A 55,489-nucleotide genomic window follows, 5' to 3' on the forward strand; every position below is an offset into this window, starting at 1 on the left:
TCGCGCACCGCCTTGACGGTTTCGATGGCGAAGCGGATGCGGTTTTCGAAGCTGCCGCCCCAGTCGTCTGTGCGCTTATTGGTGGCGCGGGCGATGAACTGGTTGATCAGATAGCCTTCCGAACCCATCACTTCCACGCCGTCATAGCCGGCCTGCTGGGCCAGCTTGGCGCAGCGCGCGAAGTCGGCAATGGTTTGCCATACGTCGGCATCGGACAGCTCGCGCGGCTTGTAGAAGTTGATCGGCGCGATCAAGGGCGAGGCCGACACGCACTTTTCCTGGAAGCTGTAGCGGCCGGAGTGCAGGATCTGCAACGCGATCTTGCCGCCTGCCGCGTGCACGGCGTCGGTGATCAGCTTGTGCTTGGGCACTTCATGCTCGTCCGCCAGCTGGGCCGCGCCCTCGGCCACGCAGCCTTCCGGATTGGGGCCGACGCCGCCGGTGACGATCAGCGCCACGCCGCCCTTGGCGCGTTCGGCGTAGAAGGCGGCCATTTTTTCGAATCCGTTCGGAGATTCTTCCAGGCCGGTGTGCATCGAACCCATCAGCACGCGGTTTTTCAGCGTGGTGAAGCCCAGGTCCAGCGGAGCCAGCAGGTGCGGGTAAGCGCTCATGTTTCTTCCTCGTGTCGTTATCGGCTGGGGCATGCCCAAGCCTTTGATTCGTCTGGCGATGTCAACCCTGTCGGCCAAGATACTTACTGGTAAGTAAGTTGTCAACGACGCCGCCTAAAAACCGCCTGGCATGACCTGCCCCGCATTACTTATAATCGCCTCGAACGGCAGACGCCGTCGTCGATAAAGGAGAATAAAAGATGTGCCAAGAAACGCACCACGCTCACGCCGATTGCCTGACCCCGCTGCAGCAGCGCCCGCTGGGCCGCCGCGGCTTCCTGAAACTGGCCGCGCTGGGCGGCGGCGTCGCGCTGCTGGGCAGCTTCGTGCCGCGCACCGCCTGGGCCGCCGGCGGCACCGACGTATTGCTGCTGTCCTGCATGGATTACCGGCTGGTCGATGAAACGGCCGCTTTCATGGATGGGCTGGGTCTGCGCGACAACTACGACCACATCGTTTTGGCCGGGGCCTCGCTGATTGCCATCACCGACAAGTTTCCGGCCTGGAACACCACTTTCTGGCAACACCTGAGCGTGGCGATAGACCTACACCATATCAAGAAGGTGGTATTGCTGGACCACCGCGATTGCGGCGCTTACAAGGTGGTGTTCGGCGAGGACTTCGCCCAGCATCCCGACCAAGAAACGGCGATTCACGCCCAGGCGCTGACGACGCTGAAAAAAGACATCCTGGCCAAGCATCCGCAATTGGCGGTGGACACCTATCTGATGGCGGTGGACGGCAAGGTGGAAGCGATTCCGGCCTGATCCATCCGGACGCGGGCTGAGCCCGCGTCGCGAGTTTGAAGCGACAAACCCCGCCTTGCGGCGGGGTTTGTCATTCGCCGTGGCGCTCGGCGGCGCGGCGGTAGGCCGGGCGGGCCTCGATGCGGTCGACGAAGCGCGCCAGATTGGGATAGCGCTGGCGGCCGTCGCCTTGCGCCGCGATCTGGGCGACAAAGGATAGCTGCACATCGGCGCCGCTCAGATCGTCGCCGACGAAATAATCGCGGCCCTCCAGTTCGCGCTCCAGATAGCCCAGATGGTTGTCTAGCTCGCTGTGGATGCGCGGATGCAGCGGCGCGCCGGCTTCGCCCAAGGTGCCCACATACAGCTGCAACAAGATGGGCAGCATGGCGGAGCCTTCGGCGTAATGCATCAGCTGCACGTAGCGGTTGTAGTCCGGCGAGGCGATATCCGGCGCGAAGCGGCCTTTGCCGTAGGTGCGGATCAGGTAGTCGACGATGGCGCCGGATTCGATCAATACCGCGTCGCCGTCGCGCAGCACCGGGGCCTTGCCCAGCGGGTGGATGGCCTGCAGCTCCGGAGGCGCCAGCCGGGTTTGCGGGTCGCGCTCGTAGCGCACGACCGCATAGTCTTGCCCTAGCTCTTCCAGCAGCCAGGTGATGCGGCGCGAGCGCGATTGGTTCAGATGGTGGACTTCTATCATGGCGGACTCCGGGATTCAGGCGGCGGGCGCGACGCGCGCCAGCCAGGCGAGGATATCGTTTTCCACCTGCGCGCGGTTGCTCTCGTTCAGCATCTCGTGCCGTCCTCCCGGATACACCACGCTTTGCAGGTCCAGCACGCCGGCGTCGCGGTAGCGGATTTCCAGCTGGCCCAGCGCCAGCTTGCCCAGGCTGACCGGGTCGCGGCTGCCGGCGAACAGCAGGATGGGGCAGCGGCGGTTGATGCCCGCGCCGGCCGCCTCGCCGGCTTCCATTTCGATAATGCCGGCGAACAGGTCGGCCCACAGGCCCGGCGCCGGATCGAAGCCGCAGTCCGGGTCGGCGAGATAGGCGTCCACCTCGGCCGCGTCGCGGCTCAGCCAGTCCATGCCGGTGCGCCAGGGCGGGAAGCCCAGGTTGAAGCTGCCGAAGACCAGCGCCGCCATCAGCCGGCTGGGCCGGTCCCAGCCATTGCGGCGGCCCAGGAAGCGCGCCAGCGCGCCTAGCAGCCATGCCAGGGGGCGCTGGCGGTAGCCGGTGGACGACAGCATCAGGCCGGACAGCTGCTGGCCATGGCGCAGGAAATAGGCGCGGGCGATGAAGCTGCCCATGCTGTGGCCCAGCAGGATGATGGGCAGGCCGGGGTGTTCGGCGGCGGCGTGGCGGCGCACGGCTTCCACATCGTCCACCACTTTGCGCCAGCCGTCCTCGGCGGCGAAGAAGCCGCGCGGCGCGGGCGAGGCGCCGTGGCCGCGGTGGTCGTGCGCGTACACCGCGTAGCCGGCGGCGGCCAGCGCCCGGGCGAAGCGGTCGTAGCGCGCGCCGTACTCGCTCATGCCGTGCGAGATCAGCAGCGCGGCGCGGATCGGCCCTTCCGGCCGCCAGTGGCACAGCGGAATGGCGACGCCGTCGGCGGCGGCCAGGGTGGAGCGTTGCATGCGGTGTCCTCTCAGCCGAGCAGGGCGCGGCTGTCGAAATGCGGATTGAGCAGCGATGTCAGCACGTGGTCGCGCCAGGCGCCGTTCAGGAACAGGTAATCCTTGGCCTGCCCCTCTATGGCGAAGCCCAAGCGTTGGAGCAAGGCCGCGCTGCGCGCGTTGGCCGGCTGGTAATTGGCCTGAATGCGGTGCAGCTTCAAGTCATCGAAGGCGAAGCGTATCGCCGCTTCAAGCGCCTCGCGCATCAGGCCCTGGCCTTCGCAGGCCTGGTCCAGGCCGTAGCCCAGGTGGCAGGCCTGGAACACGCCGCGCACGATATTGCTGAAGCCTACGGTGCCGATGACGCGCTCGGGCTGTTCGCGCGTGGCCAGCAGGAAACGCGCGCTGTGGCCTTCCGCCCAGGAGCGCGCGCCCTGGCGCATCTGGGTGCGCCAATAGTCTTCGCTGTAGTATTGCGGCCCCGGCGTCGGCCCCCAGGGTTCCAGGTGGGCGCGGTTGCGGTTGTGGTAGTCCAGCGCAGCCGCCGTCAGGTCCGGGTGGGCCGGCAGCAGTTTCAGGCGCGCGGTGTCGAGTGTGGGTTGAATCAGGCTCATGGCGTTGCGGCTGGTATGACAAGGCAGTAGATAGTAGTCGCAAGCAGGCCTGATGCTCAAGGCATGCCGCCGGCGCGGACCGGCGGCACAGGGCGGGTTTAGCCCGTCAGCCGTTCCAGCGCCTCGCGGTACTTGGCGGCGGTTTTTTCGCGCACGTCCAGCGGCACGGCAGGGGCCGGGGCCTGCTTGTTCCAGCCGGAGGCTTCCAGCCAGTCGCGCACGAACTGCTTGTCGAAGGACGGCGGGTTGCTGCCCGGCTGGTAGCTGTCGGCGGGCCAGAAGCGGCTGGAGTCCGGGGTCAGCGCCTCGTCCATCAGCGTCAGCACGCCGTTTTCGTCCAGGCCGAACTCGAACTTGGTGTCGCAGATGATAATGCCGCGGGTGGCTGCGTATTCGGCCGCGGTTTTGTACAGCAGGATGGCGGTATCGCGCACCTTGGCCGCCAGTTCCGCGCCGACGATGGCCTCGCACTGGGCGAAGCTGATGTTCTCGTCGTGGTCGCCCACCGCCGCCTTGGTGGACGGGGTGAAGATGGGTTCCGGCAGCTGGTCCGCTTCCTTCAGGCCAGCGGGCAGGGCGACGCCGCAGATGGAGCCGGACTGCTGGTATTCCTTCCAGCCGGAGCCGGCCAGGTAGCCGCGCACCACCGCCTCGATCGGCACCGCCTTCAGGCGCTTGGCCACCACGGCGCGGCCCTGAACCTGCGGCAGGTCGGCCGCCGCCACCACGTCTTCCGGCTGGTCGCCGGTCAGGTGATTCGGCACCACGTCCTTGAGTTTTTCAAACCAGAAGTTGGAGATGGCGGTCAGAATCTGGCCCTTGGCCGGGATCGGGTCGTCCAGGATCACGTCGAAAGCCGACAGCCGGTCGGTGGCGATCATCAGCATGCGCGCCTCGTCGATCTCGTACAGATCGCGCACCTTGCCGGAGTAGATCTTCTTCAGGCTGGTCAGGTTGGTGGTGTTCAGTCCGGTCATTATGCTATCTCCAAGAACCTTGATCATAAGATTTGTTTCATGCCCGGAGAAAAAACCAGATGGCATGGTGAAATTGCCGGCTGATATGAATCCAGCTTTGGCATAGACGTGTTTTGCTTTAGGGTTGTTTTCGTCTGGGTCGATGAGGAAGTTGCGAGCATACGGTTCGATATGGGACTTGAAAAAAATAAGAAAATTTTCCAAGGCATCGGATGCCAGCCCCTTACCCAGAAGATCGGTATTGCCTATGCAAAAATCGATGCTGAAATTTTTCCCGGTTTTAGACAGATTATCTTTCCAGAGTGCTGGAATATCATCTTTTTCGCCGATCTCCGATGTCATCACCAGGCAAAATGGATTGTCAGCATGTTTGCCAATCCAGTAATGGAAAACACCATCAAAGTATGGCGATGGATGCTTTCGCCCATCAGCGAATATTTTGATGTCTTCTTTGTGTTCCGGGCTGTTATCCCAAAATTCCATTACATGTGGACTGCTTAGCCAATCCATGATCATGCCAAGGTGCTGATTCGAGACGGCTTCAAACGAAAACATGTTGTCCTCGGAATGCATTGTTGCCAGCGGCCATAAAATGGCGTTGTTCGCGACGCCATTTTGTTTTCTCACAAAGTGTCCTTCAACGCCCTGGCCTGCTCCAGCGCATCGTCCGCCGTGGCGGCCATCACGTTGAAGTGGCCCATCTTGCGGCCGGGGCGCGCGGCTTTTTTGCCGTACAGGTGCAACTGGGCGTTGGGCGCTTCCATTAGCACGTCCCAGTTCGGTTCGCCGCCGTTCTCTTTCCAGACGTCGCCCAGCAGGTTCACCATCACCACCGGGCTGAGCAGGTCGGTCTTGCCCGGCAGCAGGCCGCATAGGGCGCGCACTTGCTGTTGGAATTGATCCGTCAGGCAGGCGGTGAGGGTGTAGTGGCCGGAATTGTGCGGGCGCGGGGCGATTTCGTTGACCACCAGGCTGTCGTCGGCCAGCACGAAGAACTCCACCGCCAGCACGCCCACATAATCGAGCGCGTCGGCCAGCTTGCGCGCCATCTCCTGCGCCTGCGCGGCCAGCGCCGGGGCGATGCGCGCCGGCACGATGGATTCGTCGAGAATGCCGTCCTTGTGGATGTTTTCCGCCAGCGGGAACACCGCGCTTTGCGCCGCGCTGACGCGGGTGACGATGGCCGAGACCTCCAGCTTGAGGTCCAGCATTTTTTCCAGCACGCAGGCCTGGCCGCCCAGATTGGCGTAGGCGGCGCGCGCCTCGGCGGCGGTTTTCACCCGTGCCTGGCCCTTGCCGTCGTAGCCCAGGCGGGCGGTCTTCAGGATGCCCGGCAGATAGGGCGCCAGGTCTACCTGGATATCTTCCACGCTCTCGATGGCCAGATACGGCGCGGTGGGCAGGCCCGCCTTGTTGATCCAGCTTTTCTCGGCGATGCGGTCCTGGGCGATGGCCACGCAGTCGCCGGACGGAGACACGCGCGTGGTCTTGGCCAGCTCGCGCATGGCGTCGGCGTTGACGTTTTCAAACTCGGTTGTGACGGCGGCGCAGCTTTGCGCCAGCTCGCGCAGCGCGGCCGGGTCGTTGTACGGCGCGCGGATGTGGCGATCGGCGAAGGCAGCCGCCGGCGCGTTTTCGTCCGGATCCAGCACGGTGACGCAGTAGCCCATGGTCTTGGCCGCCACGGCGAACATGCGGCCGAGCTGGCCGCCGCCGAGTATGCCCAGCATGGCCGGCGGCAGGATGGCGGCCATTATTCGGCCTCCGGCAGCGTCATCGCCAGCACGGTTTGCTCTTGCGCTTTGCGGAAGGCCACTAGCTTTTCGGCCAGCTCCGGCCGCGTGGTGGCCAGCATGGCTACGGCGAACAGCGCGGCGTTGGCGGCGCCGGCTTCGCCGATGGCGAAGGTGGCGACCGGAATGCCCTTGGGCATTTGCACGATGGACAGCAGCGAATCCTCGCCGCGCAGGTATTTGGACGGCACCGGCACGCCCAGCACAGGCACGTGGGTTTTGGCTGCCAGCATGCCTGGCAGGTGGGCGGCGCCGCCGGCTCCGGCGATGATGGCCGCGAGGCCGCGCGGCGCGGCTTCTTCGGCATACTGGAACAACAGGTCCGGGGTGCGGTGGGCGGAGACGACGCGGGTTTCGCAGGCGATGCCGAAGCGCTTCAGCATGCTCGCGGCGTGCTGCATCACTTCCCAGTCGCTATTGCTACCCATCACGATGCCGACTTCAATCATGGCGGTGCTGCTCGCGTATGGTGAACGAAGACCGCGATTTTAACCGAGGCCGGGCGCGATCCGTTATGGTTTTTTATTTTCATATCAAGACAGTTAGCGCATAAAGCCGCCTCAAAGCGGACGGTTCACGCCAGTTTCGGATACGTGAACAGCAACAGGTGCAGCGTGTTGAAGCCGAGGTGGGCCAGCGCCGCCAGCCAAAGCTGGCGGCGCGCGGCGTAGATCAGGCCATAGCCTATGCCGGCCAGGGTGGCCAGCGCCATCCAGGCCCAGCCGCCGGCCAGGTGGACCAGGCCGAACAAGAGCGAAGCCGCCATCAAGGCCGCGAACGGTTCCGTGCGCAATTCCAGCCAGCGCTGCACGCCGGCGCGGAAGAAGGCCTCCTCGACCAGCGATACCAGAAAGCAGTTGGCCAATAGCCAGGGCAGCAGCCAGGCCGGCCACTTGGGCGCGAAGCCGATGACGCCGGTGGCGGCGGCGATGCCGAGCACGAACAGCAGCGCCAGCGCGCCGACCGCGGCCGCCGGCCAGCCCAGCCGCCGTTCCGGCAGCGGCGCGCGGGCGAGGCCCAGCAAGAGCAGCAGTCCGGCCAAGCCCTTGTCGTAGCTCCAGAACAGCCGATATGGCGCGCTGTCCGGGCTGGCCTTGCCCTGCCACAGCAGCGGATTGTCGAAGCCGGGCAGCGCGTGCACCGCCAGCGCCAGCAACAGGGCGATCCACACCAGGGCCAGTTCGGGGCGAGGCCGGCGCAGCAAGGCCAGCGTCAGGCCGACGCCGGCGGCGGCGAAGACCAGGCCTAAGGGTTGCAACAGGCCGGCGGCCAGCGCCACCATGGCGCTGCAGGCCAGGGCGATCCAGCCCGGCGCGGCCAGGCGCAGGCTGGCGGAGATGAGGCCTATCGCCAGCAGCGCGAAGGCGGCCAGCGACAGGGAGGACGGCAGGAACATGCGGGCTCCGGGAACGCAGTGGACAGGCGTTCGATGATAAGGGCTGGCGCGGCATGCGCCAAACCGCGCCGTTCAGGGCGCGGCGGGCTGCGGCGTGGCAGATCAGGCTGTGACGCATCGACTTGTCCATCGGTGGAAAGGACAGGTGTTCCAGGCTGAATGGCCTAGCGCGGCGCGATGACGATATCGCCCAGGTGGTAGGTGCCGGTGCGATCAAGTTGGCAGAACACCTTGGCGCGCACGGTGACAGCCTGCCCCTTGTATTTGCCCATGTCGTCTTGGTTCAGCGCCAGGCTGGACTTGCTTTGCGCGCCGCAGTCGGCGCCATCGTCGAAGGCCATGGGCTTGGCCAGTTTCAGATGGAAGGCGCGGAAGAAGGTGCCTTCGGCCTTGTCGCCCGAAGAGAGGGGGCCGATGATCGTGCCGCGCAGCGTGATCGGGGTGTCGCCGTCCGCGTGGACCGCGAAGGGACGGGCATGGCCGGCGGCGTTTGCCAGCAGGCAAAACGCGGCTGTGCCGAGGAGGATGCGGGTTTTCATTTGGCTAGCGTGCTTCAAAACGGAATATGGCTCATGCGACGCGGCCCCTGGGGGAGGCGGATGAGGCGCGAGGGCGGCGAATCTGGGTTCGCCTGCCCGCGGTCGCGGCGCGGTTTGGCAATCGATGCGCCCTGCCAGGCGACCGGTTAGCCTATTGCCGCGGCCGAACGAAAACGGGATCTTCAGTTTGCCGAGATCCCGTTTGCGAAAACCGTCGCGGAATTATGTCTTCCGCATCCGCCGTGGTCAATGATGGCCGGCCAGCGCGTCCAGCACCTTGCTGGATAGCGCCGGCGGCTGGGCGGTGACGCGCAGCAGATGGCGCAGCGCCGGATGCGGCGGCCGGTGCACGGCCACGCCGTCCGCCAGCAGCTTGCGCTGGATGTCCTCGGCCGCGGCGGCGTTGGGATACAGCACGGCGACGAAATTAGTGTGCGATGGCAGCACGGTCAGGTCGCGGTCGCGCAGCGCGCTTTCCAGCTTGTCGCGCAATTGCAGCGTGGCCTGCACCAATTGGCTCGAGTAGCTGGGGTCGTCCAGCGCCAGCGTCGCGCCGTGCTGAGCCAGGCCGGACAGCGCGTACTGCGGCCGGATTTGGTCCGCCTTGGCGATGATGTCGGCCGAGGCCAGCGCGAAGCCTACGCGCAGGCCTGCCAGACCGTAGGCCTTGGACAGGGTGCGCAGCCGCAGCGTATTGGGCAGGATGCCGGCCGGCGGCGCGTCTTGCGGCTCGACGCAGAAGTCGACATAAGCCTCGTCCAGGATCAGCATGGTGTGCGAGGGCAGCTGCTGACGCAGCGCCTGGATGTCGGCGGCGGACCAGTAGTGGCCGGTGGGGTTGTCGGGATTGGCCAGGTACAGCGCCACCGCGCGCTCGGCCTGCGCCACCTCGCACAGCCGCGCCAAGTCCGGCCGCAGGCCTATGCCCTGCTGGCGATAGGGCACCTCCAGAATGCGGGCGCCCACGCCTTCGGCGAAATAGCGGAAGGATGGATAGGTGCCTGCGCTGCACACCACGGCGTCGCCGGCATTGCAGCGCAGGCGCAGCGCCAGCAGGATCAGGCTGTCCGCGCCGGCATCGAACAGCACTTGGCTGGCCTCCACGCCGTGCAGCCGCGCCGCGCGTTCGCGCAGCGCCAGCGCGTACGGGTCGGGATACAGCCGCGCCAATTCGGCCAGCGTCTCGCCCCATTGCGCCAGCAGCGGCGAATCGGCGCGCGCCAGGCTTTCGTTGGCGCCCAGCCGGTTGACTACCTTATGGCCCAGCGCCGCTTCCAGCTTGGCGATGCCAGGAAACGGATTGACGATGGTGTGGTGTTCCAGATGGCGCGCGTAATGTGGCATGACGGTTCCCGGTATTCCAATGGATTGTGGCCATTCTAGGCCAGGGGCCTTATCTGACAAGCAATCGTTTGGAAATATCCTTATGCTGACGGTATCAGCGGGCGGCGGAGGCCGCGTCGGCGGGCGCGTGCGGCGCCTGCTGGGCGGCGGGATGCTGCGGCAGCACCAACGGGCCCTTGTAGCCGCAGGCCGTCAGGAGCAGGAACAGGCTGGCGCAAGCGAGCAGGGTACGCATACTGGAAGTCCGTTGTGGCAAAATCGACATACTAGCAAAACCCCGCCGCGCCGTGTTGAGCTGGCCGGCGCCATAGGAAGCCATTATGAACGAAAGCGAATTTCTGCAACTCAGCGACGCCATCTTCGATCGCATCGAACAGGCGCTGGATGACCATGAGCTCGATGTCGACACTTTGCGTCAGGGCAATGTGCTGGAGATCGAGTTTGACAGCGGCGAGAAGATCGTCGTCAACCGCCACGCGTCCAATCAGGAGATGTGGATAGCGGCCAAGAGCGGCGGCTACCATTTCGCGCGGCAGGGCGCAGACTGGATCGCCGCGCGCGATGGCTCGGAGTTCTTCTCCACGCTGGCTGAGGCGATACGCGCCGGCAGCGGCGAGGCGTTCGACTTTAATATTTGAATGAAATGCCAATTGTGTATTTTGAATTGCAAATTCATGCATTTACAAAGTGTTTACATTTGTTAATGTCCAGGTAAGAACTTGATCTGCCGCAGATAAGCATTCTGTTATGCGCAGCAATATTCGAGCAAGACGATTTTCTAATATTGCTTTGCGAGGACTAGATCATGCTCTCCCCAACCATCAATGTCGGCAATACCGGCTTCATGCTGCTGTGCGCCAGCCTGGTCATGCTGATGACGCCCGGGCTGGCTTTCTTTTACGGCGGCCTGGTCGGCCGCAAGAACGTGCTGACCATCATGGCCCAGAGTTTCATGTCCCTGGGCTGGACCACGGTGCTGTGGTTCGCCTTCGGCTATTCGATGTGCTTCGGGCCCAGCTGGCACGGCATCATAGGCGATCCCACCTACTATGCCTTCATGCGAGGCGTGACGCTGAGCAGCATGTACGCCGGCAACGACGCCGGCATTCCGCTGATCGTGCACGTGGCCTATCAGATGATGTTCGCCATCATCACCCCGGCGCTGATCACCGGCGCCTTTGCCAACCGGGTGACGGTGAAGGCCTATTTCCTGTTCCTGACCGGCTGGCTGGTGCTGGTCTATTTCCCCTTCGTCCACATGGTGTGGAGTCCGGACGGGCTGCTGGCCAAGTGGGGCGTGCTGGACTTCGCCGGCGGCATCGTGGTGCACAACACCGCCGGTTTCGCCGCGCTGGCTTCCATCCTGTATGTCGGCCGCCGCTCGCTGGTGGAGAACAAACCGCATAATGTGCCGCTGATCGCGCTGGGCACCGGCCTGCTGTGGTTTGGCTGGTACGGTTTCAACGCCGGTTCGGAATTGAAGGTAGACGCCGTGACCGCCTCCGCCTTCCTCAATACCGACGTGGCCGCCTCTTTCGCCGGCACCGCCTGGTTTCTGCTGGAATGGTCGCACGCCAAGCAACCCAAGTTTGTCGGCTTGCTGACCGGCGCCGTGGCCGGCCTCGCCACCATCACGCCGGCCGCCGGCTATGTGTCGCTGAGCAGCGCCGCCGTCATCGGCCTGATCGCCGCCGTGGTGTGCTACTTCGCCGTGCAATTGAAGAACCGCCTGCAATGGGACGACGCGCTGGACGTGTGGGGCGTGCACGGCGTGGGCGGCCTGTTGGGCACTATTTTGCTGGGCGTGTTCGCCACCAAGGGCTGGAACGCGGCCGGCGCCGACGGCCTGTTGTATGGCAACGCCGACTTCCTGTTCAAGCAGGTCGTCGCCGCCGTGGTGTCCGGCGCCTGGGCCTTCGGCTTCACTTACGGCATGCTGTGGCTGATAGACCGCGTCACCCCGGTCAAGGTGGGCGCGGCCGTGGAGCAGGCCGGCCTGGACGTCAGCCTGCATGGCGAGGAAGCGTATATCTGAGCGCGGAAGATTCCCTGCGCAAACCAAGCCGCGGCGCGACCGCGGCTTTTTTATTCAGAGCCAGGGCGAGGCGGCCCGCCACAGCATGGAGGCGGCCACAGCCGCCACCAGCAAGGCGAAGCCGCGCAGCAGCTGGGCGGGCGATAGCCGCGCGGCCAGCCGCCGCCCCAGCAGCATGCCGGCCATGGCCGCCAGCACGAAACCGGCGGCGGGCAGCAGCGGCGGTGGCGAGCCATGCCACAGCGAAGCGGCCACGCCGCCGCCGCCGACCAGGGCGATCACCAGCAACGAGGTGGCGACGATGGCGTGCATGCTCAGATCGCTGAGCCGGCGCAGCGCCGGCACGATGACGAAGCCACCGCCCACGCCCAATAGGCCGGTCAGCAGGCCGGTGAAGGCGCCGACGCCGGCCAGCGCGGCCAGGCTGACGGCGTTCCAGCGCAGGCGGCCGGTGGCCGGGTCTTGCCGGCACACGGCGTCGCGCCGCAGCTGGACGGTTTGCGCCGCGGGATGGGCCGAACGCCAGGAGCGGGCCGCCACGATCAGCATGACCAAGGCGAACAGCGCGGCCAGCAGCGGCGCGGGCAGCTTGTGGGCCAGCAAGGCGCCCAGGGCGGTGAATGGCGCGCCGCAGAGCGCCATCAGCAAGGCGGCGCGGTAGCGCACCAGCTGGCGGCGCCAGCCATGATAGGCGCCGAGCGCCGCGCCGGACGCCACGGCCAGCAGCGCCACCGGGGCGGCTTGCGGCAGGCTCCAGCCCTGGGCGGCCATCAGCGCCGGAATGGCCAGGATGCCGCCGCCGGCGCCGGTCAGCCCCAGCACGGCGCCGACCAGCGCGCCCAACAGCAGCGTCAGCAGCATGAGGCGGCTTTCCGGGCCGCCGCGTCGGCGCGGGGACGGTCTACAGTCTGAGACATGGGGTCGATTCTCTTAAATGTATACTTTACAATATTATATATATTAATATAATGATGTAAAGGACTCAATGCGGAGGACATCATGCCTGCCCAGATAGCAAGCTTTCACGACAGCGTCACCGAAACCATCAGCCACGTAGTCTACGACCGGCCGGGCGGCCACGCGGCCATCATCGATCCGGTGCTGGATTTCGATCCCAAGTCCGGGCGCACCGCGCATGGCGGCGCGGATCGCCTGCTGGCCTTCCTGGCCGAGCAAGGGCTAACCTTGCAGTGGATACTGGAAACCCACGCCCATGCCGACCACCTGTCGGCGGCGGCGTATTTGAAGGCGCGGGCCGGCGGCCGGATCGGCATAGGCCGCCGCATCGGCGAGGTGCAGGCGGTTTTCAAGAAGCTATTCAATCTGGAGGGCGGCTTCCGCTGCGACGGTTCGCAGTTCGACTGCCTGTTCGACGACGGCGATGTTTTCCGCATCGGCGAGCTGGAGGCGCGGGTGCTGGCGCTGCCGGGCCATACGCCGGCCGATGTCGGCTACCAGGTGGGCGACGCGGTCTTCGTCGGCGATACCCTGTTCATGCCGGACGTGGGCACCGCGCGCTGCGATTTTCCCGGCGGCGACGCCGCCGAATTGTATCGTTCCATCCGCAGGCTGCTGGCGTTGCCGGACGACACGCGCTTGCTGCTGTGCCACGATTATCCGCCCGCGGGCCGGGCGCCGGCCTGGTGCGCGACGGTGGCCGAGCAGCGTCGGGCCAATCTGCACACGCGGGACGGCGTGGACGAGGCGGCCTTCGTGGCGATGCGCCAGGCGCGCGACGCCACGCTGGACATGCCGCGGCTGATTCTGCCGTCCATCCAGGTCAATATTCGAGCCGGCCAATTGCCGCCGGCCGAGGACAACGGCGTGCGCTACTTGAAGCTGCCGCTGGACGCGCTGTGAGCGCGTCGCGTGTCTTCCTGTTTGGCCAGATCCAGCGCCTTGGCCCGCGCGCCGGCGTCGCCCTGGGCGCCCGCGCGCGCGTACCAGCGTATCGCCGCCGGGATGTCCCGCTTCACGCCGCGGCCGTGCTCATACATGCTGGCGGTCAGATACTGCGCGCCGGCGTCGCCTTGCTTGGCCGCTTCCTCGTACCAGTAGGCGGCTAGGCGGTCGTCCTGCGGCGCGCCGCGGCCCAGGAAGTATTGGGTGCCCAGGTCGATCTGCGCCGGCAGATAACCCTGACGCGCCGCCAGCGCGAACCAGCGCGTGGCCTCGTCCAGCGATTTGGGCAAGCCGTCGCCGCGCTCGGCCAGCAGGCCCAGCGCGTGCTGCGCCTGGGCCAGCTGCCGATCGGCGGCGAAGCGCAGCCAGTACAGCGCCTGCCGCTTATCCACCGGTCCGGCCTCGCCTTTCCAGTCCATCATCGCCAGATCGAAAGCCGCCACCCGGTCGCCTTTTTCTGCGGCCTGCCAGAAGGCGATGCGGGCGGCAGCCAGCCGTCCGTCTTGATAGTCATGCCAGCCCGGCACTTCGGGCGCGGCCGCCAGCGCGCCCAGGCTGAACAGCAGCGGCCAGATCGCGAGATGTCTCATTGCGCTTCTCCCCCCACTTTCAGCTTAGTCGGCGGCGGCGGCGCGTTCTGTCGGCTGACGGGGCGGCCCGCGGCAGGCTACACTATTCGACTAGATGTCATTTTCGGAGTCCCCGATGAGTTCCTCCCCGGTTGATCCGCTGTGGTCGGCCATCCGCGACGAGACGCTGGCGGCGGTCAACGACGAGCCGCTGCTGGCCAGCTTTCTGCATATGACCGTATTGCGCCACGCCACGTTGGAAGACGTGCTGGCCTTCCATCTTTCCAGCAAGCTCGCCAGTCCGGTGATGGACCCGCGCGCCTTGCTCGAGCTGTTCCGCGAAGCCTTCCAGGCCGATCCGGCCATCAGCGAGGCGATGCGCGCCGACATCCGCGCCTGTTATGAGCGCGACCCGGCCTGCGACCGCTATTCCACACCGCTTTTGTATTTTAAGGGCTTCCACGCCGTCCAGAGCCAGCGCATCACTCACTGGCTGTGGCAGCAGGGGCGGACCACGCTGGCGCTGTTCCTGCAGAACCGCATTTCCGAGGTGACCGGCGCGGACATCCACCCGGCCGCGCGCATAGGCGAAGGCGTGATGCTGGACCACGGCACCGGCCTGGTGGTGGGCGAGACCGCCGTCATCGGCAACAATGTGTCCATCCTTCACGGCGTGACGCTGGGCGGCTCCGGCAAGGAGCGCGGCGACCGCCATCCCAAGATAGGCGACGGCGTGATGCTGGGCGCCGGCGCGGCGGTGCTGGGCAATATCCGCGTAGGCGAATGCGCCAAGGTGGGCGCCGGCAGCGTGGTGCTGGAAGACGTGCCGCCGCATGCCACGGTTGCCGGCGTGCCGGCGCGCGTGGTGGCCCAGGCCTGTCCGGGCACGCCGGCGCTGGACATGGACCAGCGCGTGTAGCGCGGCGGCGGTTAGTAAAAGCACAGCGCGGCGAGGCGCTCCCCAGCTTCGCCGCGCCAGGCGGCCGCGCGCGCGGCCGGCCCTTGTCCCGCAAGCGTCTCCACGCTTGGCGCTTTCCCAACAGTCGGCATGCCGGCGGCTTGGCCTCGTGTAGTTTAGCCGTTACAATGCGCGCGGCCGGCGACCCGCCCCGATATTGCATGGCGGCGCCGGGTTCATCAGGAAAACCACCCCATGAACGTCAGAGTTGTCGATTACCGCGCCCCGGATGCCGCGGAGCAGTTCACCCGTTCCCTGCACGAAACCGGCTTCGGCGTGCTGACCAACCATCCCATCCCGCAAGACCTGGTCGAAAAGATCTACGCCGACTGGCTGGCCTTCTTCAATAGCGAAGAGAAGTTCGACTACGCCTACTCGGTGGAGAAGCAGGACGGCTGGTTCTCGCCGGAGGTGTCGGAAACCGCCAAGGGCGCCACGCTCAAGGACATCAAGGAATATTTCCACATCTATCCCTGGGGCCGCGTGCCAGGCAAGCTCAAGGCCGACGCCGACCGCTACTACGGCATCGCCAACAAGCTGGCGCAAGAACTCTTGTCCTGGGTGCAGCAATACACCCCGTCCGACATCGCCGCCAACTACCGCGAACCGCTGTCGCACATGATTGAAGGCAGCCAGCAGACCCTGCTGCGGGTGCTGCGCTATCCGCCGCTGACCGGCAATGAGCCGGCCGGCTCGCTGCGCGCCGCCGCACATGGCGACATCAATCTGCTGACCATCCTGCCGGCCGCCAACGAACCGGGCCTGCAAGTGCAGGACAAGAACGGCGACTGGATCGACGTGCCCTGCGACTTCGGCACCTTGGTGGTGAATATCGGCGACATGCTGCAGGAAGCCTCCGCCGGCTACTACCCGTCCACCCAGCACCGCGTGGTCAACCCCAGCGGCGAGGGCGCGAAGAAGAGCCGCGTCTCGCTGCCGCTGTTCCTGCACCCGCGTCCGGAAGTGACGCTGTCCGACCGCCACACCGCCGGCAGCTACCTGGACGAGCGCCTGCGCGAGCTGGGCGTGAAGATGTAAGCGTCCGCCGAAATGTCAAAAACCGAAGCCCGCGCTTCGGTTTTTTTTCGTCCGCCGGCAGGCCGCTTGCAGCGAGCGGAGAATTCGCCAACTACGATGACACTAGGCGCGGCTTTTCCTTGCCTCGGCGCAAGGAGTGAACCATACCGATGGGCCGCCGCCGGGACCGCCCGTCGGTCCGTTGGCAAAGGGAGATTCATGCGCGGCGTTGTTCCGACCTTCTCGGCCATGCCGGACTGGCTGGCCATGGTTCTGGTCGCGGCGGCCTACTGTCTGGTCAATTGGCTGGGACAGCAGGCGCTGATGCTGGAACTGGACATGGACAGCGTGGTCTGGCCGCAGCCCGGGTTCGCGCTGGTGGCCATGCTGCTGCTGGGCTGGCGGGTGTGGCCCGGCCTGTTGTTGGGCGCGCTGCTCAGCGAGGCCTGGCGCTGGCGCGGCGCGCTGGACGGCATGCACGGTCTGTCGCCTGTCCTGGGCGTGGCGCTGGGCGTGCTGGCGCAGACGCTGTTCGGCGTCTGGCTGGTGCGGCGCCATTTCGGCCGGCGCAATCCGCTGGACAACTTTAGCCAGTGCGTGGCCTTCTGCGTGATCGTGGTGGCGATGACCCTGATTGGCAGCCTGATCGCCACCACCAGCCTCTGTCTGACCCATGCGCTGCCGCAGAAGGAATGGGTGTCGCGGCTGGGTTTGTGGTGGTTGTGCAGCAGCTGCGGCACTCTGCTGTTCGGCAGCGTGTGTCTGAACCTGTATCACCAGGGTTGGCGGTTGCCGGACCGCGAAGTCCGCTACGAGATGCTGGCCTATTTCGGCATGGTGGCGCTGTTGACCGCCGGCATCTTCGTCTGGTGGCATCCCACGGTGGACACCACCTATCCGCTGGACATGCTGGTGTTGCCGCTGGTGGCCTGGGCGGCCTTCCGCTTCACCACCCGAGAGGTCTTGTTGGCGCTGCTGCTGATACTGTGGCTGGCGCTGTGGGGCACGCGCCACGGCGGCGGCCCCTATCTGGGCTATTCCGCCTACAGCACCCTGATCATCCTGCAAACCTATATCGGCATTCTGACCGTGGTGTCGCTGGGCGTCAGCGCGCTGGTGGCGGAGCAGCGCAAGGTCAAGCTGGAACTGAACCAGCAGCAGGAACTGCTGGAGCAGCAAGTGCGCATTCGCACGCTGGCGCTGGAGCAGTCGCACGCCGAGGTGCTGGCGCTGTCGCGGGTTGATCCGGTCACCGGCATCGCCAACCGGCGCAGCTTCGAGGAAAGCCTGGAGGGCGAATGGCGGCGGGCGCGGCGGCTGGGCACCTCGCTAGGCATGCTGATGATAGATATAGACTTCTTCAAGCTGTACAACGACCACTACGGCCATGTCAGCGGCGACTACTGCCTGCGCGAAGTGGCGCAGGCCATACGCAGCAGCGTGCGCCGGCCGCAGGACTTGGTGGCGCGCTACGGCGGCGAGGAGATCGTCTGCCTGCTGCCGGACACCACGTCCGAGGGCGTGGCCTATGTCGGCGAGGCAGTGTTGGACGCGGTGCGCGACCTGCAACTGCCGCATGTCGGTTCCGTGGCGGCGCCGTATGTCACGATCAGCATAGGCGGGGCCAATGTGCAGCCGCGCGAGGTGGCGGACAGCCGCCAGCTGATCGAGGCGGCCGATCGCGAGATGTACCGCGCCAAGCAAAGCGGGCGCAATCGCATCATCGTGGCTGGGATGGATTTGCCGGAGGCCGACGACGCCTAACGTCCGCTCATCCGGCGAAAGCGCTCCTCCAGCTGTTTCAGCACCCGCAGCGTGGTTTCCAGCTGCGCCGGCTCGATATCCGCCAGCGCCTGGCGGAAGAATTCCTGGCGTTGCGGCGCGGCCGCCGCCAGTAGGGCGCGGCCGCCGTCGTCTAGTGAAACCAGGGTGTGGCGATTGTCGACGGGATCGGTATCGCGCCGCACCAAGCCTTCGGCCTGCAATGGCTTCAACAGCCGGGTCAGCGCGCCCGGGTCCATCTGCAATTGCGCGGCCAGCCGCTTTTGGCTGACCTGCCCCAATTCTTCCAGCGCCTTCAGCGCGCGCCAGCGCGGCAGCGCCTGGCCCACCTGGTTTTCGAAGGCGCCGTACATGGCGCGGCCGCTGCGGCCCAGCTGCTGCAGCAGATTCGGTTGGGTGTCAGTCATGGCGCGGCGCCTCGGCGGAAATCATGGAGGAGAGCTGTATCGCCGGGACCTTGCGCGCGAGCCACAGGCCGGGCAGCAGCAGGATGGCCACCAGCCATTGGCTCAGATGGATGGCGTCCACCAGCTGCAGCCGCGTGGCTGCCAGCAGCGCTTCCGGCTGCGCGGCGGCGGCGGCCAGGCGGAACTGCGCCAGAATGGCGGGGTTGAGCAGGGTTTGCGGATCGGCCAGCCAGGACTGCCAGGCGCCGCCGTGGCGGGCCTCCAGCATGGCGGCGACGCCGTGCTGGAACTGTCGGCTGACCACCACGCCCATCACGGCCGTGCCCAGCATGCCGCCCACCATGCGCGTGGATTGCAGCATGGCGGTGGACACGCCCAGTTGCTGGCGCGGCGCCAGCTGCTGCACGAAGATGGTCAGATTGGGCATCAACAGGCCCAGGCCCAGGCCGCCCAGCATCATATTGGCGATGATCAGCCAGTGCGCGGTGGCCGGCGTGGCGCGCGTCAGCAGGGCGGCGGTCAGGGCGAACATCAATAGGCCCAGCGTCAGCAGCCGCGTGGGGCGGCGCAGCCGCTGCACGATGCGGCCGTTGACCATGCTGCCCAGAGTGATGAATACCACCAGCGGGGTCACCAGCAGGCCAGCCTGGTTAGGCGACAGGCCGAAACCGGCCTGGAACATCAAGGGCGCGTAGTACATCACGGCGAACATGCCGAAGCCCATCAGCAACGAGAGCCCGAACAAGGGCGCGAGGCCGGGATGGGCCAGCATGCTGGGCGGCAGCAACGGGTTGGGGCTGCGCTTTTCCCACCAGATCAGCGCCAGCAGCGCGGCTAGGCTCAGCGCGGCCAGCAGGCCCAGCAACAGCGGCGGCTTGTGCTGCGGCAGCCACTCCACCGCCAGTTGCAGCGAGCCGAGGAACAGCGCGATCAGCGCGGCGCCCTGCCAATCCAGCCGCGACGGTGGCCGCGCCGCCTGGCGGATCACCGGCAGGAAGCGCCAGACGCAGGCCAGGCTGATCAGGCCGACCGGCAGGTTGACGAAGAACACCGATCGCCAGCCGAAGTATTCGGTCAAGAAACCGCCCAGAGACGGACCGACGGCATTGGCCAGGCCGAAGGAGGCGGACAGCATGACTTGCCAGCGCAGGCGCTCGGCGGTATGCGGAAACAGATCCGGCACGCAGGCGAAGGTGGTGGCCACCAGCATGCCGCCGCCTACCCCCTGCAGCGCGCGCGCCAGCACCAGCTGCGGCATGGTCTGGGCCAGGCCGCACAGCATGGAGGCGGCGGTGAACAGCGCGATGGCGGCCAGCACGAAGGGTTTGCGGCCGTGGTCGTCGCCCAGCTTGCCGAAGATGGGCACGGTGATGACCGAGGTCAGCAGATAGGAGGTGCCCACCCAGGCGTATAGGGCGAAGCCGCGCAGGTCGGCCACCACCGTCGGCATGGCGGTGCCGACCACGGTCTGGTCCAGCGCCACCATGATCAGCACGCAGCACAGGCCCAGCATGGCCAGCAGGCGCTGGCGGAAATCCAGCCCGGCGGCCAGCGTGGAGGAATCGGGAGCGTTCATGATTGATTCGGCAATAATTGCTATATCAATTATTTTGCCGACAGCCGAAGCGGCTGTGCGAACGCAGAGGTTAAGAAATGTTGCGGCGGGGCCTCAGTAGCCCTGGCGCGCCAGCCAGCTGGCTTCCTCGCTATGAGCGACGGTATGCACCAGCCAGTCGCGGAAGGCGCGCACCTTGGGCAGTTCGGCCAACTCATGCGGATAGACCAGGTAGTAGGCCCACTCGGTTTCCAGCACCGTGTCGAACGGAATCACCAAGCGGCCGCTGTCCAGATCCTGCGTCACCATGGAGGCTTGGGCCAGCGTCACGCCCATGCCGGCCACGGCGGCGTGCAGCGCGTACTCCAGCGCGTCGAAGGTGACGCCGCTTTCCGGGTTGACGCTGCTGACGCCGGCCAGCTTCAGCCAGCGCTTCCAGGTGTTCTGGTCGCGCCATGGATGCAGCAGCGTGTGGTGCTTCAGATCGTCCGGCGTGTGCAGCGGGTGCTTGCCGGCCAATAGGCCGGGCGCGCACACCGGGATCAGCTTCTCGCGGCAAATGCATTCCAGCCGCAGGTCCGGCGCGGCTTCCGGGCTGGACAGGCCAACTACGGCCAGGTCGTACTCTGCGCGGTTGAACGGCTTGTTGTGGATCAGCTGGGTCAGCAGGTGCAGGGTGTATTCCGGGTGGCGCGCCTGGAAGTCCGCCAGGTTGGGCAGCACCCAGCGCATCGCCGGCGTTGGCGGCATGCGCACCCTGAGGTCGCTCTGGCGCAGGCGCAGCGCTTCGCTGGCCTCGTTCAGCAACTGGAAAGCTTCGCGCGCCGGCTTGACCAGCGCCTCGCCTTCGGCGGTCAGCGCCAGGCCGCGGGCCTGACGTGTGAACAGTGTGGCGCCGTAGTATTCCTCCAGAGTCTGGACGTGGCGGCTGATGGCGCCCTGAGTCAGGCTGAGCGCCGCGGCGGCGCGGGTGAAGGACAGATGTTCGGCGGCGACGACAAAAACGCGCAGGGCATTCAGCGGAGGCAGCTTCATGCTGTTGTATGCCTTTTCTTCATAGTTTTCATGATATTAACTGCTTTGTGCGAAACGACGCCACCGCTTATGCTGCTGCAGTGTCGCCGCCGGTCACGGCGGTGGGCAATCGCAACCGGAATGCATGGCTGCTCACGCAACCATGCATATCGGTTGATTCTGGCACAGCTTTGTCCGACAAGCGACATCATTGTCGGACAATGGCGCGCCCTGCGTTCTCGTATGATTTGTCTGCCAGTCCACGTTGGCATGCACGGGCTCCTTGCGGAGCCCGGTTTTTTTTGTCCGCTCGGCATGAAAAATGCCGCCGGCCAAGTGGCGGGCGGCATCGCGGTCGTGGCGGCGGCAGAGCTCAGCAGCCCTGGCTCAGCGCCAGTTCCAGGCTCTTCTGGTAATGCTGCTGCGATAGCTCCTCCTTGCCGGTGGATTCGAACAATCGCGCCAGCTCGGCGTGCGCGCACAGCGTGGGCTGGATGGACGCGCTCGCCTCCAGGTAGGCTTGCGCCTTGCCCCACAGCTGCTGCGCCAGCGCCAGCCGGCCCAGCGCCAGCAACAGCCAGTGGTCGCGCGGGCGCTGCTTCAGCCAGGCGTCGGCATCCTTCAACAGCTCCAGCCGTTTGTCCACGCTGAGGTGGGCGGCCAGCTGGCCCAGTTCGCGCGCCAGTTCCGGCAGCTCCATATCGTCGCCGGCCAGGGCCTCGGCCAGCAGCGTGGCGGCGGCGTCGTAGGCTTGCAGCCGGATCAGATGGGCGACTACCTGCTGCTGCAGCTGCGGATTGCCGCTTTCCGGCGCCGGGATGCGGCGTAGCCAGTCTCGCACCTCGCGCTCGGACAGCAGGCCGGTCAGTTGCTGCTGGTAGGCGGCCAGACGGTAGCGGCGCGCCTGTTCCGGCTCCAGCGCGTCCGCCTTCAATAGCTTCTCGGTCAGGCTGAGCACGGCCTCCGGCTGCTTTTGCAGCAGGCGCACTTTCAGCTCCAGCCGCAGCGCGTTGGTCAAGTTGGGCGACAGCGCGCGCGCGCGCTCAATGGCGGCCAGCGCGCCCAGCGCGTCCTTCTCTTCCAGCCGCAGCTCGGCGTCCAGCATGTGGCGCGCCAGCTGCAGCCGCTCCGGCATCTTGTCCAGCTGGGCGAGATAGCCTTCCCGCTTGTCGGCGGCGCCGGCGTAGCCGGCCGCGCGGGCGGCGATCAGCAGCGCCAGCGCGCGGTTTTCCGGCGCATACTCGTCGTCCAGCGATTTGGCGGCCTCGCGCTCGGCTTTCTGGTAGCGGCCTTCGAAGTAGGCGATGCCGGCTTCGCGCAGCGCGTGGCGGGCGGCCTTCAGCTTTTTCTGGCGCTGGAAGCGCTGCACCTGGCGCGGCAAGTCCGCAGCCAGCGCGAGCAGCCGCAGCGCGAGGTGGGTGGCGACGATCAGCGCCACCACCAGCACGATCATCAGGTTGAACGACACTTCCATCCGGTACGGCGGCAGGAACAGGATGGCGTAGCCGGTATTCAGGGTGGAGGCCAGCCCCACCAGCACGGCCAGCGCGAACAGGCCGGTAATCCACAATGCGAATCTCACCGTTTACTCCCCGCTGTTGCCTTGAGCGTCGCGCACGGCCTTCAGGCTGGCGCTCATGTCAGGCAGGCTGATGTCCAGCGGCGCGCCTTCGAGCTCCGCCAGCGTGGCCAGCCACTGGGTGGTGGCCGCGGCGTCGCGGTCGAAGTAGCGCTGCACGTAGCTGCGCGCGGCGGCGATGTCGGCGGCGTAGGTCTTGCCGTCGCGCTGCAGCAGCGCCAGGCGAGCGTCCAGCAAGCGCATCTTCAAGTTCTCGCGCAGGAAGAAGGCCTGCTCCGGCGACAACAGCAGCGCTTCCGGCTTGTCCATGCGGCGGATGTGCACCAACTCGCCCAGGCTGCCGCTGATTTCGGCGGACAGGCGCTCCCACCACGGGGCGTTGGTCGCCGGCTGCGCCGGCTTGCCGCTTTGCGCGCTGGCGAGGCGATGCGCGTCCACCGCCAGCGGCAGTGTGTCCACGCCCAGCATCAGCCGGTCTATCTTGACCGTCAGGCCGACGTTGTCCAGATAGGGCAGCGCCTTCAGTTTTTCCAGGTCCGAGGCTACGGCCTTCTTCACCGCGATCAGTTGCGGGCGGTCGAACTTGGCCAGCCGCGCGTCCACCATTTCCAGCGCGGAGACGGCGGCGCTGACGTTGCCGGCCAGCTGCAGCTGCTGGCTGGCGATGGCCAGCGAATGCTCGATCTCGGACAGCAGCCAGTCGGTACGGTTCTTGGTCAGTTCCTGGTACATGCCGTTCAGCGTGGCGTACTGGCCGGCCGATTCATTGACGCGGGCCTCCAGCAGGGCCAACTTGCCGTCGGCGGCGCGGGCGGCCAGCATGGCCTGCTCGGCGATGACGCGCTGCTCCTTGCCGGCGCCGCTGCCTTCGGCCAGCCGGCGCGCCAGCTCCTGGCGCATGGCGTCCAGTTGCTGCTGAGTGGAGAAGAACTGCCAGCCGGAAACGCCCAGCGCGACGATCGCCACCAGGATGGCGAGGTTGTGGCGCTTGCGGGAAACGGGCGGCTGGGCCGGGATGGCTTCGTGGATCTGGGATTCGCTCATGGGTGACGACGGAACCATTCTTTGAGGCCGGCGACCAGTGCGGCGTCGTCGGCCCGGGTTGTCACGATGCGCGCCGCGCCGAGGGCGGCCAGGCGTTGGGCAATGCGCGGATGCGGCACGCAGTACAGCAGGCATTGTAGCGCTCCGGTCCGGCGCGGACCAGCCAGTCGGAACAATTGCTCTACCATTTCGCTTGAGGTGATGATGACGGCATCGGGCGGCGCGGCGTCGAAAGCCGCCCAGTCCGGCGCGCCGTCGAGTCGGCGGTAAACCTCGGCGATATCCACCCGCGCGCCGCGTTCGGCCAGCGCGTCGGCGAGCAGCGCGCGGCCGCCCTGGCCGCGCACGATCAGCCAGCGCTGGCCCGAGACAGCGGCCAGCTCGGGCAGCGCCAGCAGCGATTCGCTGTCGCTGCCGGCCGCGGGATGCAACACGGGGCGGCCGGCCAAGTCGGCCAGCCGTTTGGCGCTGGCCGCGCCGACGCAGGCCAAGCGCTTGTCGGCCAAGTCTGCCTGCGCCAGCGTCGGCCAGCCCAAGTCTATGGCGCTGGGGCTGGCCCAGAACAGCGTGTCGGCCCGCGCCGCTCGCGCCGGCAGCGCGGCCAAGGCGTCTGGCAGCGGCTCGATTTCCATCAGCGGCAGGCGTTCGGCCTGCCAGCCCTCGGCGCGCAGCTTGTCCAGCAGTCCGGCGCACTGCGCCAGCGGACGGGCGGCGAGGACGCGCTTCATCGCCGGCTCAGCGAGGATCGGCCAGCACCGCCTCTATCAGCGGGCGGGCGCCGTCGTCTATCAGCTTCTTGGCTACGGCGCGGCCCAGCGCCTCGGCGTAGTCGGCCGGCGCGCTGGCGCTGGCGGTCAGCACCACCGAGCCGTCCGGATGCGCCACCAGGCCGCCCAAGGTCAGCGTGCCCTCGCTCAGGGTGGCGAAGGCGCCCAGCGGCACCTGGCAGCTGCCGCCCAGCTCCTTGGCCAGCGCGCGCTCGGCGGCGGTGCAGGCGCGGGTGGCCGGGTCGTTCAGCGGCGTCAGCAGCGCGGAGAGGTCGGCCCGGTCCGCGCGGATTTCTATGCCCAGCGCGCCTTGGCCGGCGGCCGGCAGGCTTTCCGACGGCGCCAGCTCGCTCTGGATGCGCTCGGCCAGGCCTAGCCGTTTCAGGCCGGCGGCGGCCAGGATGATGGCGTCGAATTCGCCGTCGTCCAGTTTTCTGAGGCGGGTTTGCACATTGCCGCGCAGCGGCTTCACCGTCAGTTGCGGGTAGCGCGCGCGCAGTTGGGCCTCGCGGCGCAGGCTGGAGGTGCCCACCACGCTGCCGGCCGGCAGTTCGGACAGGCTGTGGTAGCGGTTGGAGACGAAGGCGTCGCGGGGGTCTTCGCGCTCGCATACCGCGGCCAGCGCGAAGCCGTCCGGCAGCGTCATCGGCACGTCCTTCAGCGAGTGCACGGCCAGGTCGGCGCGGCCGTCCAGCAGCGCTTGCTCGAGCTCCTTCACGAACAGGCCCTTGCCGCCTATCTTGGACAGCGTCTTGTCCAGGATCTGGTCGCCCTGGGTGGTCATGCCGAGGATGTCCACGGTCAGGTGCGGGTACAGCGCTTGCAGCCGGGCCTGGATGTGTTCGGCCTGCCACATGGCCAGCCGGCTCTCGCGGCTGGCGATGACGATCTTGTCCATGAAAGCGGATTTCCTTGCAGTTGATGGGCGGAATTCTACCACGCGGCCGTCATGGACTTGTTCCACGTGTTGCTGCAATGCGGCAAGATCAAGGCGAAGCGCGGAAAAATGGCGTAGCGTGACCACTACGGCGCGCAAGCTGCTTATGATGAATGTTTGCCCATGACCAGTGAGGCATGGCCATGGCCGCCGTGGCCATGCCTGACGAGTCAAAAACAGGGACGACAATAATATGCACGATCAAGACAAGGATTTGCCGCTGCGGGCCGACCTGGCCTGCCTGGACCGGCTGCTGGCCGAAGTGGTCAACGAGCAGGAGGGCGCGCTGGTGTCCGGCGCGGTGCAGGCCGTGGCGCTGCGCCGCGGCGACGAGCGCAGCCATCCGCTGCCGCAGCTGGCGCCGCAGGCGGCGGCCTCGCTGCTGCGCGCCTGCGGCTTGTACGCCCAGCTGTTCAACATCGCCGAGGATTTGCACCACAACCGCCGCCGCCGCGCCCACCAGCAGGCAGGCTCCGCGCCGCAGCAGGGCAGCCTGGGCCGCGCGCTGGCCAAGCTGCGCCAGGACGGCGTCAGCTTCCACGCGCTGCATCAGATGCTGAGCCATGCCCAGGTGGGCGCCATCCTGACCGCTCACCCGACCGAGGTGCAGCGGCAGAGCGTGCTGGACGGCCAGCGCGCGGTGCGCCGTTTCCTATCGCAGCTGAACGCGCCGGACCTGACGCCGGAGGAGCGCGAGGAGCTGGAGGCCAAGCTGAAGCGCGTGATCCTGGCGCTGTGGCAGACTTCGGAAATCCGCCATTTCAAGATGACGGTGCGCGATGAAATCAGCAACGGCGTGGCCTACCACCCCTTGGCCTTCTTCGAGGCGCTGCCGGCGCTGTACCAGCGCCTGGAGCGCGAGATCGGCCAGCTGTGGGAAGAAAAGCCCAATCTGCCGTCCTTCATCCGCGTCGGCAGCTGGATAGGCGGCGACCGCGACGGCAATCCGAATGTCGACGCCGGCCTGCTGCGCCACGCGGTGACGCGCCAGGCGCAACAGGCTTTCGAATACTATCTGCAGGAGCTGAAGAGCCTGTACCGCGAGCTGTCGCTGTCGTCGCGGCTGGTGGAGGCCGGTCCCGAGGTGATGGCGCTGGCGGACAATTCGCCGGACGCGGCGGTGAGCCGCGCCGAGGAGCCCTACCGCCGCGCGCTGGCGACGATACAAGGCAAGCTGCGCGCCAGCGCCCGGGCGCGCGGCGTGGAGCTGGCCTGTCGCTGGGACGAGCGCGAACCTTATCGCGACCACCACGGCCTGGCGCGCGATCTGGCCGCGCTGTCGGCCTCGCTGCGCGCCCATGGCAGCGCGCTGCTGACCGAGGGCCGGCTGTCGCGGCTGATCCGCGCCGTGGACGTGTTCGGCTTTTTCCTGATGCCGCTGGACCTGCGCCAGCACGCGGCGGTGCATGAAGGCGTGGTGGCCGAACTGTTCAGCGCCGCCGGCCTGGAGGAATACCAGGCGCTGGACGAGGCGGCGCGCGTGCGGGTGCTGAGCCGCGAGCTGGCCACGCCGCGCCTGCTGTTCTCGCCGTATCTGCGTTACGGCGAGCAGGCCGAGAAGGAGCTGGCCATCTTCCGCGAGGCGGCGGCGATCCAGCGCGAGTTCGGCGTCGAGGCCATAGGCCAGTGCATCATTTCCAATTGCGCCAGCGTCAGCGACATCCTGGCCCTGGCCCTGCTGTGCAAGGAAGCCGGCCTGATCCGGCTGGACAAGGGCGAGCCGCGCGCCAGCGTCAACCTGGTGCCGCTGTTTGAAACCATCGCCGATCTGGAAAACAGCGAGGCGGTGATGCGCGCCCTGTTCGCCCTGCCCTGGTACAAGCAGCTGCTGGACAGCCGCCAGCGGGTACAGGAGGTGATGCTGGGCTATTCCGACAGCAATAAGGACGGCGGCTATCTGACCAGCCAGTGGCAGTTGTACCAGGCGGAAACCCGCCTGGTGAAGGTATTCGCCGACGCCGGCGCGCGGCTGCAGCTGTTTCATGGCCGCGGCGGCTCGGTGGGCCGCGGCGGCGGCCCGTCCTACGAGGCCATCGTGGCTCAGCCGGCCGGCAGCGTGGCGGGCCGCATCCGCATTACCGAGCAGGGCGAGGTCATCACCGCCAAGTATACCGATCCGGCCATCGCCGGCCGCAACCTGGAGGCGCTAGTGGCGGCCACGCTGGAAGCCAGCCTGGGCCACCCGGCGGGCGGCGAGATAGATGGCGCGCTGCTGGACGAATTGTCGACCAGCGCCTTCGCCGCCTACCGCGCGCTGGTGGAGACGCCGGGCTTCATGCAGTACTTCCTGGAGGCGACGCCGGTGACGGCCATCGCCCGGCTCAATATCGGTAGCCGGCCGGCTTCGCGCAAGAGCCTGGCTTCCATAGGCGATCTGCGCGCCATTCCGTGGGTGTTCTCGTGGTCGCAGTCGCGGCTGATGTTGCCGGGCTGGTTCGGGGTGGGTTCGGCGGTGGCGGCCTATGTGCAAAAGCATGGCGACGCGGGCCTGGCCAGGCTGCAGCATCTGTACCGCCATTCGCCGTTCTTCCAGGTGATGCTGTCCAATATGGAACAGGTGCTGGCCAAGGCCGACCTGGGCATCGCCCGCCGCTTCTCCGAGCTGGTGGCGGACCGCGAGCTGGCGGCGCGCCTGTTCGGCCTCATCGAGGGCGAATGGCAGAAGACCCACGACGCCTTCTTCGCCATCACCGGCCAGCATGAGCTGCTGGAGGGCAACCCGACGCTGCGCCGCAGCCTGGAGTCTCGCCTGCCCTTCCTCGACGCGCTGGGCTTGTTGCAGGCGGACCTGCTGGCGCGGTTGCGCGCCGAGCCGGACGACGAGGACACGCTGTACGCCATTCACTTGACCATCAACGGCACCGCCGCCGGTCTGCGCAACACGGGCTAAGCGGCAAAAAGAGCGCGGGCCGGCCGGGAGGCCGGCGCCGCGCGGAGACAACCGTCGCGGCTGGAGCGTCGCCGCGGCGGGACACGGGACTCAGCGAGCCTTGGCCGCCGGGCCGTCGCTGCCCAGTTCCACCGCGTAAGCCAGCGCCAGCTGCGAGAACTTCAGCGCGTGCCTGGCCTGGTTGCCGGAACTGGCCAGGGTGTCGTTGCGGCTGTGGATATAGGGATTGGAGTTGTCAAAGCTGGACTCGAAGGGGAAGGACGCCGCATAGCCTTGCGCGTTCCACGAGGCGTGGTCCGAGCAGGCGTAGCCGCACTGGCTGTAGCCGAGCTTCAGGCTGGGCAGATAGGCCTTGGCCAGATTGGCCAGGAAACCGTTCTGCGCGGCGTTGGTGTAGTCGGTGAACAGAAAGATGTCCTCGGCGTCGCCCTGGTAGTTGGTCATGTCCAGCTGCAGCGCGCCCACCACCTTGGTTTGTTGCTGCTTGAAGCGTTTGGCGATGTCGGCCGAGCCGCGCAGGCCCACTTCCTCCGCCGCGTAGGCCATGAACTTGATGGTGCGGCGCGGTTGGTAGTTGCCGGCCAGCAGCACGCGCGCCACCTCGGTCAGGCTGGCCACGCCGGAGGCGTCGTCGTCGGCGCCCGGCGCGCGGCTGCTCTCGCCGGTGCCGCTGCCTATGGTTGAGTCCAGATGGCCGCCCAGCACGATGGTTTCCGCCGCGTTGTCCGTGCCCTTGATGGTCAGAATCACCGATTTCTGCGGCCAATTGGCGTGGCTGAATTGCTCGACGGTGACGTCGGCGCGGTTGCCGGCCAGCTGTTTCCACTGGCTGGCGATCCAGTTGGACGCGTTGACGCCGTGGCTGGTGGTGTAGAAGCGGTTCTGGTAGTTGGATAGCGACTGTATGGTGCCGAGGATGTTGCTGTCCTGCAGCTGCGGCAGCAGCTTGTTCACTGCGGCCTGGTTGTCTATCGCGTAGCTCGGCGCGGCCAGGGCCGCCAGCGGGGCGGCCGGGCCGGCCAGCGCGGCGCGGGCTTCTTTCAAGCTGCCATGCACGATGTAGCCGCCGCAATGGCGCAGATTCTCGTGGATGGCGTCGGACAGTTTGGGCAGCAGCGCTTCGTCCACTTTGACCAGATGCACGGTTTCGCCAGCGGCGGCGCCCTTGGCGAGGCGGCCGTCCGCCGCGAGCTTGCGGCTTTCCTGGCTTTGGACGGCGCCGTCCAGCTGGCGCAGCAACTGGTAGCCTTGATCGCCCACCGAAATCCAGACCGGCTGGGCCTGAGCCGCGCCGGCCAGTCCCAACAGGACCAGCGCGGCGGTTTGACGCAGTTTCAACATGTGAGGCACTCCCGAGCGAAGGCCGGCGCCCGCGGCGCCGGCCTGGAGGATTCAGACGCGGCCCCGTGCGGGGCCGCTCCAGGCGGGACTTACTGGCAAGTCACGCCGACGGCGCTGAAAGCCTTGGTGACGTCGGCGCTGCTGTAGCCGCGCGCGTCCGCTGCCTTGGCCACGCCGCAAGCGGCGCTGTTGTAGGTGGCGTTGGCGGTCCAGTACAGGCGGTTGGCGTCGACGAAGACTTCAAACGCCTTGCGGGTGTTCCAGTTCGGGCTGGTGGCGATCAGGTAGAACGCCTTGTTGTACACGCCGCTGGAGTAGTGCACGTCCAGGCCGTCGTAGTAGTCCTTGGCGTTGCCGATGGAGCTGCCGTCCTTGGTCGGGTCGGCGAAGTAGCGCAGCGCGCCGGTCTTCTTGAAGATTTCCGCGCCGACCAGGAAGTCGTTCTTGCCCTTCATGTAGTACTCGGCGGCCTCGCCGGCCATGTCGGAGAACGCCTCGTTGATGCCGCCGGACTGGCCGTCATACACCAGGCCGGAGTTCTGCTCGGTGAAGCCGTGGCTGACTTCGTGGGCCGACACGTCCAGCGAGACCAGCGGGAAGAAGGTGCTGGCGCCGTCGCCGAAGTGCATGGCGCTGCCGTCCCAGAACGCGTTTTCGTAGTTGCGGCCGTAGTGCACCTTCATGTACAGCTTCTGGTTGATCGGGCGCAGGCCGAACCAGTCCTTGTACAGGTTGAACACCACGTTGCCGAAATAGTGCGCGTCGTTCAGCGGCGAGTAGGCGCCGTTGGTCAGCTTGTAGGTGTTGGTCGGGCAGGCGAACTTGTACGGGGTGGTGCTGGTGCCGGTGCCGCCGGCCAGGTTCACGGTGATCACGTTGCCGCTGTCCATCTTGCAATCGCTGGTGACGATCAGCGGGCCGTAGTCCGTGCCGTAGAGGTACTTGCCAGTCTTGGTATTGCCGCCGGGGCCATTGGCCTCGGCATGGCTCAGGCCTTCCCATTGTTTCAGCACCTGGCCGTTGTTGGCGTCGATGATGAAGCTCGGACGGCTGGGTTCCTTGCCGTTGTCGACGACGAAGGACACCAGGTAGACCAGTTGGGCGACGTTGCGCTCATTCAGGCGCACCACCAGCTCGGTCTTCTCGTTGTAGGTGGAATGGCCATTGGCCTTCAGCGATTTGGCCTGGGTCAGCGCCTGTTCGCGGCTCAACGCGGGCTTGGCCGAGGCCAGGTCGGACTGGATGCCGGCGATGTAGTGGCCGGTCAACTTGCCCGGAACGGCTTTCAGCGCGGCGGCCGATTTTTCTTCGACCACGGCCTCGCCCCATACCGGCACGCCCTGATAGAACTGCTGGTAGCGGGTCACCACCTTGCCGGTGGGGAACTGGGTGCTGCGCAGGGGCTTCAGGTCGGCCTGGTTGACGCCGGTGAACGCCGCGGCGCTGTCGGCTTGCAGTTTGCCCATTTTTTCCAGGTCTATGCGTTCGGCGGCCATGGCGGCGGCGCTGAAGACAGCCAGGGCGGACAGGACCAGACCACGCAGCATCAGTTGCTGTTTTCTCATCACGTAACTCCAAATGTAGACATGGCGAGGCGGGGTGCGCCTCGCGATACGCCGTCGGCGGATGGCCGGCGGCTACGGGCAGCGGGACGGGGCCGGACGGGTTGTCGTTCTCCCGGCGCGGGAGAAAAGGAGAAGGATTAGGCTGAGCCAAATTGAGCCGCCGGTCGTCTGTCGCGGCCGTGCGCATGGCTCCGCGGCATCTTTCGCCACCCGGTTGTGCAGGTCCGGGCCGCGTCTGCGCGGCAGCCTTGGGAGAGAGGGGATCGGCCGGCGCCCTGCCAGGCGGTCGGCTCGATCGGGACAAAAGGTAAAGCTAGTATCCTGACCCGTTCAATCCCAAATGCATAAGTTAGGTATTGGATTTTTCAGCTGGAGATGCATCTGATCTTTGGGGCAGTTGTGCATGCCTATGTATGGCTTGATTGAGCGGGATCTATTGCCTGGCAAGGCATCCCATGGTTGGCGAGTGGTGGTGGCTAAATGGAAATTAACGAATAATTCGCATTTCGTTTCTATTACGGGCAATTTTTTGTAAAAATATGACACTGGCCGGTCGGGTGGCGGAGAGCCGGGGCAGGACTGGCTGTCGCCGGCCCTGCATGGTGGACATCCGGATGTCAGGGCGCCAGCCGGGACAGCAGCCAGCCGCCGTTTTCGCGCAGCGCGTACTGCACGCGGTCATGCAGGCGGCTGGGGCGGCCCTGCCAGAATTCCACCCGGTCCGGCACCACGGCGTAGCCGCCCCAGTGCGGCGGGCGCGGCACGTTGATCGGATGGCGGGCGCCGTACATCGCGGCGCGCGTCACCAGCACGGCCTTGGAGGAGATTTCGCTGCTCTGCTCGCTGGCCCAGGCGCCCAGGCGGCTGGTGTAGGGCCGGCTGGCGAAATAGGCGTCGGACACCTCGGGGGCCACGCGGCAGGCCTTGCCCTCGATGCGCACCTGGCGTTCCAGCTCCGGCCAGAAGAAGGTGATCGCCACATAGGGGTTGGCGTCCAGCGCCTGTCCCTTGCGGCTCAGGTAATTGGTGTAGAACAGCAGCTGTCCTTCCTCCACGCCCTTGAGCAGCACGATGCGCGAAGAGGGGCGGCCATCGGCGCCGACCGCGGCCAGATTCATGGCGGTGGGCTCGTGCACTTGGGCGGAGATGGCTTCGTTGAGCCAGATTTCAAACTGGGCGACCGGGTCAGGCAGGCAGTCTTCGGGCGACAGTTCTTTTTTCGAGTATTCCAAGCGGATGTCGGCAAGGTTCAGCGTCATGAATTCCTCCTTAGGCTGACCATCTTAGTGCATCGCGCCGCGGGCTGGAATGGACGGCGCTTGCGCCGGCGCAAGCGCGGCGTCGCCGGCCGGTCGCAGCGTGTCCAGCAAGGCGTCCAGCGCGGGGTGGCGCACGCCGCGGCGCCGCACCAGCATGGTCCGGGATAGCCGCAAATCGTCCGGCAGCGGATGGATCGACACCTGGGCCGCCAGCAGCGGCATGCTGTCCAGCAGGCTCTGCGGCAACATGGCCAGGCCCATGCCGCAGGCGACGCAACCGAGCATGGCGTGGTAGGAGCCCATTTCCACGATGCGGCGCGGCTGCAGGCCTTGCTCTTGTAGCCAGAATTCCAGCCGCTGGCGGTAGGCGCAACCGTTGCCGAAGGCCAGCAAGGTGGAGTCGGCCAGCCGCTCCAGCGTCAGAGCGTCGCGGCCGGCAGCGGCGATCAGCACCATGGTTTCCTCGAATACCGGGACTTCCTCCAGCCGTTCGTCGCCGAAGGCGCCGCTGACCAGCGCCGCGTCCAGCTTGCCTTCGCGCACGGCGAGAATCAGGTCGCGGGAGACGCCGGTTTGCAGTTCCAGCTGCACTTCGGGATAGCGGCGGTGATAGGCGGCGAGAGGCGGGGCCAATCGGGCGCCCGCCGTGCTTTCCATCGACCCCAGGCGCAGCCGCCCGCGCGGCTCGCCGTCGGCCACGGCCTGGCCGGCCTCCTCGGACAGCGCCAGCAGGCGCTCGGCGTAGTCGCCCAGCCGCCAGGCGGCGTCGGTGGGGATCAGCCGCTTGCCCTCGCGCAGGAACAGCGCCACGCCCAGCTTGTCCTCGAGCTGGCGCAGCCGCGTGGTGACGTTGGATTGCACGCGATGCAGCCGCTGGGCGGCGCGGGTGACGCTTTCCTCCTGCAGCACAGCCTGGAAGATGCGCAGTTCGTCTAGCTCCATCATTCTCTCTTTGTGATGATTTTTATCATAATAATTCATTTTTAAAGAATGATGGCGCGGGCTAGCATCGGTTTATCCACCATCGGAGAACCGATATGTCTGCTGACTCTCTGCGTCAAGGCTATTTGGCGGCTTTCGGCGCCGTCGCCATCTGGACCGGCTTCAACATCGTGTCGCGCATCGCCGGCAAAGGCGCGCTGGCCGGCACTGACGTGCTGGCGCTGCGCGTGGGCACCGCCGCGCTGGTCTTGCTGTTTGCCGGCGGCCTGCCGGCCGGCTCGCTGCGCGACGCCAGAATCTGGCTATTGACCGCGCTGGGCGGCCTCGGCGTCAGCATTTTCGCTTATTGCGGATTCAAATACGCGCCGGCGGCGCATGGCGGGCTGCTGTTGCCCGGCTTGCAGCCTTTCCTGGCGGCGGTGTTCGCCTGGCTGTTCGCCGGCGAATCGCTGCAGCGTCATAAGCTGCGGGGATTCGCCTTGATCGCGCTGGGGCTTCTCATCAGCGCCATACCCATGTTCGGCGAAGCCGGCGGCCATGCCTTGCCCGGCGACGCGCTGCTGTTGCTGGCGTCGCTGAGCTGGGCCAGCTTTGGCGTGTTGGCGCGGCGCTGGGGCTTCCAGCCCTGGCCGCTGACCCGCGCCATCACCATCATGGCCGCGATGTTGTATTTGCCGATTTATGTCCTGCTGTTGCCCAAGCATCTGGCGGAGGCGCCGTGGGGCGCGCTGGTGTTCCAGGCCTTGTACCAGGGCGCGGGCGCGGCCATCTGCGCCATGCTGCTGTATCTGCGCGCCAGCGCCATCCTGGGCACGGTTCGCGTCAGCGCCCTGTTCGCGCTGATTCCCATTTTGGCGGGCTTGCTGGCGGTGCCGATTCTGGGCGAAGCGCTGACCGGCTACCTGGCGGTGGGCTTGGTTTGCGTCAGCCTGGGCGCTTGGCTGGCGGCGCGCGGCGCGGGGAGGGCGACGAGAGCGGTGACTCCCAAGGCGGCCATTTGCCAGATGCGTTGATGGGCGCGATCAAGCCGAAGCGCCTCGCAGCAAGGCGAGCAGCGCCGCGCCGTCCAGCCGGGCGCTGGCGTCGCCGCCGGACAGCAGGCTGTCGGCCAGCGCGCGCTTGTCGCGGTGCAGCTCGACGATTTTTTCTTCTATGGTGCCGGCAGCCACCAGCCGGTACACCGTCACCGGCCGCTGCTGGCCCATGCGGTAGGCGCGGTCGGAGGCCTGGTCTTCCACCGCCGGGTTCCACCACGGATCCAGGTGGATGACATAGTCGGCGGCGGTGAGGTTGAGGCCGGTGCCGCCGGCCTTCAGGCTGATCAGGAACATGTCGCCGTCGCCGGCCTGGAACGCGTCCATGCTGGCCTTGCGCTGCTTGGTCGGCGTGCTGCCGTCCAGATAATGGAAGCGGACGCCTTGCTGCTTCAGGTGCTCGGCCGCCAGCGCCAGGTGGTCGACAAACTGGCTGAACACCAGCGCCTTGTGCCCATTGTCCAGCAGCTCCTCGCAGATCTCGGCGAAGGCCGCCAGCTTGCTGGCCGGCAGCGCGCTGTCGGGCTGGGTAAGCTTGGGATGGCAGCAGAAGCGGCGCAAACGGGTCAGCTCCGCCAGCGCCTGCATGCTCTGACCGCCGGCGGCCGGATCGGCCTCCGCCACCCGGGCCAGGGCCTCCTGCCGCATCGCTTCGTAGACGTGGCGCTCCTGCTCCGACAGCTCGATCAAGCGCGTGGTCTCGGTCTTGGGCGGCAGCTCGGTCAGCACCTCGCGCTTGGTGCGGCGGAGCAGATAGGGCTGGATCAACGCTTTCAGCTGCGCGCGCGCGGTCTCGTCGCCGTCGGCGATCGGCTGGGCGTAGCGCTGCTCGAACTGCGCCAGATTGCCGAGCAGGCCCGGCGCGATGAAGCGGAACAGGCTCCACAGTTCGCCCAGATGGTTTTCCACCGGGGTGCCGCTGGCCGCCAGGCGGAAATCGGCGCGCAGGCTTTGCGCCACCTGGGCGCGCTGGCTCTGCGGGTTCTTGATCGCCTGCGCCTCGTCCAGCACCACTGACGCCCAATGCACTTCGCCAAACGCCTCGGCCTCGCGCTGCAGCAGGCCGTAGCTGACGATCACCAGATCGCCCGGGCCGACGTCGTCCAGCCGGCGCTGCTGATGGTAGGCGCGCAGCCGCAGGCTGGGCGCGAAGCGGGCGGCCTCGGCCAGCCAGTTCAGCGCCACCGAAGTCGGCGCCACCGCCAGCTGCGGGCCCAGATGGGCGCGGGTCAGCAACAAGGACAGCGTCTGCACCGTCTTGCCCAAGCCCATGTCGTCGGCCAGGCAAGCGCCGACTCCCCAGTGCGCCAGCCGCGCCATCCAGGCGAAACCCTGCAACTGGTAAGGCCGCAAGGTGGCGTGGAGAGTGGGTGGCACCTGCGGTTTAAACACGGCCGCCTCGCGCCAGCGCGCCGCCTGCTGTTGCCAGCCGGCGTCACCGTCGAACTGGCCGGCTTCCTCGCCCAGCGCTTGCAAGCGCGGGCCGGCCAGGGGGCTGATGGCCAGCCCGTCCGGGCCGGCGTGATCTATCATTCTGGCCAATTCGCCCAAATGCTGCTGCAGGCTGCCGGACAGCGCCAGCCAGTCGCCATCGGACAATTGCAGATACTTGCCTTTCTGGCTGGCCAGCGCCGCCAGTAGGTGACGCAGGGTCAGGATGCGGCCATCGTCCAGTTCCAGCTCGCCCTCGGCCTGCAGCCAGCCGCCGCGCCGCTTCACTTTCAGCTTGAGCTGCGGCATGCCTTCGGCGGCGGCCAGGCGGATCTTGTCGCCTTGGGGCCACAGGCAGGTCACGCGGCCTTCGCCGGCCGCCTGCAATTGCGACAACAGCGATAGCGCCGAGTGCTGATCGGCAAACAGCCAGCCGTCGCCATCGCGCTGGCCGCGGCCTATTGCCGGGCAGGCCTCGCGCAGCGCGCGCAGCCGGCGCGCTTCCTCGGCCAGATCGCGCGCGAATTGGTGGTAGGCATCGTCTATGTCCAGCACCAGCCCGGCCGCGCCGCGTCCCGGCGCGCTCCAGGCGGCGGCCGGGTGCGGCTTGACCTTGAGCTGCAGCCGCAGGCCTTCCGGCTGGCGGGTCAGCAAGGCGTACAGGGCGGGATCGGCGGCCTCGCAGGGCTGGGCGGGATCGAATTGCGGGCTGGCGTCCACCAGCGGCAAGTCGGGCGCGACTTCGCGTATCGCCTCCAGCACGCGCTGCCGAGCCTGCCACGGCACGGCCAGGCCATGGCCTACCAGATCTGCCAGCGCCTTCAGCTCATCGGTCAGCTGGTAGACCAGCAGCCGCTCCGGCTGCGGCCGCTGCCATAGCAGGCCGCCGCAGCTGGCCAGGCCTTCCGGCAGCAGCTTCAATCGCAGCTCGGCGCCGACGCGCTCCAGTTGCAGCGCCGCTTGGCCGGCTTCGACGCGGATGCGCCGCGCCGGCGCGTCGGCGTCGAACAGCAGCGGGTGGCCGATCAGCGCCGGCAGCAGCGGCGCGGCGTCGATCAGGCCGGCGTCGCCGTCGTGCGCCTGCCATAGCGCCAGCAGCGGCTTCAGCAGCGGCAGGTCATGCGGCCGCACCGCGCCAGCCTGGTCTTGCAGCAGGCTGGCCAGCGAGCAGGCGCGGCCGCGGCTCCAGCCGTCCGGACCGGCGTTTTGCAGCAGCGGCTGCAGCTGGACGCCGGAGTCGGCAAGCTTGATGCGCCAGAGCAGGCGGAGGGCGTCGCTCACAGGCCGGCGTCTCCTTTCAGCAGCGCCAGCAGCGCGTCGGCGTCCAGCTTGGCGCTGACTTCGCCGCCTTCCAGCAGGCTGTCGGCCAGATCCCGCTTCTTGGCGTGCAAGGCGACGATCTGTTCCTCTATGGTGTGTTCCGCCACCAGCCGGTACACCGTCACCGGTCTTTGCTGGCCCATGCGGTGGGCGCGGTCCGACGCCTGGTCTTCCACTGCCGGGTTCCACCAGGGGTCCAGGTGAATGACGTAGTCGGCGGCAGTGAGGTTGAGGCCGGTGCCGCCGGCTTTCAGGCTGATCAGGAAGATGTCGCCTTCGCCTGCCTGGAAGGCGTCGATGCGGGTCTTGCGCTGCTTGGCGCTGGTGGCGCCGTCCAGGTATTGATAGGCGATGCCGCGGCGGTCCAGGTATTCGCGCACGATGGCCAGGTGGTCGACGAACTGGCTGAAGATCAGCGCCTTGTGCTTGTTTTCCAGCAGTTCTTCTATGATCTCGGCGCAGGCGGCCAGCTTGCTGCCCGGCAGCTCGCTGTCTTTCAGCGCCAGTTTGGGGTGGCAGCAGAAACGGCGCAGACGGGTGATTTCGGCCAGCACCTGCAGCGGCTGGCTGTCCTCGCCGGGCAGGGCGGCCAGCTTGTCCACGGCCTCCTGGCGCAGGGCTTCGTACAGATGCATTTCGTCGCGGCTCAAGGCCACTTTGTGGGTGATCTCGGTGCGCGGCGGCAATTCGTCCAGCACCTGGTTTTTGTTGCGGCGCAGGATGAAGGGCTGGATCAGCGCCTTGAGCGCCTTGCGCGCGGCGGCGTCGCCGTTTTCTATCGGCGCGGCGAAGCGCTGGCTGAAGCCGTCCTGGCTGCCCAAGAGGCCCGGGTTGAGGAAGCGGAACAGGTTCCACAGCTCGCCCAGATGGTTTTCCAGCGGCGTGCCGCTGACCGCCAGCCGGAAGTCGGCGTTCAGCGCCATGGCGGCCTGCGAGCGTTTGGTCTGCGCGTTCTTGATCGCCTGCGCCTCGTCCAGCACCGCGCTGCGCCAATGCTGGGCGGCGAACGCCTCCGCCTCTTGCTGCAGCAGGCCGTAGCTGACCACCACCAGGTCGAAGGGGCCCAGCCCGGACAGGTCGCGGGTTTGCTGGTAGGCCCGTACTTTCAGGGTGGGCGCGAAGCGGGCGGTTTCCGCCAGCCAGTTCATGGCGACCGAAGTCGGCGCCACTACCAGCTGCGGTCCGCTAGGCGCGCGCTCCAGCAGCAACGCCAGGGTTTGCACCGTTTTGCCCAGGCCCATGTCGTCGGCCAGGCAGGCGCCCACGCCCCAGCGCGCCAGCCGCGACAGCCAGTGGTAGCCTTCCAGCTGGTAGTCGCGCAGCTCGGCTTGCAGGGTGGAGGGAAGGGCCGGGCGCCAGTCGCGCAGCGATGCCAGCCTTTGCTGTTGCTGCTGCCAGTCCTGGTCCGCCTCGAAGGCGCCGGCTTCGGTTTGCAGTTCGGCCAGCAGCGGCGCGGTCAGCGCATGCAGGCGCACGCCGCGCTCGCCGTCGCCGTCGGCCAGCAGGGCCAATTGCTCCAGGCGGCGGCGCAGGCTTTCGCCCAGCGCCAGCCAGTCGCCCTCGCCCAGTTTGACGAAGCGGCCGCGGCTGTGGCGGATCAGTTGCAGCAACTGGCGCAGCTGCAGCACCGCGCCGTCGTCCAGCGTCACTTCGCCGGCCAGCTCGAACCAGCCGCCGCGCGATTGCAGGGAGAAGCGCATGCCGTCGAGTTCGCGCCGGCCCTGGATGCGCATGCGCTCGCCTTCCGGCCACACGCATTCCAGCATGTCGCGGTCTACGGCATGCAACTGGCTGAGCATTTCCAGCGCGGCCTGCGGGTCGTCCAGTTGCCATTCGCGGCCATCGCTGTCTGCCAGTAGCAGGGCTGGGCAGGCTGCTTCCACCGTCTTCAGCGCCGCCTTTTCCGCCTTGAGGTTGCGCATCGCTTGCACCGGCCTGCCGTCTTGTTCGCCCAGCACGTTTTCCATGCCGCGGCCCGGTTGCTGCCAGCCGCCGCCGGGCAAGGGCCGCACCAGCAGTTGCAGGCGCAGGCCCTCGTCCAGCGGCAGCAGGTGGGCGTACAGCTTGCCGTCGGCCGGCACGCTGTCGATGTGGGCGGCCAGCTCCGGCAGGTCGGAGTGTATGGGCAGCAGCGGGGCGATGCCGCTGATGGCGTGGATCAACTGGCTTTTGCCCTGTTGGGGAATGCACAGTTCTTTGCCGACGATGGCGGCGATTTGCCGCGCTTCGTCGCTGACGGGGTAGACCAAGAGCCGGGTGGGCGTTTCCTTTTCCCAGACCAGGGCGCTGTCGGGCCGGATCTGGGCCGGCAGCATGCGCAGCCGGATCTGGCCGGCGGCCTCTTTCAGCTGCAGCGCGACCTCGGCTATGGCCACGTCCAGCCGCGTGTCCGGCGCATCGGCCCAATACACCGCCGGGTGGCCCGCCAGCGCGGGCAGCGCGGGCTCGCTGTCCAGCGCGTAGTGGGCGCCGCCGTAGTAGTAGTCGTAGTCTTGCCGGATGTGGCTGATGACCTGCTTATCCTGCTCCAGCAGGTAGTCGAAGCTGTCGGTTTCCTCGCGCAGACGCTTGAGCGCCACGGCGCGGCCCTTGCTCCATTGGCCTTTGGCGGACAGTTTCTGTTCGCGCGGTTCCAGCGTCGGACCGCCGCGGCCCAAGGCCAGCAGCCAGGCCAATCGAGATTCCGCCGCCGGCTTGTCCGGTTTCTCGGCCGGCTTGCCCAGCAAGGCTAGGGCGTTCAGCGCATGCTGCCAGGCTTCCTGCTTCTGGTGCAGTTGGAACCAGGGCGTCAGCTTGCGCTGCTGGTGCCAGTCCGGCAGCGCGCGCGGCTGGCCGAACTGCGCCTCCATCAGCGCGTCGATTTCCTGGACCGCCAGCTCGTAGCCGTCGCGGCGCAGCTGGGCGGCGAAGGTTCGCAGCGCGTCTTCCCATTGCGGCGAGCGCGCGCCCGTATCGTCCAGCCAGTAGCGCAGCGCGGCGCAGGCCAGGCCGTCCAGGCCGCGCAGGCGCGGCAGGTGGTCCAGCGTCACATTGCCGTTGCCTTCGCTCTGCGATTGCAGGCGCTGCAACAGCGGATAGGCCTCGCCGTATTGATGCTGCATGCCGTGCTTGATCAGCTGGGCAAGGGTCTTGTTGCCGGCGATGTCGTCCTTGGCCACCAGCGCCAGCGCGTACAGCAGATTGAGGTCCGGCGGCAGCTCCAGCTTGCGCTTGCGGGTTTGCGCGCGAACCTGGCTGATCCAGGATTCTATGGCTTGCAGGGCCTCGTCAACCTGGCCCTGCATCAGGGACAAGATGACGGCCGGCGTCAGTGCCAGGCCCTCCGGGCAGATTTCGCCAAGCAAATCCAGCTCGCCGCGCCAGATCGCCAGCAGGCCGGCGGCGTCTTGCAGCGGCAGCATGTCTTGAAACGTCGTCTCGAATTTGCCGACGGCGTATTGGTAGGCCGGCGCGACGGCTTGCATGTCCCAGCTCTGGCGCAGCAGCAGGGGGAGGAGCAAGGCGGTCTGGGTGATAGCCGGCAGCGTTTCCAACAGCTGGCGGCCGGCATCGTCGGCCAGCAGCAACTCCGCCAGCGGCGGATATTGCTTCATCTGATTGTGGGACTCCCATGTCGGCAGCCAGCGCATCAGGGTCTCGACGTCGCCCTCCAGCAGCGCCTGCCACAGCTCCAGCGGGCAGCTCTCCGGCCCGGGCGAACCCCAGCCGCGTCGCTGGCTATCCAGGTAGGCCTGGAATCCGCTTTTCCAACGGCCAAGCGCGCCGCTCCGCCACAGGCCAAGCAAGGCCTCGTTGTGATGCCGGCGCCGCAAGCGGTACAGACCGGCCTGGCTCAGGCTCAGCCAATCCTGCGCCAGCAGTTCGTCCAGGGGGCCGGCCAGCGAGGCGTTATCGAGCTGGCGGGTGGCGCTGGCGCGCAGGCCCAGGCTTTTAAGAATGGCGAGCAGGGCGGTTTTGTTGCGGCCGGCCAGCGACATCAGCAGGGCAAACAGAACCGCTTGCTGGATTTCGCCGAGGGCGTCGAAGCGGGCGGTAAGCGAATGATCGGGCATGAAAAAGGCCGTCGGACAAATGTCGGACGGCCATTATGCCAGAGGTCCGCGCGGCGGACCGGGCGGACTCAGCCCGCGACGCGGGCGAACGCGCGGCCGGCGGCGGCGATGGTCTGCTCGATCATTGCATCGGTGTGGGCGATGGAGACGAAGCCGGCCTCGTAAGCCGAAGGCGCGAAGTAGATGCCCTCGTCCAGCATGGCGTGGAAGAAGCGCTTGAAGCGTTCGATGTCGCAGCCGGTGGCCTCGGCATAGGACTTGGGCGCCTTGTCGCTGAAGTAGAAGCCGAACATGCCGCCCACGCTGTCGGTGGACAGCGTGACGCCGGCTTTCATCGCCTCTTCCGCCAGGCCCTGGGCCAGGCGGGCGGTGCGGTTGCCCAGCGTTTCATAGAAGCCCGGTTGCTGGATCAGCTTTAGCGTGGCGAGACCGGCGGCGACGGACAGCGGGTTGCCGGACAGGGTGCCGGCCTGATAGACCGTGCCCAGCGGCGCGATCTTGCCCATGATGTCGGCGCGGCCGCCGAAGGCCGCCAGCGGCATGCCGCCGCCCACCACCTTGCCCAGCGTGGTCAGGTCCGGCGTGATGCCGTGCAGGCCCTGGGCGCAGCCCTTGGCCACGCGGAAACCGGTCATCACTTCGTCGTAGATCAGCACCGCGCCGTGTTTTTCCGTCAGGCCGCGCAGCGCCTGGACGAACTCTTGCGACGGCTGGATCAGATTCATATTGCCGGCGATGGGCTCCAGGATGACGCAGGCGATCTGGTCGCCGATCTCGGCGAAGGTGCGCGCCAGCTGTTCCACGTCGTTGTACTGCAGCACCAGCGTGTGCTTGGTGAAATCGGCTGGCACGCCGCCGGACGAGGGGTTGCCGAAGGTCAGCAGGCCGGAGCCGGCCTTGACCAGCAGGCTGTCGGAATGGCCGTGGTAGCAGCCTTCGAATTTGACGATCAGGTCGCGGCCGGTGAAGCCCCGCGCCAGGCGGATGGCGGTCATGGTCGCCTCGGTGCCGGACGACACCAGGCGGACCTGCTCGACGGAGGGCAGCAGTTTGCAGATTTCCTCGGCGATCACCACTTCGCCCTCGGTCGGCGCGCCGAAGGACAGGCCGCCCACGGCGGCGTCCTGCACCGCCTTCACCACGTCCGGATGAGCGTGGCCGACGATGGCCGGGCCCCAGGAGCCGACGTAGTCCAGATACTGTTTGCCGTCGGCGTCCCAAAAGTAAGCGCCTTCGGCGCGGGCGACGAAGCGCGGCGTGCCGCCGACTTGGCCAAAGGCGCGCACCGGCGAGTTGACGCCGCCGGGGATCACTTTTTTGCCACGTTCAAACAGTTCCAGATTGCGGGACATGGTTTTTCCTTGTCTGGCGGCGTCAGCCGCGGAGTATGAAGGCGCGGCGGCGCGGAGCGGGGCCGCCGTGATGCGGCCATTTTACCCGAGTGGCGGGCGGGATGGGCGGGGTGTGGATAAAATCGGGAATATGGGGTGGTTGTGGATAAGCGGGTTTGCCCCCTCCCCTGGCCCCTCTCCCGCAAGGGGAGAGGGGGGCGGCGCTCACCAGCGCGTAAACGGATGCTTGGACAAGTAGGCGTTGGTGAAACGGCCGTCATGGGTGACTTCCTCGCCCAGCCAGGCCGGCTTGTCGAACGGGGTGTCCTCGCTCGGCAGTTCGATCTCGGCCAGCACCAGGCCGGCGTTGTCGCCGAAGAATTCATCCACTTCCCAGACGAAGCCGCCGCGCTCGATGCGGTGGCGCAGCTTGTCCACCACCATGGGGCACATCGCGCCCATGATGGTTTGCGCGTCGGCCAGCGGGATTTCATATTCGAATTCATGGCGCGTGACGTCGCTGATATTGCCCTTCAGCGTCAGCCAGGCCTGCTGGCCCACCACGCGCACGCGCACGGTGCGTTCCTTCTCCACCGACAGGTAGCCCTGGCGGTATTGCACGCCCGGCGCCAGGCCGCGCCAGGCGTCGCCGCTCACCCGGAATCGGCGTTCGATTTCCAGTGCCATCGCACTATCCTTTATCTGAATTACGGTTGCGGAGCCGGCGGCGGGCAAGCCGCCAACGGCTCCAGGTAAAAGGTCAGGCTGCTTAGCTGCGGCTCCACGCCGGAGGCCTCGCTATAAGGGTGAACCTGCAACTGCAAGCCGCCCAGCAGCATTCTGCTGTCTTCCAGCGCGAGCTGGCTGTCCAGTTTCCGGCTGGAGGCGCCGTCGCGCCAGTCCAGCTTGACGCTCAGCAGCGGCCGGCTCAGGCCGCGATCAGCCTGCAGGCGGCCGGACACCGACAAGGTGGCGGCCGCCTCGTAGACGGCGCCGGCGAAGCGGCCGTCGGCGGCCAGGCACAGCGTCAGCGGCTTCAGCGCCTCGCCGTCGCGTTCCACGCTGAGCCGCAGCGCAGCCGGATGCGGCGGGGCGGCAGGGCGAGTCGCGGCCGTCGCGAAAGCGGTTGCCAGCATCAAGCTGGCGGCTAATGGGATTTTCATGCGCGTCTCCCGGCTCAGAATGGCTTGACGACCACTAGGATCACGATGGCCAGCAGCGCGAACACCGGCAGCTCGTTGAACACGCGGAACCAGACGTGGCTCTTGCGGTTGCGGCGCGCGGCGAAGTCGGCGTACAGCCTGGCGCAATAGCCGTGGTAGGCCATGAGCAGCGCCACCAGCGCCAGCTTGGCGTGCAGCCAGCCGCCGGCGATGCCGAAACCCAGCCACAGCCACAGGCCGCAAGCGATGGCCAGCGCGGCCAGCGGCGTCATGAAGCGCAGCAGTTTCCTCGCCATCAGCAGCAGGCGGTCGTATTCCATCGGATGGCCGGCCTGGGCCAGGTTGACGAACAGCCGCGGCAGGTAGAACAGGCCGGCGAACCAGGAGACGACGAAGAAGATGTGAAACGCTTTGAGATACAGGTAAGTCACTATGGCTTTATCCATGAGGTGGCGGAAAACTGCGCAGGCCGATCAGATTGCCCCAAGGGGCGCGCATTTGGCACATGCGCTGTCCCATTTCGATGTCCATCGGACCTCAGTACCGGGCGGCGCCCAGCGCGGCCAATTGCGCGGCGCGATGGTCTAGATCGTCGCATCGCCAATACACCACGCTGCCGGCCGCACCGCTGGCTGCCTTGGCGTCGGCCTGGACGATTTCCCGCCGCACGCCGTCCAGCGCCAGGCAGGCGAAGTCGAATGCGGACAATGCCACTCGGCGGGCCGGAGGGAAGGCTTGTTGATACCCGTTCAAGCCGGCGCGCCAGTCCGAGACGTGGATCCGCACCGCGGCGATGGGACAGAGGCTCACGCCTGCTCCCCATATTGACCGCGCAAAGCCTTGGGTAGTTTCCGCAAAACCAGTTCGCGCGAGCGCGCGATGCCCTGGCGCAGCTCATCGGGCGACAGCGCTTCGGTGTCGCTCACCTGTATCCAGCGCGCGCGGGCCAGATAAGGCGCCGGCCGCGCGCCGGGCAGGCCGGACAGCATCAGGAAATCCTCGTCGGCCACCTTATAACTGAGCGCGCCGCCACCGCACAGCAGGAACATTTTTCCGCCTATGCTGGCTACGCGCTCGCTGCCCCATTTGACGTCGAAGCTGGCGCCGGGCAGGGCGCAGGCGTAGGCCAGCAGGTCGTCGAGCACGGCGGCGGGCAATGGCATGGCTCAGCCTTTCCTGGGTGCGGCCTGGTATAGCGGCCAGACCTGCGGGATGCGGGCCTGCAGGTCGCGGATGCGGGTGGGGCCGGACGGGTGGGTGGACAGGAATTCCAGGTCGTTGCCGTTGCCGGCCGCCTGCATCTTCTGCCAGACGTTGACTGCGGCGTTCGGGTCGTAGCCGGCGCGGGCCATCAGCTCCAGGCCCATGATGTCGGCCTCGGATTCCATCGTCCGGCTATGCGGCTTGTTCAGCGTCACGTCCGTCACCAGCGAGGCCAGCTTCATCTGGTCCGCGTTGAGGCCGGCTAGCGCGCCAAGCAGGGACAGCCCGGCCTGCTGCACATAGGCCTGGCTCATGTTCTCGCGCGTGTGCTCGCGCAGCGCGTGCGAAATCTCGTGGCCGATCACCGCCGCCAGTTCGGCGTCGCTGAGCTTGAGCTGTTGGATCAGGCCTGTGTAGACCATGATCTTGCCGCCGGCCATGGCGTAGGCGTTCATGTCGTCGGTGGAGAGCACGTTCACTTCCCAGCGCCAGGCGCGGGCGTCCGGGCGGAAGGCCGGGGTTTGGGCGATCAGCCGCTGCGAGACGCGGCGCACCCGCGCCGTCAGCGGCGGATCGACATTGAGCTTGCCCGCCGCGCGCGCCTGCTGCAGCTGCTGCGCATAGGCCTGGGCCGACATCTGCTCTACTTCCTGGCTGGACAGCAGCATGCTCTGGCCGCGGTTGACGCCGACGGCGCCGCCCGAGGTGGTGGCCACCTGGGCGCAGGCAGCCAGGCCAGCGGCCAACAGCGCGCCGCCCAGCCAGCGTTTCCAACGATTGCGCATCATGTTTGCCCGGTCAGATTTCCACCATCTGGAAGTCGTCCTTGCGCGCGTCGCAATCCGGACAGGTCCAGTTGGGCGGCAGGTCCTCCCAGCGGGTGTTCGGCGGAATGCCGTCTTCCGGTCGGCCGGTGGCCTCGTCGTAGATGAAACCGCAGATCAGACACATCCAAGTACGCATCGCATCGCCCTCGTGTTCGGATAAAATGGGTATTCTAAATCTTGCCAACGCAATAAGACAGAAGAGGTTTGCCCTTGACCACTCCCGCCACCCCGCCGCTGGTGCTGACCCTGGCCGGTTCCGATCCGTCCGGCGGCGCCGGCATCCAGGCCGATATCCTGACGCTGGCCAGCTTGGGCTGCCACCCGCTGTCGGTGATCACCGCGATCACGGTGCAGGATACCGTCGGCGTCAATGACTTGATGGTGCTGGATTCGGATTGGGTCAACGATCAGGCCCGCTTCCTGCTGGAAGACATGCAGGTGGCGGCATTCAAGATCGGCATGCTGGGCAGCGTGGAAAACGTCGCCGTGGTGGCGCAGCTGATCGCCGACTATCCGGACATCCCGGTGGTGCTGGACCCGGTGCTGGCCAGCGGCGGCGGCCATGAGCTGGCCGACGAGGACCTGATAGGCGCGATGCGCGACATGCTGATCCCGCAGGTGTCCATCCTGACCCCGAACAGCCTGGAGGCGCGCCGGCTGGCCAGCAGCGATCCGGACGAGGACGAGGAGCTGACGCTGGACCAGTGCGCCGAGCGCATCCTGGCCCTGGGCAGCCCTTATCTGCTGATCACCGGCACCCATGAGAACACCAAGGAAGTGGTCAACAGCCTGTACGGCCAGGATGGCATCGTACGCGCCGACCACTGGGAGCGGCTGCCCGGCAGCTATCACGGTTCCGGCTGCACGCTGGCTTCGGCCATCGCCGGCATGCTGGCTACCGGCCTCTTGCTGCCGGAGGCGGTGCGCGAGGCGCAGGAGTACACCTATCAGACGCTGCTCAACGGTTTCCGTCCCGGCATGGGCCAGTTCCTGCCGGACCGCATGTTCTGGGCGCGCGGCGATGAGGAGGAAGAAGGCGATGCCGCCAAGCGTTGAGGGTCTGTACGCGGTCACGCCGGATGGGCTGGATGACGCGCGCTTGTTCGAGCTGACGGCGGCAGCCTTGGCCGGCGGCGCGCGCGTTTTGCAGTACCGCGACAAGAGCGGCGACGCGGCGCGCCGGCTGCGCCAGGCGACGGCGCTGCGCCGGCTGTGCCGCGTCCACGGCGCGCTGTTCATCGTCAACGACGACGTCGGATTGGCGGAGCGGGTCGGCGCCGACGGCGTCCATCTGGGCCGCGACGACGGCGACATCGCCGCCGCGAGGAGCCGGCTGGGCCCGGACGCGGTGATCGGCGCGTCCTGCTATGACCAGATCGCGCTGGCGCGGCGGGCGCTGGCGGCCGGCGCGAGCTATGTCGCCTTCGGCGCGGTGTTTTCGTCGCAGACCAAGCCGCATGCCGCGGCCGCGCCGCTGAGCTTGTTGGCGGAGGCGGCGGCGCTGGGCGCGAATGCGGTGGCGATAGGCGGCATCACGCCGGACAATGCGGCGCGAGTCATCGAGGCTGGCGCGGACGCGGTGGCGGTGATAGGCGGCTTGTTCGAGGCGAAGGACGCGGGCGAGGCCGCGCGGGCGCTGTCCGGCCTGTTTACAGCACGGTGATGTCGGCCAGCCGGTAGGCGACGCCGCGGTCTTCCTGGCAGAACACGCGGGCCTGCACGGTGACGGCTCGGCCCTTGAGCCTGTCCATGCCGTCCTGGCTCAAGGCCAGGCTGGACACCTTGCGCAGGCCGCAGGCGGCGCTGCCGTCCAGCCGGATGGGCTGGCTCAGCTTCAGGTGGTAGGTCTCGGAAAACGTGCCTTCGGCCTTGCTGCCGGAGGCGACCGGTCCGATGACGGTGCCGCGGAGGGTAATGGGGGCGGCGGAATCGCCGCCGACGCGGACCAGCTGTCCGGCGGCTTGGCCGGACAGGCTGGCGGCCAGCAAAAAACCGGCCAGCGTGGCGTTGCAGAACTTACTCATCCCGATCGATCTTCTTTAGTCCATTGTTTTTATGCAGACTTTAAGCGCGTATTTGAGCAGCATCGCGTTTGTCGGACAATCGGGGTTATCCCCAATTTGGCGGCGCTGAAAAAAAACAACGCCCCCGCATCCTGCGGGGGCGTTTTGCCATGCGTCGGCCGGCTCAGCCGTTGGCCTTGCGGTAGAGCGCGATCAGGCGGCGGGTGGAACTGTCGTGCTCGGCCTGGTCCAGCTTGCCGGTCAGCTCGGCGTGGATGGTCTTGGCCAGCTGCTTGCCCAGCTCCACGCCCCATTGGTCGAAGCTGTTGATGTGCCAGATCACGCCCTGGACGAAGATCTTGTGCTCGTACAGCGCGATCAGCGAGCCGAGGTTGCGCGGGTCCAGCCGGCTCATCAGCAGGGTGTTGGTCGGACGGTTGCCGTCGAACACCTTGTGCGGCACCAACTCGTCCAGCGCTGCGCCTTTCAGCCCCTGTTCGGCCAGTTCGGCGCGCGCCTCATCGGCGGTCTTGCCGCGCATGAAGGCTTCGGCCTGGGCGAACACATTGGCCAGCAGTATCTCGTGGTGGCCCGGCAAGTTGGAGCGGTTCTCCAGCGAGGCGATCAGGTCGATCGGCGAAATGTGGGTGCCCTGGTGCAGGAGCTGGAAGAAGGCATGCTGGCCGTTGATGCCGGTCTCGCCCCATATGATGGGCGCGGTTTCGTAGTTGACCGGCTGGCCGGACAGCGCCACCTGCTTGCCGTTCGACTCCATGTCCAGCTGCTGGATGAAGGCTGGCAGCCGGTGCAGGTACTGGTCGTACGGGGCGATCACATGGCTGCCGCCGCCGTAGTAGTTGATGTACCACACGCCTATCATGGCCAGCAGCACCGGCATGTTCTGCTCGAACGGCGCGTTCATGAAGTGCTGGTCCATGATGTGGGCGCCGTTCAAGAGCTCGGTGAAGTTCTCCTCGCCCAGATACAGCATGATGGGCAGGCCGATGGCCGACCACAGGCTGTAGCGGCCGCCCACCCAGCTCCAGAATTCGAACATGTTTGCCGGGTCTATGCCGAACTCGGCCACCGCCTTCTGGTTGGTGGACACGGCGACGAAATGCTTGGCCACCGCGCCCTCGTCGCGCGCGCGGGCCAGGAACCATTCGCGCGCGGTCAGCGCGTTGGTCAGGGTTTCCTGGGTGGTGAAAGTCTTGGACTCCACTACGAACAGCGTGGTCTCCGGGTGGACCTTCTTCAGCGTTTCCTTCAACTGCGCGCCGTCCACATTGGAGACGAAGTGCATGTTCAGCCGCGGGTGGCCGAAGGGCTTCAGCGCGCTACAGACCATCAGCGGGCCGAGGTCCGAGCCGCCGATGCCGATGTTGACGATGTCGGTGATGGGCTGCTTGGTGTAGCCCAGCCAGTCGCCGGAGCGCACGGCGTGGGCGAACTTGCCCATCCGCTCCAGCACCGAGTTGACCTTGGGCATCACATCCTCGCCGTCCACCACGATGGGCGAGTTGGTGCGGTTGCGCAGCGCGATGTGCAGCACCGAGCGGTTTTCGGTGCGGTTGATCTTCTCGCCCTTGAACATGGACTTGATGCGCGCCGGCAGGCCGGTTTCGCGCGCCAGCTCCATCAGGCCCAGCAGCGTGGCGTCGGTGATGCGGTTCTTGGAATAGTCGAGGAACAGCCCGCCCACCTCCAGCGAATAGCGCTCGGCCCGGCCCGGATCCGCCGCGAACAGCTCGCGCATGTGCAGATGCTTGGCCTCGGCGAAGTGGTCCCACAGGGCCTGCCAGGCCGGCAGTTCGGTCAGTTCACTCATGATATCTCGTCCTATTCCGGTTGCTTGTTGTCCAGTCTGCGGTTCTTCAGGCTGTGCTTGGTCTTTTCCAGCTGGCGGATCAATCCCGGCCCGCGGCGCAGCGCCACGCTGACCGCCAGGATGTCGATCTGCACCAGATGCACGATGCGCGAGATCATCGGGCTGTAGGTTTCATTGTCTTCCAGCGTGTCGGCGATCAGGGACACGGTGGCGCGGCGCGCCAGGGGCGAACCGCTGGTGGTCAGCGCGATCACCTTGGCGCCGGCGGCGATGGCCACGTCCACCGCTTCCAGCAGCTCCATGGTGCGGCCGGAGCTGGAAATGGCCACCAGCACATCGTCCGGGCCCAGCACCGACGCCGCCATCATCTGGATGTGGGTGTCGGAATAGGCGACGGTGGGAATGCCGAAGCGGAAGAATTTGTGCTGAGCGTCGGCGGCGATGATGCCGGAGTTGCCCAGGCCGTAAAATTCGATGCGATGGGCGTCGGTCAGCAGCCGCACCGCGGCCTCAATGGCCTGCGGGTTGACGTCGTTGCGACACTTGAGCAGGGCCGAAACGGTGTTGTCGAATACCTTGGCCACGATTTCGGACGTCGGGTCTTCCGGACGCACGCTGGAGTGGACGTAGGGCACGCCGGTCACCAGGCTGCCGGCCAGCTTGAGCTTGAAGTCGGGCAGGCCGGAGCAGCCGACGGTGCGGCAGAAACGGATCACGGTGGGCTGGCTGACGCCGGCGCTCTTGGCGATGTCGGCAACGGCCGCCTGGATCACAGTGTAAGGCTGCTCCAGCACCAGCTCGGCGACCTTGCGCTCGGCCGAGGACAGCATCTCCAGTTGGCCACGGATGCGATCAAGCATGCATGTCTCCTGCTGTGCCGCCGCGAGGAGTGGTGGAGGCGTCCACCGGGAGGTTGCTGCGCGGCGCCAGATGGTCCGCCAGGTAGGCGGCCACGCCCGGCAGGGCGGGATAGGCGCTGGTGATCAGATAAACCGGGATGCCGGCCAAAAGGCCCGACATCCGTCCCTTGTCCTCGAAGCGGCGGCGAAATGGGGATTGTTCAAAAAAACCGCTTAGACGCGGCACAATACCACCACCTATGTATACCCCGCCACGGGCACCGAGGGTCAAGGCCAGATTTCCGGCGGCCGAACCGAGCGCGCCACAGAAGATTTCCAGCGTTTCGCGGCAGCGCGGGTCCTGTCCGGACAGCCCCTGCGCGGTGATCCAGGCCGGCTCGCGCGGGGCGTCGTCTTCGCCGTCGCGCGAGCATAGCGCCTGGTGGATCAGACTGATGCCGGCGCCGGACAGCAGGCGCTCGGCGGATACATGGCCGAAGCGCGCCTGGGCGTAGCGCCAGATGGCCAGCTCGGCTTCGTCCTGCGGGGCGAAGGAGACATGGCCGCCCTCGCCGGCCAGCGCGCGCCAGCCGCCGGCGTGCGGCACCAGGGCCGATACGCCGAGCCCGGTGCCGGGGCCGATCAGCGCCAGCGGCGCGTCCGGCCGCGGCTCGCCGCCGCCTATCCGGGCCAGTTCGCGGCCGGGCAGACGCGGCAGGGCCAGGGCCAGCGCGGTGAAATCATTGAGGAACAGCAGGGTGGTGAAGCCCAGCGCTTGGCGCACGGCTGCTATCGAAAACGACCAGGGGCAGTTGGTCATCGTCACCTGGTCGCCGTTCAACGGATTGGCGATGCCGATGGCGGCATGGGCGACGCGGCGCGCGCCCGCCTGGGCCAGATAGTCGCGCAGCGCGTCTTCCAGCGTCGGGTAGCGGGCAGTGGGCAGCGTCAGGATGTCCTCGATGACGCCGGGCGCGGTTTCCAGCGCGAAGCGCGCGTTGCTGCCGCCGACGTCGCCGAGCAGGCGCGGCCAGGCCTCAGGCAGTCCAGTAGACATCGAGCGGCGCCTTGTCCTGTGCCAGGAAATGGCTGATCGGCAGCGCGTCGCTGACGGCGCGGCGGGCGGCATCCAGCACTTCGCGCTTCTTGGCGCCCTGGATGGACAGAATCAGGTTGCCCGAGCGCAGCAGCGCGGCGTAGCTCATGGATACGCGGCGGTGCGGCGCGGTCTGCGGCGTGACGGCCAGGATGGGAAGGGCGTTGGCCGGGTCCAAGCCGGCGGCCAGCTCCGGCGCGCCGGGGAACAGCGAGGCGGTGTGGCCGTCCTCGCCCATGCCCAGGATGGCGACGTCCGGCGCGAGGAAGTCGCGGTTGCCGGCGGCCACTTCGGCGTCAATGTCCTTGGCTTCGCGCACCAGCGGCAGGAAGCGGGCCGGCGCGGCGCGGTTCTGCAGCAGGTGTTGGCGAACCAGGCCGGCGTTGCTGTCCGGATGGTCTGGCGCGACGAAGCGCTCGTCCACCAGGGTGACGGTGACGCGCGTCCAGTCTATCGCCATTTCGGACAGCAGCTGGAACAAGGGGATGGGCGACTTGCCGCCGGAGACGGCCAGCACGGCGCTGCCCTTGCTGGCGATGGCGGCGGACAGCCGCGAGGCGATGCTGTTGGCCAGCGCGTCGGTCAGTTGCTTGGCCTCGGGAAATTCCAACCAGTTCATGCGCTTACCTCGGTCTTGGTCTGGCGCGGGGCGTTCCGCCCCGGTCTTGTCATCTGTAGGGCGGAAGCCCGCTGCGCGGGCGTTCCGCCTGGATACTGTCTTGGCTTTTGGGAGGGCGGAAGCTTCCTGCGGGGTCGCTCCGCCATTTGCTGCTATTGAGGTGAAAAAAGGCGGAACGCCCCTGAGGGGGCTTCCGCCCTACCTTAACACTCCTCGTGCCAACTGATGCCGTCGCGCGACAGCAGCGCGCTGGAGGCGGCCGGCCCCCAGCTGCCGGCGGTGTACTGTTTGGGCGGATTGTTGGTGCTGGCGGACCAGGTATCCATGATGGGTTCCACCCAGCGCCAGGCTTCGATCAGCTCGTCGCGGCGCATGAACAGCGCCAGCTTGCCGCGGATCACGTCCAGCAGCAGCCGCTCGTAGGCGTCGGCGCGGCGCACCTTGAAGGCCTTGTAGAAGTCCAGGTCCAGGTAGGCCGGCTGCAGGCGCATGGTGTCGCCCGGCTCCTTGGCCAGGAAGTAGAGGCGGATGCTTTCATCCGGCTGCAAACGGATCACCATGCGGTTGGCGTGGTGGTTGCCGCCCAAGGGGCCGGAAAACACTTGGTGCGGCACGTCGCGGAAGTTGATGACGATTTCGGCCAGCCGTTCCTGCATGCGCTTGCCGGTGCGCAGGAAGAAGGGCACGCCGGCCCAGCGCCAGTTGTCGATTTCGGCCTTGATGGCGACGAAGGTTTCAGTCTGGCTGTTTTCGGGGATGCCGGCCTCGTCCAGATAGCCCACCACCGGCTGGCCGCCGCTGGCGCCGGCCTTGTATTGGCCGCGCACGGTCTTGCTGGCCACTTCCTGCTCGGTGAACGGGCGCAGCGCCTTCAGCACCTTCAACTTCTCGTCGCGCACGGCGTCCGCTTCCAGATTGGCCGGCGGTTCCATCGCCACGATGCAGAGCAGTTGCAGCAAGTGGTTCTGCACCATGTCGCGCAGCGCGCCGGTGCCGTCGTAGAAGTCGCCGCGGCTGCCCACGCCCAGCTCTTCCGAGATGGTGATCTGCACGTCGTGTATCCACTCGCGGCGCCATAGCGGTTCGAACAGCGCGTTGGCGAAGCGGATGGCCATCAGGTTTTGTACGGATTCCTTGCCCAGGTAGTGGTCAATCCGATACAGCTGCTCTTCCTTGAAGAAGCGGGCTACGTCGTCGTTGATTTCGTTGGACGACTCCAGGTCGGTGCCCAGCGGCTTTTCCAGCACCACGCGCACGTTGTCGCGATTGAGGCCGACGGCGGCCAGGTTTTCGCAGATGCCGGCGAACAGATTGGGCGCGGTGGCCAGGTAGCACACCACCACCTTGCCGTTGTCGGCGCCTATCTTGTCGGCCAGGGCCGGGTAGTCGGCGGCCTGGGAGGCGTCCACGCGCAGGTAGTCTATGCGCGCGCAGAAGCTTTGCCAGGCCTCATCGCTGAATTGGGCCTTGATGTGAATGCGCGACTGTTTCTCGACGGAAGCCAGGTAGTCGTCGCGGCTCAGGTCCTTGCGGCCCAGCGCCAGAATGCGTCCCTGCTCGTTGAGCAGGCCGGCGGCGTGCGCCTGGTACAGGGAAGGCAGCAGCTTGCGCATCACCAGGTCGCCGGCGCCGCCGAACAACACCATGTCGAAGGCCGGGGTAGGGGTAGAACGATTCTCCATCCTGATCTTCCATCTCGAAGTTTAATTAGATGTAGTTATATTACCATTCGGCTACTGGCTGTCTATGGCCAAGCGGCGGGCGAGGCCACTTTTGCAACACCTTTTGCCTTGGCTCAAAAATTGGCTATCTAGGCTGGAAATGGCTGTCGGAAAAGCGGATAGTCGCGGCTGGACGCCGTAGGCGGCGCGTAGTCCGCCTTGCGTTTTGCGTGTAGTAAAACTACTATCAGACTTAATTCAACACGGAACGTCATCATGGCTTTGCATCCCACCCTGTCCGCCGTTACCGACCGCATCATCGCGCGCAGCCAGCCGCGCCGCAGCGCCTATCTTGCGCGCGTGCGCGCCGCCGCGCAGCAAGGCCGGGTGGAGCGGGCCCATCTATCGTGCACCAATCTGGCCCACGCTTTCGCGGCGATGCCGGATACGATGAAGATTCACCTGAAAGAAGAGCATCGCGCCAATCTGGCGATTGTGTCTTCTTATAATGACATGCTGTCGGCCCACCAGCCGCTGCAAGCCTTCCCGGTCTGGCTGAAGGAGGCCGCGCTGGCGGCCGGCGCCACCGCCCAGTTCGCCGGCGGCGTTCCGGCGATGTGCGACGGCGTGACCCAGGGCCAGGCCGGCATGGAGCTGTCGCTGTTCAGCCGCGACGTGATCGCCATGAGCACCGCCGTCGCGCTGAGCCACCAGATGTTCGACGCCGCGCTGTACCTGGGCGTGTGCGACAAGATCGTGCCGGGCCTGATGATAGGCGCGCTGACTTTCGGCCATCTCCCGGCGCTATTTGTCCCGGCCGGCCCGATGACCACCGGCATCGCCAACGATGAAAAGGCCAAGGTGCGCCAGCTGTACGCCGAAGGCAAGGTAGGCCGCGACGCGCTGCTGGAGTCCGAGTGCCAGTCCTATCATGGTCCCGGCACCTGTACCTTCTACGGCACCGCCAACTCCAACCAGATGCTGATGGAGATCATGGGCCTGCACCTGCCGGGCGCCGCCTTCGTCAATCCGAACACCGCGCTGCGCGAGGCGCTGACCCGCGCCGCCGCCGTTCAGGGCGCCAAGATCGCCGCCCAGGGCGAGCAGTTCACCCCGGTGGGCGAGATGATCGATGAAAAATCCATCGTCAACGCCATCGTCGGCCTGCTGGCCACCGGCGGCTCCACCAACCACACCATGCACATCGTCGCCATCGCCCGCGCCGCCGGCATCGACGTCAACTGGGACGATTTCGACCAGCTGTCCGCGGTGATTCCGCTGTTGGTGCGCGCGTACCCGAACGGCAAGGCCGACGTGAACCACTTCCATGCCGCCGGCGGCATGGGCTTCGTGATCCGCGAGCTGCTGTCGGCCGGGCTGCTGCACGAGGATGTGGGCACGGTGATGGGCCGCGGCCTGTCGCATTTCACCCAGGAACCGTGGCTGGACAACGGCGAGCTGAAATGGCGCGACGCGCCGGCGGTGAGCGGCGACGACAGCGTGCTGCGCCCGGCGTCCAACCCCTTCTCCGTCGACGGCGGCCTGAAGCTGATGGCCGGCAATATCGGCCGCGGCGTGATCAAGGTGTCGGCGGTGAAGGCAGAGCATCGCGTGGTGGAAGCGCCGGCGGTGGTATTCCACGATCAGAACGACATGCTGGCGGCGTTCAAGCGCGGCGAGCTGGAAAAAGACTTCGTCGCGGTGATCCGCTTCCAGGGCCCGCGCGCCAACGGCATGCCGGAGCTGCACAAGCTGACCCCGGCGCTGACCATCCTGCAGGAGCGCGGCTTCAAGGTGGCGCTGGTGACCGACGGCCGCATGTCCGGCGCGTCAGGCAAGGTGCCGGCGGCCATCCATATTTCGCCGGAAGCGCTGTCC

Annotated in this window: 52 protein-coding genes and 1 pseudogene (1 of these 53 cut by a window edge); 12 read left to right on the forward strand and 41 right to left on the reverse strand. The window is 66.8% G+C overall.

Annotated elements, in window-relative coordinates; all coding sequences use genetic code 11:
- Positions 1–614: oxidoreductase (locus C2I19_RS22410; RefSeq protein WP_500778859.1), on the reverse strand; the 614-nt coding region annotated here is incomplete at its 3' end.
- A gap of 200 nt (positions 615–814) precedes the next feature.
- Between C2I19_RS22410 and C2I19_RS04125 the strand changes: the two genes are divergently transcribed.
- Positions 815–1,381 carry a carbonic anhydrase gene (locus C2I19_RS04125; protein WP_103901451.1) on the forward strand — a complete coding sequence of 189 codons (567 nt, stop codon included), beginning with the start codon at positions 815–817 and terminating at the stop codon, positions 1,379–1,381.
- Between the two features lie 70 nt (positions 1,382–1,451).
- On the opposite strand, the gene C2I19_RS04130 is transcribed toward C2I19_RS04125, so the two are convergent.
- The 11 genes and pseudogenes from C2I19_RS04130 to lptM all read right to left on the reverse strand — a co-directional run bounded on the left by C2I19_RS04130 (position 1,452) and on the right by lptM (position 9,876).
- On the reverse strand, positions 1,452–2,063 hold the full coding sequence (locus C2I19_RS04130; RefSeq protein ID WP_103901452.1) for a glutathione S-transferase family protein: 612 nt from the start codon (positions 2,061–2,063) through the stop codon (positions 1,452–1,454).
- A 15-nt stretch (positions 2,064–2,078) separates the two neighbouring features.
- Positions 2,079–2,999: an alpha/beta fold hydrolase gene (locus tag C2I19_RS04135; protein ID WP_103901453.1), complete on the reverse strand. Its 921-nt coding sequence runs from the start codon at positions 2,997–2,999 to the stop codon at positions 2,079–2,081.
- 11 nt (positions 3,000–3,010) lie between these two features.
- Positions 3,011–3,592 (reverse strand): GNAT family N-acetyltransferase, encoded by a 582-nt coding sequence (locus C2I19_RS04140; RefSeq protein ID WP_103901454.1) that lies wholly within the window; start codon positions 3,590–3,592, stop codon positions 3,011–3,013.
- Positions 3,593–3,690: 98 nt separating this feature from the next.
- On the reverse strand, positions 3,691–4,569 hold the full coding sequence (locus C2I19_RS22415) for a phosphoribosylaminoimidazolesuccinocarboxamide synthase (RefSeq protein ID WP_233201102.1): 879 nt from the start codon (positions 4,567–4,569) through the stop codon (positions 3,691–3,693).
- 126 nt (positions 4,570–4,695) lie between these two features.
- A pseudogene (locus C2I19_RS22860) lies at positions 4,696–5,142 on the reverse strand (GNAT family protein); the annotation flags it as partial.
- A 50-nt stretch (positions 5,143–5,192) separates the two neighbouring features.
- Positions 5,193–6,323, reverse strand: a complete 1,131-nt coding sequence (locus C2I19_RS04150) for a 5-(carboxyamino)imidazole ribonucleotide synthase (protein ID WP_103901456.1) — start codon at positions 6,321–6,323, stop codon at positions 5,193–5,195.
- The gene (purE, locus tag C2I19_RS04155) at positions 6,323–6,811 is read right to left on the reverse strand and encodes a 5-(carboxyamino)imidazole ribonucleotide mutase (protein WP_103901457.1); all 489 of its coding nucleotides are present in this window, start codon (positions 6,809–6,811) and stop codon (positions 6,323–6,325) included. The genes C2I19_RS04150 and purE overlap by 1 nt, the downstream gene beginning before the upstream one ends.
- A 125-nt stretch (positions 6,812–6,936) precedes the next feature.
- Positions 6,937–7,758, reverse strand: coding sequence for a CPBP family intramembrane glutamic endopeptidase (locus C2I19_RS04160; RefSeq protein WP_103901458.1), 822 nt, complete (start codon positions 7,756–7,758; stop codon positions 6,937–6,939).
- Positions 7,759–7,922: 164 nt separating this feature from the next.
- Positions 7,923–8,297 carry a hypothetical protein gene (locus C2I19_RS04165; protein WP_103901459.1) on the reverse strand — a complete coding sequence of 125 codons (375 nt, stop codon included), beginning with the start codon at positions 8,295–8,297 and terminating at the stop codon, positions 7,923–7,925.
- A 246-nt stretch (positions 8,298–8,543) separates the two neighbouring features.
- The gene (locus tag C2I19_RS04170; RefSeq protein WP_103901460.1) at positions 8,544–9,641 is read right to left on the reverse strand and encodes a pyridoxal phosphate-dependent aminotransferase; all 1,098 of its coding nucleotides are present in this window, start codon (positions 9,639–9,641) and stop codon (positions 8,544–8,546) included.
- 94 nt (positions 9,642–9,735) lie between these two features.
- Entirely contained in the window at positions 9,736–9,876 is a 141-nt protein-coding gene (gene lptM, locus C2I19_RS22230; protein WP_199181069.1) for an LPS translocon maturation chaperone LptM, read from the reverse strand.
- An 85-nt stretch (positions 9,877–9,961) separates the two neighbouring features.
- On the opposite strand from lptM, the gene cyaY reads away from it, so the two are divergent.
- Positions 9,962–10,279 (forward strand): iron donor protein CyaY, encoded by a 318-nt coding sequence (gene cyaY, locus C2I19_RS04175; protein ID WP_103901461.1) that lies wholly within the window; start codon positions 9,962–9,964, stop codon positions 10,277–10,279.
- 167 nt (positions 10,280–10,446) lie between these two features.
- On the forward strand, positions 10,447–11,676 hold the full coding sequence (locus C2I19_RS04180) for an ammonium transporter (RefSeq protein WP_199181070.1): 1,230 nt from the start codon (positions 10,447–10,449) through the stop codon (positions 11,674–11,676).
- Between the two features lie 54 nt (positions 11,677–11,730).
- Here C2I19_RS04180 and C2I19_RS04185 read toward each other — a convergent pair whose 3' ends face one another.
- On the reverse strand, positions 11,731–12,537 hold the full coding sequence (locus C2I19_RS04185; protein ID WP_103901462.1) for a sulfite exporter TauE/SafE family protein: 807 nt from the start codon (positions 12,535–12,537) through the stop codon (positions 11,731–11,733).
- Positions 12,538–12,675: 138 nt separating this feature from the next.
- Here C2I19_RS04185 and C2I19_RS04190 point away from each other — a divergent pair, with 138 nt between their 5' ends.
- Positions 12,676–13,536, forward strand: coding sequence for an MBL fold metallo-hydrolase (locus tag C2I19_RS04190; RefSeq protein WP_103901463.1), 861 nt, complete (start codon positions 12,676–12,678; stop codon positions 13,534–13,536).
- Here C2I19_RS04190 and C2I19_RS04195 read toward each other — a convergent pair.
- A complete protein-coding gene (locus C2I19_RS04195) occupies positions 13,506–14,168 on the reverse strand; it encodes a tetratricopeptide repeat protein (protein WP_103901464.1) in 663 nt (220 codons plus the stop codon). The genes C2I19_RS04190 and C2I19_RS04195 overlap by 31 nt on opposite strands.
- A gap of 115 nt (positions 14,169–14,283) precedes the next feature.
- On the opposite strand from C2I19_RS04195, the gene cysE reads away from it, so the two are divergent.
- The 3 genes from cysE (at position 14,284) to C2I19_RS04210 (ending at position 17,886) form a co-directional block, all read left to right on the forward strand.
- Positions 14,284–15,066 carry a serine O-acetyltransferase gene (gene cysE, locus C2I19_RS04200; RefSeq protein ID WP_103901465.1) on the forward strand — a complete coding sequence of 261 codons (783 nt, stop codon included), beginning with the start codon at positions 14,284–14,286 and terminating at the stop codon, positions 15,064–15,066.
- Positions 15,067–15,300: 234 nt separating this feature from the next.
- A complete protein-coding gene (locus C2I19_RS04205; protein ID WP_103901466.1) occupies positions 15,301–16,143 on the forward strand; it encodes an isopenicillin N synthase family dioxygenase in 843 nt (280 codons plus the stop codon).
- A 198-nt stretch (positions 16,144–16,341) separates the two neighbouring features.
- Positions 16,342–17,886: a sensor domain-containing diguanylate cyclase gene (locus C2I19_RS04210; RefSeq protein ID WP_158253634.1), complete on the forward strand. Its 1,545-nt coding sequence runs from the start codon at positions 16,342–16,344 to the stop codon at positions 17,884–17,886.
- On the opposite strand, the gene C2I19_RS04215 is transcribed toward C2I19_RS04210, so the two are convergent.
- The 7 genes from C2I19_RS04215 to hemC form a co-directional block, all read right to left on the reverse strand.
- A complete protein-coding gene (locus C2I19_RS04215) occupies positions 17,883–18,311 on the reverse strand; it encodes a MarR family winged helix-turn-helix transcriptional regulator (protein WP_103901468.1) in 429 nt (142 codons plus the stop codon). The genes C2I19_RS04210 and C2I19_RS04215 overlap by 4 nt on opposite strands.
- Positions 18,304–19,887 carry an MDR family MFS transporter gene (locus C2I19_RS04220; protein ID WP_233201104.1) on the reverse strand — a complete coding sequence of 528 codons (1,584 nt, stop codon included), beginning with the start codon at positions 19,885–19,887 and terminating at the stop codon, positions 18,304–18,306. Before C2I19_RS04220 ends, C2I19_RS04215 begins: the two co-directional genes overlap by 8 nt.
- Positions 19,888–19,980: 93 nt before the next feature.
- Positions 19,981–20,901 carry a transcriptional regulator GcvA gene (gene gcvA, locus C2I19_RS04225; protein ID WP_103901469.1) on the reverse strand — a complete coding sequence of 307 codons (921 nt, stop codon included), beginning with the start codon at positions 20,899–20,901 and terminating at the stop codon, positions 19,981–19,983.
- Positions 20,902–21,253: 352 nt separating this feature from the next.
- Positions 21,254–22,462 (reverse strand): heme biosynthesis HemY N-terminal domain-containing protein, encoded by a 1,209-nt coding sequence (locus C2I19_RS04230; protein WP_103901470.1) that lies wholly within the window; start codon positions 22,460–22,462, stop codon positions 21,254–21,256.
- Positions 22,463–22,465: 3 nt separating this feature from the next.
- Complete coding sequence (locus C2I19_RS04235; protein WP_103901471.1) at positions 22,466–23,503, reverse strand: uroporphyrinogen-III C-methyltransferase; 1,038 nt, start codon at positions 23,501–23,503, stop codon at positions 22,466–22,468.
- On the reverse strand, positions 23,500–24,231 hold the full coding sequence (locus tag C2I19_RS04240) for a uroporphyrinogen-III synthase (RefSeq protein ID WP_103901472.1): 732 nt from the start codon (positions 24,229–24,231) through the stop codon (positions 23,500–23,502). Before C2I19_RS04240 ends, C2I19_RS04235 begins: the two co-directional genes overlap by 4 nt.
- A 7-nt stretch (positions 24,232–24,238) precedes the next feature.
- Complete coding sequence (gene hemC, locus C2I19_RS04245; protein ID WP_103901473.1) at positions 24,239–25,168, reverse strand: hydroxymethylbilane synthase; 930 nt, start codon at positions 25,166–25,168, stop codon at positions 24,239–24,241.
- Between the two features lie 232 nt (positions 25,169–25,400).
- Between hemC and ppc the strand changes: the two genes are divergently transcribed.
- Positions 25,401–28,097 (forward strand): phosphoenolpyruvate carboxylase, encoded by a 2,697-nt coding sequence (ppc, locus tag C2I19_RS04250; protein ID WP_103901474.1) that lies wholly within the window; start codon positions 25,401–25,403, stop codon positions 28,095–28,097.
- Positions 28,098–28,187: 90 nt separating this feature from the next.
- Here ppc and C2I19_RS04255 read toward each other — a convergent pair whose 3' ends face one another.
- The 4 genes from C2I19_RS04255 to C2I19_RS04270 all read right to left on the reverse strand — a co-directional run bounded on the left by C2I19_RS04255 (position 28,188) and on the right by C2I19_RS04270 (position 33,204).
- The gene (locus C2I19_RS04255) at positions 28,188–29,438 is read right to left on the reverse strand and encodes a M28 family metallopeptidase (protein ID WP_103901475.1); all 1,251 of its coding nucleotides are present in this window, start codon (positions 29,436–29,438) and stop codon (positions 28,188–28,190) included.
- 89 nt (positions 29,439–29,527) lie between these two features.
- Entirely contained in the window at positions 29,528–31,003 is a 1,476-nt protein-coding gene (locus C2I19_RS04260) for a M4 family metallopeptidase (RefSeq protein ID WP_103901476.1), read from the reverse strand.
- A gap of 617 nt (positions 31,004–31,620) precedes the next feature.
- Complete coding sequence (gene pdxH / locus C2I19_RS04265; protein WP_103901477.1) at positions 31,621–32,262, reverse strand: pyridoxamine 5'-phosphate oxidase; 642 nt, start codon at positions 32,260–32,262, stop codon at positions 31,621–31,623.
- A 24-nt stretch (positions 32,263–32,286) separates the two neighbouring features.
- The gene (locus C2I19_RS04270; RefSeq protein ID WP_103901754.1) at positions 32,287–33,204 is read right to left on the reverse strand and encodes a LysR family transcriptional regulator; all 918 of its coding nucleotides are present in this window, start codon (positions 33,202–33,204) and stop codon (positions 32,287–32,289) included.
- A gap of 95 nt (positions 33,205–33,299) precedes the next feature.
- Between C2I19_RS04270 and C2I19_RS04275 the strand changes: the two genes are divergently transcribed.
- Positions 33,300–34,217, forward strand: coding sequence for a DMT family transporter (locus C2I19_RS04275; RefSeq protein ID WP_103901478.1), 918 nt, complete (start codon positions 33,300–33,302; stop codon positions 34,215–34,217).
- Between the two features lie 9 nt (positions 34,218–34,226).
- On the opposite strand, the gene C2I19_RS04280 is transcribed toward C2I19_RS04275, so the two are convergent.
- The 10 genes from C2I19_RS04280 to C2I19_RS04325 form a co-directional block, all read right to left on the reverse strand.
- Positions 34,227–36,950: a DEAD/DEAH box helicase gene (locus tag C2I19_RS04280; RefSeq protein WP_103901479.1), complete on the reverse strand. Its 2,724-nt coding sequence runs from the start codon at positions 36,948–36,950 to the stop codon at positions 34,227–34,229.
- Positions 36,947–41,041: a DEAD/DEAH box helicase gene (locus C2I19_RS04285; RefSeq protein ID WP_103901480.1), complete on the reverse strand. Its 4,095-nt coding sequence runs from the start codon at positions 41,039–41,041 to the stop codon at positions 36,947–36,949. The genes C2I19_RS04280 and C2I19_RS04285 overlap by 4 nt, the downstream gene beginning before the upstream one ends.
- A gap of 68 nt (positions 41,042–41,109) precedes the next feature.
- On the reverse strand, positions 41,110–42,393 hold the full coding sequence (gene hemL / locus C2I19_RS04290; protein WP_103901481.1) for a glutamate-1-semialdehyde 2,1-aminomutase: 1,284 nt from the start codon (positions 42,391–42,393) through the stop codon (positions 41,110–41,112).
- A 204-nt stretch (positions 42,394–42,597) separates the two neighbouring features.
- On the reverse strand, positions 42,598–43,059 hold the full coding sequence (locus tag C2I19_RS04295) for a CYTH domain-containing protein (protein ID WP_103901482.1): 462 nt from the start codon (positions 43,057–43,059) through the stop codon (positions 42,598–42,600).
- Positions 43,060–43,079: 20 nt separating this feature from the next.
- Positions 43,080–43,535 (reverse strand): hypothetical protein, encoded by a 456-nt coding sequence (locus C2I19_RS04300; protein WP_103901483.1) that lies wholly within the window; start codon positions 43,533–43,535, stop codon positions 43,080–43,082.
- 14 nt (positions 43,536–43,549) lie between these two features.
- Positions 43,550–43,966, reverse strand: coding sequence for a CopD family protein (locus C2I19_RS04305; protein ID WP_103901755.1), 417 nt, complete (start codon positions 43,964–43,966; stop codon positions 43,550–43,552).
- 106 nt (positions 43,967–44,072) lie between these two features.
- The gene (locus C2I19_RS04310) at positions 44,073–44,345 is read right to left on the reverse strand and encodes a hypothetical protein (RefSeq protein ID WP_199181073.1); all 273 of its coding nucleotides are present in this window, start codon (positions 44,343–44,345) and stop codon (positions 44,073–44,075) included.
- The gene (locus C2I19_RS04315) at positions 44,342–44,698 is read right to left on the reverse strand and encodes an MmcQ/YjbR family DNA-binding protein (RefSeq protein WP_103901484.1); all 357 of its coding nucleotides are present in this window, start codon (positions 44,696–44,698) and stop codon (positions 44,342–44,344) included. Before C2I19_RS04315 ends, C2I19_RS04310 begins: the two co-directional genes overlap by 4 nt.
- Before the next feature lie 3 nt (positions 44,699–44,701).
- The gene (locus C2I19_RS04320; protein ID WP_233201105.1) at positions 44,702–45,526 is read right to left on the reverse strand and encodes a M48 family metallopeptidase; all 825 of its coding nucleotides are present in this window, start codon (positions 45,524–45,526) and stop codon (positions 44,702–44,704) included.
- A gap of 10 nt (positions 45,527–45,536) precedes the next feature.
- Positions 45,537–45,701, reverse strand: a complete 165-nt coding sequence (locus C2I19_RS04325; RefSeq protein WP_103901485.1) for a rubredoxin — start codon at positions 45,699–45,701, stop codon at positions 45,537–45,539.
- A 74-nt stretch (positions 45,702–45,775) separates the two neighbouring features.
- Between C2I19_RS04325 and thiD the strand changes: the two genes are divergently transcribed.
- The gene (gene thiD / locus C2I19_RS04330; protein ID WP_103901486.1) at positions 45,776–46,621 is read left to right on the forward strand and encodes a bifunctional hydroxymethylpyrimidine kinase/phosphomethylpyrimidine kinase; all 846 of its coding nucleotides are present in this window, start codon (positions 45,776–45,778) and stop codon (positions 46,619–46,621) included.
- A complete protein-coding gene (gene thiE, locus C2I19_RS04335) occupies positions 46,605–47,228 on the forward strand; it encodes a thiamine phosphate synthase (protein ID WP_103901487.1) in 624 nt (207 codons plus the stop codon). Before thiD ends, thiE begins: the two co-directional genes overlap by 17 nt.
- Here thiE and C2I19_RS04340 read toward each other — a convergent pair.
- The 6 genes from C2I19_RS04340 to zwf form a co-directional block, all read right to left on the reverse strand.
- Positions 47,215–47,589 carry a hypothetical protein gene (locus C2I19_RS04340; RefSeq protein ID WP_103901488.1) on the reverse strand — a complete coding sequence of 125 codons (375 nt, stop codon included), beginning with the start codon at positions 47,587–47,589 and terminating at the stop codon, positions 47,215–47,217. The two genes, thiE and C2I19_RS04340, sit on opposite strands and share 14 nt — an antisense overlap.
- A gap of 163 nt (positions 47,590–47,752) precedes the next feature.
- Positions 47,753–49,396, reverse strand: a complete 1,644-nt coding sequence (pgi, locus tag C2I19_RS04345) for a glucose-6-phosphate isomerase (RefSeq protein ID WP_103901489.1) — start codon at positions 49,394–49,396, stop codon at positions 47,753–47,755.
- 11 nt (positions 49,397–49,407) lie between these two features.
- A complete protein-coding gene (hexR, locus tag C2I19_RS04350; protein ID WP_103901490.1) occupies positions 49,408–50,256 on the reverse strand; it encodes a transcriptional regulator HexR in 849 nt (282 codons plus the stop codon).
- A complete protein-coding gene (locus tag C2I19_RS04355; protein ID WP_103901491.1) occupies positions 50,249–51,292 on the reverse strand; it encodes a glucokinase in 1,044 nt (347 codons plus the stop codon). Before C2I19_RS04355 ends, hexR begins: the two co-directional genes overlap by 8 nt.
- The gene (gene pgl, locus C2I19_RS04360; protein ID WP_103901492.1) at positions 51,273–51,950 is read right to left on the reverse strand and encodes a 6-phosphogluconolactonase; all 678 of its coding nucleotides are present in this window, start codon (positions 51,948–51,950) and stop codon (positions 51,273–51,275) included. Before pgl ends, C2I19_RS04355 begins: the two co-directional genes overlap by 20 nt.
- 203 nt (positions 51,951–52,153) lie before the next feature.
- A complete protein-coding gene (gene zwf, locus C2I19_RS04365; RefSeq protein WP_103901493.1) occupies positions 52,154–53,632 on the reverse strand; it encodes a glucose-6-phosphate dehydrogenase in 1,479 nt (492 codons plus the stop codon).
- A gap of 255 nt (positions 53,633–53,887) precedes the next feature.
- Between zwf and edd the strand changes: the two genes are divergently transcribed.
- Positions 53,888–55,489 carry the 5' portion of a phosphogluconate dehydratase gene (edd, locus tag C2I19_RS04370; protein WP_103901494.1) on the forward strand. The gene runs 231 nt beyond the window's last position, so the window shows 1,602 of its 1,833 coding nt (coding positions 1–1,602); its start codon is at positions 53,888–53,890; the stop codon falls past the right edge of the window.

Origin of the sequence: Chromobacterium alticapitis, from assembly GCF_002924365.1 — a bacterium.
Classification (GTDB): Bacteria; Pseudomonadota; Gammaproteobacteria; order Burkholderiales; family Chromobacteriaceae; genus Chromobacterium; species Chromobacterium alticapitis.

What these genes read in the sequence shown, in the direction of transcription:
- C2I19_RS04125 (WP_103901451.1), top strand. Translation starts at nt 815, where the DNA reads ATGTGCCAAGAAACGCACCACGCTCACGCCGATTGCCTGACCCCGCTG.
- C2I19_RS04130 (WP_103901452.1), bottom strand. Translation starts at nt 2,063, where the DNA reads ATGATAGAAGTCCACCATCTGAACCAATCGCGCTCGCGCCGCATCACC.
- C2I19_RS04135 (WP_103901453.1), bottom strand. Translation starts at nt 2,999, where the DNA reads ATGCAACGCTCCACCCTGGCCGCCGCCGACGGCGTCGCCATTCCGCTG.
- C2I19_RS04140 (WP_103901454.1), bottom strand. Translation starts at nt 3,592, where the DNA reads ATGAGCCTGATTCAACCCACACTCGACACCGCGCGCCTGAAACTGCTG.
- C2I19_RS22415 (WP_233201102.1), bottom strand. Translation starts at nt 4,569, where the DNA reads ATGACCGGACTGAACACCACCAACCTGACCAGCCTGAAGAAGATCTAC.
- C2I19_RS04150 (WP_103901456.1), bottom strand. Translation starts at nt 6,323, where the DNA reads ATGGCCGCCATCCTGCCGCCGGCCATGCTGGGCATACTCGGCGGCGGC.
- purE (WP_103901457.1), bottom strand. Translation starts at nt 6,811, where the DNA reads ATGATTGAAGTCGGCATCGTGATGGGTAGCAATAGCGACTGGGAAGTG.
- C2I19_RS04160 (WP_103901458.1), bottom strand. Translation starts at nt 7,758, where the DNA reads ATGTTCCTGCCGTCCTCCCTGTCGCTGGCCGCCTTCGCGCTGCTGGCG.
- C2I19_RS04165 (WP_103901459.1), bottom strand. Translation starts at nt 8,297, where the DNA reads ATGAAAACCCGCATCCTCCTCGGCACAGCCGCGTTTTGCCTGCTGGCA.
- C2I19_RS04170 (WP_103901460.1), bottom strand. Translation starts at nt 9,641, where the DNA reads ATGCCACATTACGCGCGCCATCTGGAACACCACACCATCGTCAATCCG.
- lptM (WP_199181069.1), bottom strand. Translation starts at nt 9,876, where the DNA reads ATGCGTACCCTGCTCGCTTGCGCCAGCCTGTTCCTGCTCCTGACGGCC.
- cyaY (WP_103901461.1), top strand. Translation starts at nt 9,962, where the DNA reads ATGAACGAAAGCGAATTTCTGCAACTCAGCGACGCCATCTTCGATCGC.
- C2I19_RS04180 (WP_199181070.1), top strand. Translation starts at nt 10,447, where the DNA reads ATGCTCTCCCCAACCATCAATGTCGGCAATACCGGCTTCATGCTGCTG.
- C2I19_RS04185 (WP_103901462.1), bottom strand. Translation starts at nt 12,537, where the DNA reads ATGCTGCTGACGCTGCTGTTGGGCGCGCTGGTCGGCGCCGTGCTGGGG.
- C2I19_RS04190 (WP_103901463.1), top strand. Translation starts at nt 12,676, where the DNA reads ATGCCTGCCCAGATAGCAAGCTTTCACGACAGCGTCACCGAAACCATC.
- C2I19_RS04195 (WP_103901464.1), bottom strand. Translation starts at nt 14,168, where the DNA reads ATGAGACATCTCGCGATCTGGCCGCTGCTGTTCAGCCTGGGCGCGCTG.
- cysE (WP_103901465.1), top strand. Translation starts at nt 14,284, where the DNA reads ATGAGTTCCTCCCCGGTTGATCCGCTGTGGTCGGCCATCCGCGACGAG.
- C2I19_RS04205 (WP_103901466.1), top strand. Translation starts at nt 15,301, where the DNA reads ATGAACGTCAGAGTTGTCGATTACCGCGCCCCGGATGCCGCGGAGCAG.
- C2I19_RS04210 (WP_158253634.1), top strand. Translation starts at nt 16,342, where the DNA reads ATGCGCGGCGTTGTTCCGACCTTCTCGGCCATGCCGGACTGGCTGGCC.
- C2I19_RS04215 (WP_103901468.1), bottom strand. Translation starts at nt 18,311, where the DNA reads ATGACTGACACCCAACCGAATCTGCTGCAGCAGCTGGGCCGCAGCGGC.
- C2I19_RS04220 (WP_233201104.1), bottom strand. Translation starts at nt 19,887, where the DNA reads ATGAACGCTCCCGATTCCTCCACGCTGGCCGCCGGGCTGGATTTCCGC.
- gcvA (WP_103901469.1), bottom strand. Translation starts at nt 20,901, where the DNA reads ATGAAGCTGCCTCCGCTGAATGCCCTGCGCGTTTTTGTCGTCGCCGCC.
- C2I19_RS04235 (WP_103901471.1), bottom strand. Translation starts at nt 23,503, where the DNA reads ATGAGCGAATCCCAGATCCACGAAGCCATCCCGGCCCAGCCGCCCGTT.
- C2I19_RS04240 (WP_103901472.1), bottom strand. Translation starts at nt 24,231, where the DNA reads ATGAAGCGCGTCCTCGCCGCCCGTCCGCTGGCGCAGTGCGCCGGACTG.
- hemC (WP_103901473.1), bottom strand. Translation starts at nt 25,168, where the DNA reads ATGGACAAGATCGTCATCGCCAGCCGCGAGAGCCGGCTGGCCATGTGG.
- ppc (WP_103901474.1), top strand. Translation starts at nt 25,401, where the DNA reads ATGCACGATCAAGACAAGGATTTGCCGCTGCGGGCCGACCTGGCCTGC.
- C2I19_RS04255 (WP_103901475.1), bottom strand. Translation starts at nt 29,438, where the DNA reads ATGTTGAAACTGCGTCAAACCGCCGCGCTGGTCCTGTTGGGACTGGCC.
- C2I19_RS04260 (WP_103901476.1), bottom strand. Translation starts at nt 31,003, where the DNA reads ATGAGAAAACAGCAACTGATGCTGCGTGGTCTGGTCCTGTCCGCCCTG.
- pdxH (WP_103901477.1), bottom strand. Translation starts at nt 32,262, where the DNA reads ATGACGCTGAACCTTGCCGACATCCGCTTGGAATACTCGAAAAAAGAA.
- C2I19_RS04270 (WP_103901754.1), bottom strand. Translation starts at nt 33,204, where the DNA reads ATGGAGCTAGACGAACTGCGCATCTTCCAGGCTGTGCTGCAGGAGGAA.
- C2I19_RS04275 (WP_103901478.1), top strand. Translation starts at nt 33,300, where the DNA reads ATGTCTGCTGACTCTCTGCGTCAAGGCTATTTGGCGGCTTTCGGCGCC.
- C2I19_RS04285 (WP_103901480.1), bottom strand. Translation starts at nt 41,041, where the DNA reads ATGCCCGATCATTCGCTTACCGCCCGCTTCGACGCCCTCGGCGAAATC.
- hemL (WP_103901481.1), bottom strand. Translation starts at nt 42,393, where the DNA reads ATGTCCCGCAATCTGGAACTGTTTGAACGTGGCAAAAAAGTGATCCCC.
- C2I19_RS04295 (WP_103901482.1), bottom strand. Translation starts at nt 43,059, where the DNA reads ATGGCACTGGAAATCGAACGCCGATTCCGGGTGAGCGGCGACGCCTGG.
- C2I19_RS04300 (WP_103901483.1), bottom strand. Translation starts at nt 43,535, where the DNA reads ATGAAAATCCCATTAGCCGCCAGCTTGATGCTGGCAACCGCTTTCGCG.
- C2I19_RS04315 (WP_103901484.1), bottom strand. Translation starts at nt 44,698, where the DNA reads ATGCCATTGCCCGCCGCCGTGCTCGACGACCTGCTGGCCTACGCCTGC.
- C2I19_RS04320 (WP_233201105.1), bottom strand. Translation starts at nt 45,526, where the DNA reads ATGATGCGCAATCGTTGGAAACGCTGGCTGGGCGGCGCGCTGTTGGCC.
- C2I19_RS04325 (WP_103901485.1), bottom strand. Translation starts at nt 45,701, where the DNA reads ATGCGTACTTGGATGTGTCTGATCTGCGGTTTCATCTACGACGAGGCC.
- thiE (WP_103901487.1), top strand. Translation starts at nt 46,605, where the DNA reads ATGCCGCCAAGCGTTGAGGGTCTGTACGCGGTCACGCCGGATGGGCTG.
- C2I19_RS04340 (WP_103901488.1), bottom strand. Translation starts at nt 47,589, where the DNA reads ATGAGTAAGTTCTGCAACGCCACGCTGGCCGGTTTTTTGCTGGCCGCC.
- pgi (WP_103901489.1), bottom strand. Translation starts at nt 49,396, where the DNA reads ATGAGTGAACTGACCGAACTGCCGGCCTGGCAGGCCCTGTGGGACCAC.
- hexR (WP_103901490.1), bottom strand. Translation starts at nt 50,256, where the DNA reads ATGCTTGATCGCATCCGTGGCCAACTGGAGATGCTGTCCTCGGCCGAG.
- C2I19_RS04355 (WP_103901491.1), bottom strand. Translation starts at nt 51,292, where the DNA reads ATGTCTACTGGACTGCCTGAGGCCTGGCCGCGCCTGCTCGGCGACGTC.
- pgl (WP_103901492.1), bottom strand. Translation starts at nt 51,950, where the DNA reads ATGAACTGGTTGGAATTTCCCGAGGCCAAGCAACTGACCGACGCGCTG.
- zwf (WP_103901493.1), bottom strand. Translation starts at nt 53,632, where the DNA reads ATGGAGAATCGTTCTACCCCTACCCCGGCCTTCGACATGGTGTTGTTC.